Annotated in this window: 59 protein-coding genes and 2 riboswitches (2 of these 61 running past the window's edge); of the genes, 38 read left to right on the forward strand and 21 right to left on the reverse strand. The window is 32.1% G+C overall.

Annotation, left to right across the window (positions count from 1 at the left end):
• The 3 genes from ACVCZW_RS06865 to ACVCZW_RS06875 all read left to right on the forward strand — a co-directional run.
• On the forward strand, positions 1–54 hold the 3' portion of the coding sequence (locus tag ACVCZW_RS06865; protein WP_452232003.1) for a GlmU family protein. Its footprint begins 1,125 nt before the window's first position; only the last 54 of its 1,179 coding nucleotides appear in the window; its start codon lies off the left edge, out of view; its stop codon occupies positions 52–54.
• Positions 55–80: 26 nt separating this feature from the next.
• Positions 81–998 carry a hypothetical protein gene (locus ACVCZW_RS06870; RefSeq protein WP_452232004.1) on the forward strand — a complete coding sequence of 306 codons (918 nt, stop codon included), beginning with the start codon at positions 81–83 and terminating at the stop codon, positions 996–998.
• Positions 999–1,153: 155 nt separating this feature from the next.
• Positions 1,154–1,873, forward strand: a complete 720-nt coding sequence (locus ACVCZW_RS06875) for a lysoplasmalogenase (RefSeq protein WP_452229409.1) — start codon at positions 1,154–1,156, stop codon at positions 1,871–1,873.
• Positions 1,874–1,877: 4 nt separating this feature from the next.
• On the opposite strand, the gene ACVCZW_RS06880 is transcribed toward ACVCZW_RS06875, so the two are convergent.
• Entirely contained in the window at positions 1,878–3,500 is a 1,623-nt protein-coding gene (locus ACVCZW_RS06880) for an ABC transporter substrate-binding protein (RefSeq protein ID WP_452232005.1), read from the reverse strand.
• Positions 3,501–3,544: 44 nt separating this feature from the next.
• On the opposite strand from ACVCZW_RS06880, the gene mtaB reads away from it, so the two are divergent.
• Positions 3,545–4,873: a tRNA (N(6)-L-threonylcarbamoyladenosine(37)-C(2))-methylthiotransferase MtaB gene (gene mtaB / locus ACVCZW_RS06885; protein WP_452229411.1), complete on the forward strand. Its 1,329-nt coding sequence runs from the start codon at positions 3,545–3,547 to the stop codon at positions 4,871–4,873.
• A 57-nt stretch (positions 4,874–4,930) separates the two neighbouring features.
• Here mtaB and ACVCZW_RS06890 read toward each other — a convergent pair whose 3' ends face one another.
• Positions 4,931–5,227 (reverse strand): N-acetyltransferase, encoded by a 297-nt coding sequence (locus ACVCZW_RS06890; protein ID WP_452229412.1) that lies wholly within the window; start codon positions 5,225–5,227, stop codon positions 4,931–4,933.
• 118 nt (positions 5,228–5,345) lie between these two features.
• Between ACVCZW_RS06890 and ACVCZW_RS06895 the strand changes: the two genes are divergently transcribed.
• The 3 genes from ACVCZW_RS06895 to ACVCZW_RS06905 all read left to right on the forward strand — a co-directional run bounded on the left by ACVCZW_RS06895 (position 5,346) and on the right by ACVCZW_RS06905 (position 8,607).
• Positions 5,346–6,008, forward strand: a complete 663-nt coding sequence (locus tag ACVCZW_RS06895) for an alpha/beta hydrolase (RefSeq protein ID WP_452229413.1) — start codon at positions 5,346–5,348, stop codon at positions 6,006–6,008.
• A gap of 57 nt (positions 6,009–6,065) precedes the next feature.
• Entirely contained in the window at positions 6,066–6,995 is a 930-nt protein-coding gene (locus tag ACVCZW_RS06900) for a lytic transglycosylase domain-containing protein (RefSeq protein WP_452229414.1), read from the forward strand.
• Positions 6,996–7,154: 159 nt separating this feature from the next.
• A riboswitch (SAM-I-IV-variant riboswitch) is annotated at positions 7,155–7,250 on the forward strand.
• Positions 7,251–7,296: 46 nt separating this feature from the next.
• Positions 7,297–8,607 carry a Na+/H+ antiporter NhaC family protein gene (locus ACVCZW_RS06905; RefSeq protein WP_452232006.1) on the forward strand — a complete coding sequence of 437 codons (1,311 nt, stop codon included), beginning with the start codon at positions 7,297–7,299 and terminating at the stop codon, positions 8,605–8,607.
• A 3-nt stretch (positions 8,608–8,610) separates the two neighbouring features.
• Here ACVCZW_RS06905 and ACVCZW_RS06910 read toward each other — a convergent pair whose 3' ends face one another.
• Positions 8,611–9,189 (reverse strand): DUF2892 domain-containing protein, encoded by a 579-nt coding sequence (locus ACVCZW_RS06910; protein ID WP_452232007.1) that lies wholly within the window; start codon positions 9,187–9,189, stop codon positions 8,611–8,613.
• Between the two features lie 186 nt (positions 9,190–9,375).
• On the opposite strand from ACVCZW_RS06910, the gene rpmH reads away from it, so the two are divergent.
• Both rpmH and carB read left to right on the forward strand, forming a co-directional pair.
• Positions 9,376–9,537, forward strand: coding sequence for a 50S ribosomal protein L34 (gene rpmH / locus ACVCZW_RS06915; protein WP_034059443.1), 162 nt, complete (start codon positions 9,376–9,378; stop codon positions 9,535–9,537).
• Positions 9,538–9,637: 100 nt separating this feature from the next.
• On the forward strand, positions 9,638–12,490 hold the full coding sequence (carB, locus tag ACVCZW_RS06920; RefSeq protein ID WP_452229417.1) for a carbamoyl-phosphate synthase large subunit: 2,853 nt from the start codon (positions 9,638–9,640) through the stop codon (positions 12,488–12,490).
• An 88-nt stretch (positions 12,491–12,578) separates the two neighbouring features.
• On the opposite strand, the gene ACVCZW_RS06925 is transcribed toward carB, so the two are convergent.
• The 10 genes from ACVCZW_RS06925 to ACVCZW_RS06970 form a co-directional block, all read right to left on the reverse strand.
• A complete protein-coding gene (locus tag ACVCZW_RS06925; RefSeq protein WP_452232008.1) occupies positions 12,579–13,283 on the reverse strand; it encodes a DUF3307 domain-containing protein in 705 nt (234 codons plus the stop codon).
• The gene (locus tag ACVCZW_RS06930; protein WP_452232009.1) at positions 13,280–13,894 is read right to left on the reverse strand and encodes a transcriptional regulator; all 615 of its coding nucleotides are present in this window, start codon (positions 13,892–13,894) and stop codon (positions 13,280–13,282) included. The genes ACVCZW_RS06925 and ACVCZW_RS06930 overlap by 4 nt, the downstream gene beginning before the upstream one ends.
• A gap of 190 nt (positions 13,895–14,084) precedes the next feature.
• Positions 14,085–14,648 (reverse strand): acyl-CoA thioesterase, encoded by a 564-nt coding sequence (locus tag ACVCZW_RS06935; RefSeq protein ID WP_452229420.1) that lies wholly within the window; start codon positions 14,646–14,648, stop codon positions 14,085–14,087.
• 1 nt (position 14,649) lies between these two features.
• The gene (locus tag ACVCZW_RS06940) at positions 14,650–15,015 is read right to left on the reverse strand and encodes a 6-phosphogluconate dehydrogenase (RefSeq protein WP_452232010.1); all 366 of its coding nucleotides are present in this window, start codon (positions 15,013–15,015) and stop codon (positions 14,650–14,652) included.
• A 45-nt stretch (positions 15,016–15,060) separates the two neighbouring features.
• A complete protein-coding gene (locus ACVCZW_RS06945) occupies positions 15,061–15,318 on the reverse strand; it encodes a hypothetical protein (protein WP_452229422.1) in 258 nt (85 codons plus the stop codon).
• Positions 15,311–16,699 (reverse strand): DNA recombination protein RmuC, encoded by a 1,389-nt coding sequence (gene rmuC, locus ACVCZW_RS06950; protein ID WP_452232011.1) that lies wholly within the window; start codon positions 16,697–16,699, stop codon positions 15,311–15,313. The genes ACVCZW_RS06945 and rmuC overlap by 8 nt, the downstream gene beginning before the upstream one ends.
• 80 nt (positions 16,700–16,779) lie before the next feature.
• Positions 16,780–18,507 carry a hypothetical protein gene (locus ACVCZW_RS06955; protein ID WP_452232012.1) on the reverse strand — a complete coding sequence of 576 codons (1,728 nt, stop codon included), beginning with the start codon at positions 18,505–18,507 and terminating at the stop codon, positions 16,780–16,782.
• Between the two features lie 108 nt (positions 18,508–18,615).
• Positions 18,616–19,410: an ABC transporter ATP-binding protein gene (locus ACVCZW_RS06960; RefSeq protein WP_452232013.1), complete on the reverse strand. Its 795-nt coding sequence runs from the start codon at positions 19,408–19,410 to the stop codon at positions 18,616–18,618.
• A gap of 237 nt (positions 19,411–19,647) precedes the next feature.
• Positions 19,648–20,622 carry a FecCD family ABC transporter permease gene (locus ACVCZW_RS06965; protein ID WP_452232014.1) on the reverse strand — a complete coding sequence of 325 codons (975 nt, stop codon included), beginning with the start codon at positions 20,620–20,622 and terminating at the stop codon, positions 19,648–19,650.
• A 55-nt stretch (positions 20,623–20,677) separates the two neighbouring features.
• A complete protein-coding gene (locus ACVCZW_RS06970) occupies positions 20,678–21,835 on the reverse strand; it encodes an ABC transporter substrate-binding protein (RefSeq protein WP_452232085.1) in 1,158 nt (385 codons plus the stop codon).
• A 191-nt stretch (positions 21,836–22,026) separates the two neighbouring features.
• Positions 22,027–22,249: riboswitch (cobalamin riboswitch) on the forward strand.
• A gap of 27 nt (positions 22,250–22,276) precedes the next feature.
• Between ACVCZW_RS06970 and ACVCZW_RS06975 the strand changes: the two genes are divergently transcribed.
• The 3 genes from ACVCZW_RS06975 (at position 22,277) to ACVCZW_RS06985 (ending at position 26,217) form a co-directional block, all read left to right on the forward strand.
• A complete protein-coding gene (locus tag ACVCZW_RS06975; RefSeq protein WP_452232015.1) occupies positions 22,277–24,112 on the forward strand; it encodes a TonB-dependent receptor plug domain-containing protein in 1,836 nt (611 codons plus the stop codon).
• A gap of 3 nt (positions 24,113–24,115) precedes the next feature.
• The gene (locus tag ACVCZW_RS06980; protein WP_452232016.1) at positions 24,116–25,180 is read left to right on the forward strand and encodes a YncE family protein; all 1,065 of its coding nucleotides are present in this window, start codon (positions 24,116–24,118) and stop codon (positions 25,178–25,180) included.
• 71 nt (positions 25,181–25,251) lie between these two features.
• Positions 25,252–26,217, forward strand: a complete 966-nt coding sequence (locus ACVCZW_RS06985) for a T9SS type A sorting domain-containing protein (protein ID WP_452232017.1) — start codon at positions 25,252–25,254, stop codon at positions 26,215–26,217.
• A 56-nt stretch (positions 26,218–26,273) separates the two neighbouring features.
• On the opposite strand, the gene ACVCZW_RS06990 is transcribed toward ACVCZW_RS06985, so the two are convergent.
• Both ACVCZW_RS06990 and ACVCZW_RS06995 read right to left on the reverse strand, forming a co-directional pair.
• A complete protein-coding gene (locus ACVCZW_RS06990; protein WP_452232018.1) occupies positions 26,274–26,969 on the reverse strand; it encodes a Dph6-related ATP pyrophosphatase in 696 nt (231 codons plus the stop codon).
• Complete coding sequence (locus ACVCZW_RS06995) at positions 26,962–28,383, reverse strand: S41 family peptidase (protein WP_452232019.1); 1,422 nt, start codon at positions 28,381–28,383, stop codon at positions 26,962–26,964. The genes ACVCZW_RS06990 and ACVCZW_RS06995 overlap by 8 nt, the downstream gene beginning before the upstream one ends.
• A gap of 159 nt (positions 28,384–28,542) precedes the next feature.
• Here ACVCZW_RS06995 and ACVCZW_RS07000 point away from each other — a divergent pair, with 159 nt between their 5' ends.
• The 4 genes from ACVCZW_RS07000 to ACVCZW_RS07015 all read left to right on the forward strand — a co-directional run bounded on the left by ACVCZW_RS07000 (position 28,543) and on the right by ACVCZW_RS07015 (position 30,804).
• Positions 28,543–29,052: an RNA polymerase sigma factor gene (locus ACVCZW_RS07000; protein ID WP_452229461.1), complete on the forward strand. Its 510-nt coding sequence runs from the start codon at positions 28,543–28,545 to the stop codon at positions 29,050–29,052.
• Positions 29,039–29,476: a hypothetical protein gene (locus ACVCZW_RS07005; protein WP_452232020.1), complete on the forward strand. Its 438-nt coding sequence runs from the start codon at positions 29,039–29,041 to the stop codon at positions 29,474–29,476. Before ACVCZW_RS07000 ends, ACVCZW_RS07005 begins: the two co-directional genes overlap by 14 nt.
• 88 nt (positions 29,477–29,564) lie before the next feature.
• On the forward strand, positions 29,565–30,158 hold the full coding sequence (locus tag ACVCZW_RS07010) for a DUF4252 domain-containing protein (protein WP_452232021.1): 594 nt from the start codon (positions 29,565–29,567) through the stop codon (positions 30,156–30,158).
• 103 nt (positions 30,159–30,261) lie between these two features.
• Positions 30,262–30,804: a DUF4252 domain-containing protein gene (locus tag ACVCZW_RS07015; RefSeq protein ID WP_452229435.1), complete on the forward strand. Its 543-nt coding sequence runs from the start codon at positions 30,262–30,264 to the stop codon at positions 30,802–30,804.
• Positions 30,805–30,883: 79 nt separating this feature from the next.
• On the opposite strand, the gene ACVCZW_RS07020 is transcribed toward ACVCZW_RS07015, so the two are convergent.
• Positions 30,884–31,105, reverse strand: coding sequence for a hypothetical protein (locus ACVCZW_RS07020; RefSeq protein WP_452229436.1), 222 nt, complete (start codon positions 31,103–31,105; stop codon positions 30,884–30,886).
• Between the two features lie 8 nt (positions 31,106–31,113).
• The gene (purB, locus tag ACVCZW_RS07025) at positions 31,114–32,457 is read right to left on the reverse strand and encodes an adenylosuccinate lyase (RefSeq protein ID WP_452232022.1); all 1,344 of its coding nucleotides are present in this window, start codon (positions 32,455–32,457) and stop codon (positions 31,114–31,116) included.
• A 192-nt stretch (positions 32,458–32,649) separates the two neighbouring features.
• Here purB and ACVCZW_RS07030 point away from each other — a divergent pair, with 192 nt between their 5' ends.
• Positions 32,650–32,775: a hypothetical protein gene (locus tag ACVCZW_RS07030; RefSeq protein ID WP_452232023.1), complete on the forward strand. Its 126-nt coding sequence runs from the start codon at positions 32,650–32,652 to the stop codon at positions 32,773–32,775.
• Between the two features lie 489 nt (positions 32,776–33,264).
• Here the strand turns inward: ACVCZW_RS07030 and ACVCZW_RS07035 are convergent, their stop codons facing one another.
• Positions 33,265–33,837: an adenylosuccinate lyase gene (locus ACVCZW_RS07035; protein WP_452232024.1), complete on the reverse strand. Its 573-nt coding sequence runs from the start codon at positions 33,835–33,837 to the stop codon at positions 33,265–33,267.
• Positions 33,838–33,881: 44 nt separating this feature from the next.
• On the opposite strand from ACVCZW_RS07035, the gene ACVCZW_RS07040 reads away from it, so the two are divergent.
• From ACVCZW_RS07040 to ACVCZW_RS07135, 20 genes are all read left to right on the forward strand, one after another.
• Positions 33,882–34,355 (forward strand): heme-binding domain-containing protein, encoded by a 474-nt coding sequence (locus ACVCZW_RS07040; RefSeq protein WP_452232025.1) that lies wholly within the window; start codon positions 33,882–33,884, stop codon positions 34,353–34,355.
• A 51-nt stretch (positions 34,356–34,406) separates the two neighbouring features.
• Entirely contained in the window at positions 34,407–35,645 is a 1,239-nt protein-coding gene (locus tag ACVCZW_RS07045; protein WP_452232026.1) for a glycosyltransferase family 4 protein, read from the forward strand.
• A gap of 11 nt (positions 35,646–35,656) precedes the next feature.
• Positions 35,657–37,108 carry a cardiolipin synthase gene (gene cls, locus ACVCZW_RS07050; RefSeq protein ID WP_452229441.1) on the forward strand — a complete coding sequence of 484 codons (1,452 nt, stop codon included), beginning with the start codon at positions 35,657–35,659 and terminating at the stop codon, positions 37,106–37,108.
• Positions 37,109–37,302: 194 nt separating this feature from the next.
• Positions 37,303–37,752, forward strand: a complete 450-nt coding sequence (locus tag ACVCZW_RS07055; RefSeq protein ID WP_452229442.1) for a hypothetical protein — start codon at positions 37,303–37,305, stop codon at positions 37,750–37,752.
• Positions 37,752–37,952 carry a helix-turn-helix transcriptional regulator gene (locus ACVCZW_RS07060; protein WP_452229443.1) on the forward strand — a complete coding sequence of 67 codons (201 nt, stop codon included), beginning with the start codon at positions 37,752–37,754 and terminating at the stop codon, positions 37,950–37,952. The genes ACVCZW_RS07055 and ACVCZW_RS07060 overlap by 1 nt, the downstream gene beginning before the upstream one ends.
• Positions 37,953–37,999: 47 nt before the next feature.
• Entirely contained in the window at positions 38,000–39,568 is a 1,569-nt protein-coding gene (locus ACVCZW_RS07065) for a serine hydrolase (RefSeq protein ID WP_452232027.1), read from the forward strand.
• A 165-nt stretch (positions 39,569–39,733) separates the two neighbouring features.
• On the forward strand, positions 39,734–40,483 hold the full coding sequence (locus ACVCZW_RS07070) for a hypothetical protein (protein WP_452232028.1): 750 nt from the start codon (positions 39,734–39,736) through the stop codon (positions 40,481–40,483).
• Between the two features lie 72 nt (positions 40,484–40,555).
• The gene (locus tag ACVCZW_RS07075; RefSeq protein ID WP_452232029.1) at positions 40,556–41,602 is read left to right on the forward strand and encodes a sensor histidine kinase; all 1,047 of its coding nucleotides are present in this window, start codon (positions 40,556–40,558) and stop codon (positions 41,600–41,602) included.
• Positions 41,595–42,371 (forward strand): LytR/AlgR family response regulator transcription factor, encoded by a 777-nt coding sequence (locus tag ACVCZW_RS07080; protein WP_452232030.1) that lies wholly within the window; start codon positions 41,595–41,597, stop codon positions 42,369–42,371. Before ACVCZW_RS07075 ends, ACVCZW_RS07080 begins: the two co-directional genes overlap by 8 nt.
• 95 nt (positions 42,372–42,466) lie before the next feature.
• Positions 42,467–43,036: a Crp/Fnr family transcriptional regulator gene (locus ACVCZW_RS07085; RefSeq protein WP_452232031.1), complete on the forward strand. Its 570-nt coding sequence runs from the start codon at positions 42,467–42,469 to the stop codon at positions 43,034–43,036.
• 54 nt (positions 43,037–43,090) lie between these two features.
• Complete coding sequence (locus ACVCZW_RS07090) at positions 43,091–44,107, forward strand: NAD-dependent epimerase/dehydratase family protein (RefSeq protein ID WP_452232032.1); 1,017 nt, start codon at positions 43,091–43,093, stop codon at positions 44,105–44,107.
• Positions 44,108–44,402: 295 nt separating this feature from the next.
• Complete coding sequence (locus tag ACVCZW_RS07095; RefSeq protein ID WP_452232033.1) at positions 44,403–45,515, forward strand: hypothetical protein; 1,113 nt, start codon at positions 44,403–44,405, stop codon at positions 45,513–45,515.
• Positions 45,482–46,501: a hypothetical protein gene (locus ACVCZW_RS07100; RefSeq protein ID WP_452232034.1), complete on the forward strand. Its 1,020-nt coding sequence runs from the start codon at positions 45,482–45,484 to the stop codon at positions 46,499–46,501. Before ACVCZW_RS07095 ends, ACVCZW_RS07100 begins: the two co-directional genes overlap by 34 nt.
• Before the next feature lie 403 nt (positions 46,502–46,904).
• Positions 46,905–47,345, forward strand: a complete 441-nt coding sequence (locus ACVCZW_RS07105; RefSeq protein WP_452232035.1) for a hypothetical protein — start codon at positions 46,905–46,907, stop codon at positions 47,343–47,345.
• Between the two features lie 65 nt (positions 47,346–47,410).
• Complete coding sequence (locus tag ACVCZW_RS07110) at positions 47,411–47,794, forward strand: hypothetical protein (protein WP_452232036.1); 384 nt, start codon at positions 47,411–47,413, stop codon at positions 47,792–47,794.
• A 179-nt stretch (positions 47,795–47,973) separates the two neighbouring features.
• On the forward strand, positions 47,974–49,818 hold the full coding sequence (locus tag ACVCZW_RS07115; RefSeq protein ID WP_452232037.1) for a hypothetical protein: 1,845 nt from the start codon (positions 47,974–47,976) through the stop codon (positions 49,816–49,818).
• Positions 49,819–50,019: 201 nt separating this feature from the next.
• Positions 50,020–51,537, forward strand: coding sequence for a nuclear transport factor 2 family protein (locus ACVCZW_RS07120; protein ID WP_452232038.1), 1,518 nt, complete (start codon positions 50,020–50,022; stop codon positions 51,535–51,537).
• Positions 51,538–51,696: 159 nt separating this feature from the next.
• Positions 51,697–52,392 carry a M949_RS01915 family surface polysaccharide biosynthesis protein gene (locus tag ACVCZW_RS07125; RefSeq protein WP_452232039.1) on the forward strand — a complete coding sequence of 232 codons (696 nt, stop codon included), beginning with the start codon at positions 51,697–51,699 and terminating at the stop codon, positions 52,390–52,392.
• Between the two features lie 244 nt (positions 52,393–52,636).
• Positions 52,637–53,020 carry a VOC family protein gene (locus ACVCZW_RS07130; RefSeq protein WP_452232040.1) on the forward strand — a complete coding sequence of 128 codons (384 nt, stop codon included), beginning with the start codon at positions 52,637–52,639 and terminating at the stop codon, positions 53,018–53,020.
• A 161-nt stretch (positions 53,021–53,181) separates the two neighbouring features.
• Positions 53,182–54,102: a hypothetical protein gene (locus ACVCZW_RS07135; RefSeq protein WP_452232041.1), complete on the forward strand. Its 921-nt coding sequence runs from the start codon at positions 53,182–53,184 to the stop codon at positions 54,100–54,102.
• A gap of 2 nt (positions 54,103–54,104) precedes the next feature.
• Here the strand turns inward: ACVCZW_RS07135 and ACVCZW_RS07140 are convergent, their stop codons facing one another.
• Positions 54,105–54,782, reverse strand: a complete 678-nt coding sequence (locus tag ACVCZW_RS07140; protein ID WP_452232042.1) for an SIR2 family NAD-dependent protein deacylase — start codon at positions 54,780–54,782, stop codon at positions 54,105–54,107.
• 143 nt (positions 54,783–54,925) lie between these two features.
• On the opposite strand from ACVCZW_RS07140, the gene ACVCZW_RS07145 reads away from it, so the two are divergent.
• A complete protein-coding gene (locus ACVCZW_RS07145; protein WP_452229459.1) occupies positions 54,926–55,585 on the forward strand; it encodes a TrmH family RNA methyltransferase in 660 nt (219 codons plus the stop codon).
• Positions 55,586–56,657: 1,072 nt separating this feature from the next.
• Here the strand turns inward: ACVCZW_RS07145 and ACVCZW_RS07150 are convergent.
• On the reverse strand, positions 56,658–57,440 hold the full coding sequence (locus tag ACVCZW_RS07150) for a carboxypeptidase-like regulatory domain-containing protein (protein ID WP_452228417.1): 783 nt from the start codon (positions 57,438–57,440) through the stop codon (positions 56,658–56,660).
• Between the two features lie 87 nt (positions 57,441–57,527).
• A protein-coding gene (locus ACVCZW_RS07155) for a DEAD/DEAH box helicase (RefSeq protein ID WP_452232043.1) crosses the window boundary here: on the reverse strand, positions 57,528–57,671 show its 3' end. The gene runs 1,740 nt beyond the window's last position; only the last 144 of its 1,884 coding nucleotides appear in the window; its start codon lies beyond the right edge, outside the window; it ends in the stop codon at positions 57,528–57,530.

Genomic DNA, 57,671 nt, shown 5'->3' on the forward strand with positions numbered 1-57,671 from the left:
GCAATTTTAGAGCATGTTTTTGAAGACACTAAAAAATGGCGAAGTAGTTATTAAGTTATTTACTATTGTACTAATTATTTATGAGAAATACATTTTGGGTTTGTTTTATAGTGCTTTCATGCATTACTATTAAAGGGGTTGCGCAAAACGGTACAATTAAAATTGTTAATTTAGAAGTTAATGATGAAAACAATCACTTTGGAGTTTCTTATTTAGAAGATAACAAAATTGTTTTTACATCTAATCTATTAAACAAAAGAGGGAAACAAGAATTCCTTAATGATACACCATTAGTAACTTTATATCAAGGTGAAATAGATGGGGAAGGAGAAATTATTAATGTTGTTCCCTTGCCAAGTAAGTTCAATCGTTCTGCTTTTAATATGTCAGCGTCCGCTTTTTATACTACAGATAAAAAATACATTGCGATTACTACCAATGTTTATAATACAACAAGAAACGCTAATTTATCCCAAAAAGCTTCTAAATTACGAATTGAAATAGGTGAATATGTAGAAGGTATTGGGTGGACAAATTTTAAAGTACCATCTTTTTGTAATCCAAGATCTTCTTATGGTCATCCTGCCGTTAGTCCCGATGGTAAGTACATGTATTTTGTGTCTACTATGCGTGGTACTCTTGGTGGTACAGATATTTTTAGAGTTACTATTAATGAAAATAATGTATTTGGAAAACCAGAAAATTTAGGTTCAAAAGTAAACACTAGAAAAAAAGAACTTTTTCCGTTTATAGGAAAAGATAATGCGCTATATTTTTCATCGAATAGACCAGAAGGAAAAGGGAAGATGGATATTTATAAAAGTGAATTTCTTGAAGATGGTACTTTTGGTGAAGCACAGTTATTAGAAGAACCTATAAACTCAAAGTATGATGATTATAGTTTTATGCTTAATGACGACTTAAAATCGGGTTACTTTTCTTCCGCTAGGCCAAAAGGAAAAGGAGGAGATGATTTGTATTATTTCTTCACCAATTAGTGCTTCCAATGCGTTGTTTCTTTTAGTATTTTATATATAATAATTCTAAATTAATTGATTTTTTTTATTTTTAGATAGGTAGTTATTGTTTTTTGGTTTAAGTTGCTGTAAATTAAGTCCCAAAGCTTAAAATAATACTTAGCCATTACATATTTATGTTTATTTTAAAAAATAAATTATACTTTTCCGTTCTATATTTTTCCATTCTTATAATTGATATAATAGTAAAATTAGGACTGGATACCATTCCTTTTCGATTTATTACCAAGCCTTTAATAGTGATTTCTTTAGCTTTGTTTTATTGGATTAATGCTAAAGAAAATTCTAAGAAAAAGTTTGTTTTCATGATTTTAGCCTTATTCTTTTTTCTTTTAGGAGATATCTTTTTAATATTTAAAGACGTTTCTTTTCTTTTTTCTTTAGGAATGTTAGGTTTTATTTTGGGAAAACTGTTTTATACTTTTAGATTTTCTAATCAAAATGATTTTAAATTAGTTAGACTACTTCCAATCGTTGTTTTTTGCTTTGTTTACATATTTGTTGTGTTAAATATTATATATGATAATTTAGGGAAGTATTTTTTTCCTGTCTTAATTTACTTGTTTGTAGCAATGCTTACCTTGCAATTTGCTTATTTAAGAAAATCTGGAGTAGATACTAAAAGTTACTTAACGGTTGGTATTGGAATTTTATTTTCTGTTATGGCAGATTCTATAGCCGTTTTAGCGCAGTTCTATCATAATAACTTTTTTTATGATTATATAACGGTTATCTTATTCTATGGTATTTCCCAATATTTAATCGTAATGGGTATTATTGAAGAAAAAAATAAAACAGAAAATAGCTTTTATGAAGATGTTAGATTAGGAATCTAATGGATTAATTTTTAGATACTTGTTTTAATTCTAATAAATTAATTGGATTTATACCCAAGCCATGTACTTCTTTTCTTGTAAAACGTACCACTTCATCATAAAACATAGCAATTATAGGAGATTCTTGCATTACTAAAGAATCCATTTTAGCATATAGTTTTTCTCTGTGTAAAGTATTTGTTTCCGTAAAAGCTTGTTCATACCAAAGGTCAAATTGCTCGTTTTTAAAATGGGTGTAATTCGGTCCGTTTGGCGCAAAATTCTTGCTGTAATATAACGAAAGGTAATTTTCTGCATCCGGATAATCGGCGACCCAACTCGCTCTAAACATGTCAGTTTTTCCATTCGCCTTTGCTTCTTTTAAGGCAGAAGCAGGAACCACATCTACCTTAATATTTAATCCTGTTTTTTTTAGCTCTCTTTGAATATATTCACAAAAGCTTAAATAATTTCCAGTGGTAGTAAGTGTTATCTCCGGATTTTTGTTTCCGGTTTCCTTTATATATTGTGCAACCAAATTTCTTGCCTTTTCTGGCTGATAATTATAACCAGTATTCGCATTATAACCAGGGAGTCCTTTCGGAATAAAACCACCATTTGCAGGAATACCAATCCCATTTCTTAAATAGGTCATCATTTTCTTTCTGTCAAAACCATAATTTACAGCTTGTCTAAGGATTTTAGATTGTATTTCTATGGCATCACTTTCCATGTAAAAACCAAGATATTCTGTGTTTAAATATGGACCGCGAATCATATGAACATCAGCAGCGTATAACTCACGAAGTGTACCAGTAGCCGTTAAAATTTCATCTTTATACGAAGCGTCTAAGCCAGATACAAAATCTAAATTTCCTTGCGCAAATTGTAAAAATTCACTTTGCTTATCAGGCAAAAAAGTAATAGCAACTGCTTCCAGATAGGGCAAGGTGTATCCTTCAGCATCTTTTTCAAAATAATTGGAATTCTTTCTAAAAACGAGTTTAATATTTTCTTCCCAACGTTTAAAGACAAAAGGACCAGTTCCAATTGGGTTTGCTCTAAAGTCACTACCATAATGAGTAACAATCTCTTTTGGTACTACAGAACAATATTTCATGGTAAGCAATCCTAAAAAAGCAGGAAAAGGTTGTTTTAATTGTATCTGAAAAATCGAATCGTTTATAGCTTTAAAATTTTCGACTTTATTTAAAACCCAACTTCCAGACGAGGCTACTTTTTTATCTTTTAGACGATTTAAGCTGTATTCAAAATCATCAGCTATAACAGTTCTAGTAGAATCTTTTCCAAAAAGAATATGTTTATGAAAATTTACATCCTCGCGAAGTGTAAAAGAGTAGGTAAGGGCATCGGGAGAAATAGACCAACTTTTAGCAATACAAGGTTGCACGTTTAAGTCTTCATCCATTTGTACTAAACCATTAAAAAGTTGATTAATGGCCCAAATATCGGCATTGTCTTTCGCAAAAGCCGGATCTAAAGAACCAATATTTTTATGTTCGTTATATCTAAATACAGAAGATGTATTATTTGTGTTTTCTTGACAAGAGTATAATACAAAAACACCAAAAAATAATGCGTACTTATTCAAAGTAACTTTTATAAAGAGTTTAATCTGTTTTAACATATAGTTTATTAGTTGTAAATTTGCAACTTGGTAAAAATACAAGAATGAACGTTACTAAAAAAGTCGCATTTTATACTTTAGGTTGTAAACTTAATTTTTCGGAAACATCTACTATCGCAAGAAACTTTAACGATGAAGGTTTTGATCGCGTAGATTTTAAGGAAAAGGCGGATATATATGTGATTAATACATGTTCTGTAACAGAAAATGCAGACAAACGATTTAAAACGATCGTGAAACAAGCGCAAAAGAGTAATCCAGATGCCTTTGTTGCGGCAGTAGGTTGTTATGCACAGCTTAAACCACAGGAGTTGGCAGATGTGCATGGTGTCGATTTAGTGCTCGGTGCCACCGAAAAATTTAAAATCACAGATTATATAAATGATCTTTCTAAAAATGATTTTGGAGAAGTGCATTCTTGCGAAATTGAAGAAGCAGACTTTTATGTGGGTAGCTATTCTATTGGCGACAGAACACGTGCTTTTTTAAAAGTACAAGATGGTTGTGATTATAAATGTACTTATTGTACCATTCCTTTAGCACGAGGTATTTCTAGAAGTGATGAACTTTTGAATGTACTTAAAAATGCAAAAGAAATTTCAGAAAAAGGTATTAAAGAAATTGTACTTACCGGCGTTAATATTGGTGATTATGGTAAAGGGGAATTTGGTAATAAAAAGCATGAACACACGTTCTATGAGCTTGTTCAGGCGTTAGACCAAGTAGAAGGTATAGAGCGTTTACGTATTTCTTCTATCGAACCTAATTTACTTAAAAATGAAACCATAGATTTTGTTGCTAAAAGTAGAACTTTTGTTCCTCATTTTCATATTCCTTTGCAAAGCGGAAGCAATGAGATTTTAAAACTAATGCGAAGAAGATACATGAAAGAATTGTATGTAGATCGCGTTAGCAGAATAAAACAAGTGATGCCACATGCGTGTATTGGTGTGGATGTAATTGTTGGTTTTCCTGGTGAAACAGACGACATGTTTTTAGAAAGCTATAACTTTTTAAATGAACTAGATATTTCTTATTTACACGTTTTTACGTATTCGGAAAGAGATAATACCGTTGCAGCTACTATGGAAGATGAAGTACCTAAAAACGTGCGAGCAAAACGTAGTAAAATGTTACGTGGTTTGTCTGTAAAGAAAAGAAGAGCATATTATGAAAGCCAGATTGGTAGTTCTAGAAGGGTTTTATTTGAAAGTGAGAATAAAGAAGGATATATTCATGGTTTTACAGAAAACTATGTAAAAGTGAAAGCACCTTGGAATCCTGAATTAGTAAATACATTACAAGACGTAACACTTACTAAAATTGATGATGACGGAATAGTACGGTTTGATTTTATAAAAGAATTGGTATAAAAAAAACGGAAGCATTTGCTTCCGTTTTTTAATAGTAAACAAGTAATTAGATACTTGTTAAATTCTTAAACCTACAGGTAACATGCTTTTGTATTGCCTATTTTTTCTAATAAACTTGGCTATTTCCGGACTGGTAGGAACAACGCTTAGGTTTCTTTCTTCAATATTTTTTAGAACAAGTACTATAAATTCATTTTGAAAATCTTCAGAAAATAAGTTTTCAGGAATTATAAGTTTGGTTAAAAATATTTTTCTTTCTTGAAGGGAATATTCAATTTTTGCTAATTCATCTTCAATTTTTAATTCATATTGACGTAAGAAGTCATTATCAATTAATTCAGCTGCATCAATCATAATTAATTTGTTTTAATTCAATAGAAAAATAAGGAGTCAAAACTTTTTTGCATAGTTTTGTGCAGTAAATTTACGAAAATTAATCGGTTATTTATAGTTATTAAGAACTTAAAAACTAATGAATCAAGAACTTATACATGTGTATTTAATGCCTGGAATGGCTGCTAATCCTACTATTTTTGAAAATATAAAATTGCCAGAAGACCAGTTTCAAATACATTGGTTAGAATGGGTAATTCCTCATAAAAATGAATCTATAAGTGATTATGCAAAACGTATGACGCTTTTTATTAAAGAGGATAATGTGGTTTTACTAGGTGTTTCTTTTGGAGGTATCTTAGTGCAAGAAATGAGTAAGCATATTAAGCTACGAAAACTTTTTGTTGTATCTTCTGTGAAAACTATGCATGAGTTGCCAAAACGTATGAAACTTGCAAAGCATACCAAAGCTTATAAAATTTTACCAACTAGTTTAGCTGGTAATATAGATGCCATAGCAAAATATACATTTGGTAAAAGTGTGGCGAAAAGAGTAGAGCTTTATAAAAAATATATGTCAGTAACTAGCACTGCCTATTTAGATTGGGCAATTGAGCAAGTAGTATGTTGGCAGCAAGATAAACCAATACCAGGAGTGATTCATATTCATGGGGATAAAGACATGGTTTTTCCATATAAACATATTACAGATTGTATCACTGTTAAAGGAGGAACGCATATCATGATTATTAATAAATATAAGTGGTTTAATGAAAATTTGCCAAAATTGATATTACAGTAATTTCTGGCGTAAATTTTGCTAGATATTATTTAACTTTATAAAAAAAAATCAAGGACTATGAAAAGGATTAAAAATGCACTCGCACTAGTTGGGTTATTTGGGATATGCGGGATGTGTGTTTTTGCATTGCAAGATGCGCCAACGGATGAGAATTTTGAAAAAAAGATAATAAACGATTATAACGTTTACGCGTTACAAGTCCCTAGTTATTTGGATTTTGCAGGAGAGCAAGTCCCATTACATAATCCAGATATTTTAGAACGTATGGATAGAGAATTGTTAGTAAATACATACTGGCAATCTAATGGGTTTTTAATGTTTAAACGTGCACGAAAATACTTTCCTATAATAGAACCTATTCTTGCAAAACATGGTATTCCTGACGATTTTAAATACTTAGCAGTTATTGAGAGCGGACTAACAAATGCAAGATCACATGCTGGAGCAAGTGGGGTTTGGCAAATAATGAAAGGTACCGGAAGAGAATATGGTTTAGAAGTAAATGATAATGTAGATGAACGCTATAATATTGAATTAGCAACAGAGGTTGCTTGTGTGTACTTAAAAAAATCTAAAGAGAAATTAGGCTCTTGGACGCTTGCAGCTGCTGGATATAATGCTGGAATGGCTGGAATGGCACGAAGGTTAAAAGAACAAGATGTCTCTGGTTATTACGATTTACTTTTAGGAGAAGAAACGGGGCGTTATGTATTTAGAATTGTGGCATTAAAAGAAATTTTAAGTCATCCAGATAAATATGGTTTTAATTTTAGAGATAAAGATCTTTATAGTTATATACCTACTTATAAAGTAGAAGTAGATACTGTGGTAACCGATTTTGCAAGTTTTGCTAAAGGATTTGGTATAAACTACAAAATTCTTAAAATACACAATCCGTGGTTGCGTGAACCAAAATTAAATAACGCATCTAGAAAAAAATATTTAATAGATATTCCGCGTGAAGGGTATTATAAAACGAACCCTTAAATAAATAGGTGTTTATAAAAAAAGGAATAGCTTTAAGTGTAAAGCTATTCCTTTTTTTTGTTTAAAAATGAAGCAATCTTTCATTTACTAAATAGTTTGTTAAAATTATCTAATTTAAGGGCGTACCAAGTATTTATTCCTATATATTTGCCGACTTAAATTAATTATCAAGAATCTCGAAAGGAGATAGCAACCTGCAATAACAAGCAAGGTGCTAAAGCGATAAGCCAATATTTTGGAAAAAATGTTAATTCAATTTCTTCTCTATTTGCTTTTTGTCTTCTTAACATTAAAAAGAAAAATGGCAAAACCTAATCACATTACACCAAGTTTTAAAGCACTAATTCCCTTATTTGTATTTGTATTTACTTTTTTAGGCGTTGGTTTATACCAAAACGACTTTTATGCACTTCCAGCTCCTATAGCAGTTATCTTGGGTATTATAGTCGCCTTTTTAATGTTTAAACAATCGGTTAACTCTAAAATTAAAACCCTTTTAAAAGGCTGTGGAGATGATAAAATACTAACCATGTGTTTAATCTATTTATTAGCAGGAGCTTTTGCGGCTATTACTAAAGCTACAGGAAGTGTGGATGCTATTGTAAATCTAGGTTTAGACTTTATAGCTATTGAGTATATTTATTTTGGTGTGTTTATTATTGCAGCTTTTTTATCTGTTTCTACGGGAACCTCAGTAGGTGCGATTGTTACCTTAGCACCAATTGTTATAGGAATTGCAGATCAAGGAGGAACATCGCTAGCAGTACTTTGTGGTGCATTACTAGGTGGTTCTATGTTTGGAGATAATTTGTCGGTAATATCTGATACTACTATTGCAGCAACACAATCTCTGGGTTGTAAAATGAGTGATAAGTTTAAAGAGAATATAAAAATAGCACTTCCAGCAGCTATTATTACTTCTATAATTTTAGTGGTTCAAGGTTTTGATTTGGAAAGTAATATTACGGAAGATGTAATTTACAACTACTCTGTAATAAAAATACTACCTTATATTTTAGTTATTATACTTTCCGTTTTTGGAGTAAATGTTTTTGTAACCCTTCTTTTAGGAATTATTTCTGGAGGTATATTAGGCTTGTTTTATGGAGACTTTACACTGATAGAATCTACCAAAATTGCATATTCTGGGTTTACTAGTATGACCGAAATATTTTTACTTTCTTTATTAACAGGAGGTTTGGCTGCTTTAGTAGAAAAAAATGGAGGAATAGAGTATGTTTTAAATAAAATTAAAACCTTAATTAAAAGTAAAAAATCTGCTCAATTTGGTATTGCAGGCTTAGTAAGTACCATAAATGTTGCTATTGCTAATAATACGGTATCTATTATTATAGCGGGGTCTATTGCTAAAACTATTAATGATGAATATGCTTTAGATAATAAGAAAACAGCTTCTATTCTAGATGTTTTTGCTTGTATTACGCAAGGACTATTGCCTTATGGGGCACAAGTCTTAATGATTTTAAGCTTTTCTCAAAGCAAAATTAGCTATATCGATTTGGTAGAAAATACATGGTACTTACTATTACTATTAGTAAGTACCATTTTATTTATTTTTTTTAGAACGAATAAAAAACAGGTAATTCAATAAGAATTATCTACTTTTTCTTTTTTGCGAACGCATAGAACCACCTTGACCATAATGTTGATTTGGTGCTTGTGCGCGCTTCATATTATCTTTCATCATTTTAATCTGATCTTTTAGCATATCGCGCTTGTCTAATTTTTCAGCTTCCTTTAAAAGAATTTGTGCTTCTTGCTTCCTTCTTTTAGTAAAAGCAATACCAGCTAAATTTAATTTTGCCATCGCTAAATCATGATCCATAGATAAACCAAGAGTAATAGCCTTTTTAAAACGTTTTTCAGCTTCGCCCATATCGGTTTGGCTAACCATAATACCTTTAAGGTAATTAAAATAACCTTCCTGTTTTTTCACTAAAGCAGCCGTCGGATTTTTAATTTTATCTAACCATTTGTTGGCTCCTTCAAAATCTTGCTTACGTAATTTTAAAAAAGCTAATAAAATAATTTCGTTTTTAAAGTATAAGAAAATGAAGATTAACGACAGTAAAATAAACATAATACCATTACCAATATAACCTTCTATAAACTGCCAAACAGCGACTCCTATTATACCTGCGGCAATAATTAACTTGAAATTTTTGTTGTACATTTTTTACTAAAATTTGTGGATTACAAAGAAACTAAATTTTTATGAAAAACACTGCTTTATAAATTTCAAAAAAATATTTATATTTTGGTTTGTTAAATAAAAAAGGCTTTGTATATTTGCGCGCACATTTGAGGAAACTCAACACTGAGAAAATTTATAATTAAGAAGATTTAAAAAAATAAGACAATGCCAAAAAGAACGTTCCAACCATCAAAAAGAAAGAGAAGAAACAAACACGGTTTCAGAGAAAGAATGGCATCTGCTAATGGAAGAAAAGTACTTGCACGTAGAAGAGCTAAAGGAAGAAAGAAATTGTCTGTATCAACGGAAACAAGACATAAAAAATAATGATTAACAATTGTTAATATATAAAAGGCGTTACTTAGGTGTAACGCCTTTTTTTATATCTAATAAATAGTATTTTTGCAACACACTATAATTAAATAAAATGCCAAAAAACACGCAACTAAAATCGATTTTAATTATTGGTTCTGGACCAATTGTTATTGGGCAAGCCTGTGAGTTTGATTATTCAGGAACTCAAGCCTTACGCTCCTTAAGAGAAGATGGTATAGAAACCGTTTTAATTAATTCTAATCCTGCAACTATCATGACAGATCCTTCTATGGCAGATCATGTGTACTTGTTGCCTTTAACCAGTAAGTCTTTAATTCAAATTTTAAAAGAACATCCGCAAATTGATGCTGTTTTGCCAACAATGGGCGGACAGACAGCTTTAAACTTATGTATTGAAGCAGATGAAAAAGGGATTTGGAAAGATTTTGGTGTAGAAATTATTGGTGTAGATATTGACGCTATTAATATTACCGAAGATAGAGAGAAGTTTAGAGAGCTAATGCTTAAAATTGGTATTCCAATGGCGCCTCAGGCTACTGCAACTTCCTATTTAAAAGGAAAAGAAATCGCACAAGAGTTTGGTTTTCCTTTAATTATTAGAGCTTCCTTTACTTTAGGTGGAGCAGGAGCGTCTTTTGTACATAAAGAGGAAGACTTTGATGAGTTATTAACCCGCGGATTAGAAATTTCTCCAATCCATGAGGTAATGATTGATAAAGCATTAATAGGTTGGAAAGAATATGAATTAGAACTTTTAAGAGATGCTAATGATAATGTAGTAATTATCTGTTCTATTGAAAATATGGATCCTATCGGGATTCATACTGGAGATTCTATAACCGTTGCTCCAGCAATGACATTAAGTGATACAACCTATCAAAGAATGCGCGATATGGCAATTCATATGATGCGTAGTATTGGTGATTTTGCTGGTGGTTGTAATGTGCAATTTGCGGTAAGCCCAGATGAAAACGAAGATATAATCGCTATTGAGATTAATCCTCGTGTTTCGCGTTCTTCCGCATTAGCGAGTAAAGCTACAGGATATCCTATTGCAAAAATTGCTGCAAAATTAGCTATTGGCTATCACTTAGATGAATTACAAAACCAAATTACAAAATCTACTTCTGCTTTATTTGAGCCTACTTTAGATTATGTAATTGTGAAAATACCACGTTGGAACTTCGATAAATTTGAGGGTAGCGATAGAACACTCGGACTTCAAATGAAGTCTGTAGGAGAAGTAATGGGAATTGGTCGTTCTTTTCAAGAAGCATTGCATAAAGCAACACAATCTTTAGAGATTAAACGTAATGGTTTAGGTGCAGATGGAAAAGGATATAAAGATTATGATCAAATTGTAAGCAAGCTGAAACATGCAAGCTGGGATCGTGTTTTTGTTATTTATGATGCTATTCAAATGGGAATTCCATTAAGTAGAATTCATGAGATTACTAAAATAGATATGTGGTTCTTAAAGCAATATGAAGAATTATATATGCTTGAAAAAGAAATTTCTACTTTTAAAGTGGAAACCATTCAAAAAGATTTATTGTTAGAAGCTAAACAAAAAGGATATGGTGACAGACAAATTGCACACATGCTTGGTTGTTTAGAAAGTCAGGTTTATAATAAACGGGAAGAATTAGGTGTTAATAGAGTGTATAAATTAGTGGACACTTGTGCTGCAGAGTTTAAAGCAAAGACTCCTTATTATTACTCTACGTTTGAAAATGATGTAGAAACGGCAGACGGAAAACGCTATGCAGATAATGAAAGTGTGGTTTCCGATAAAAAGAAAATTATAGTGCTTGGTTCTGGACCAAATAGAATTGGTCAAGGTATCGAGTTTGATTATTGTTGTGTGCATGGTGTTTTAGCTGCCGCGGAATGTGGTTACGAAACCATCATGATTAACTGTAATCCAGAAACGGTTTCTACCGATTTTGATACTGCAGATAAATTATACTTCGAACCTGTTTTTTGGGAACATATCTATGATATCATCAAACACGAAAAACCGGAAGGTGTAATCGTACAACTTGGTGGACAAACCGCTTTAAAGCTTGCTGAAAAACTAGATAGATATGGAATCAAGATTATTGGTACCACATATCAAGCTTTAGATTTAGCAGAAGACAGAGGATTGTTTTCTAATATGTTGAAAGAAAATAATATTCCATATCCAGAATTTGATATTGCTACAACTGCAGACGAAGCATCGGCAATTGCAGATGTTTTAGACTTTCCAATATTGGTAAGACCTTCTTATGTACTTGGTGGACAAGGAATGAAGATTGTAATAAATAAACAAGAATTAGAAAAACACGTTGTTGATTTATTACGAAGAATGCCAGGAAATCAATTGCTTTTAGATCATTATTTAGATGGTGCAATAGAAGCAGAAGCAGATGCTATTTGTGATGGAGAAAATGTCTACATTATTGGTATTATGGAGCATATTGAACCTTGTGGAATTCACTCTGGAGATAGTAATGCAACATTGCCTCCTTTTAATTTAGGAGAGTTGGTTATGCAACAAATAAAAGACCACACTAAAAAAATTGCATTAGCATTGAATACGGTGGGTTTAATAAATATTCAGTTTGCTATTAAAGATGAAATCGTGTACATTATTGAAGCGAATCCTAGAGCATCACGTACGGTTCCTTTTATTTCTAAAGCATATGGTGAACCTTATGTAAATTATGCAACTAAAGTGATGCTAGGAGAGAAGAAGGTTACCGATTTTGATTTTAAGCCACAATTAAAAGGGTACGCAATTAAACAGCCAGTATTCTCCTTTAATAAGTTTCATAATGTAAATAAACAACTTGGACCAGAAATGAAAAGTACTGGAGAAAGTATACTTTTTATAGATGATTTAAAAGATGATGAGTTTTACAATTTATATTCTCGTAGAAAAATGTATTTGAGTAAATAAAACGGATGCATATAATATGAAAAAGCGAAGTGTTTAACTTAAACACTTCGCTTTTTTCTGTTTTAATCTTATGTTTTGCTTCCTTTTGTTATGAGGCTATTTGAAATAGTATTCCTGTTAATATGGCAATTCCAAAACTAATAAGCGTTCCAATTAATATGTATTCGGTAAGTTTTCGGTGTTTCGATTCTTTTAAATCTCCAAATCTAAAAACAGATTTTGCAGTGATTAAAAAACCAACAGCTTCCCAATGGTCTGTAACTATAAAAATGAAGACTAAAATACGCTCTAAAATTCCGATGTATTTTCCAGCATCTTTAAGGGATTCATTACCTTCTGTAAGTTTAGAAATATCCCATTTAGAAAAAATGGTTTTCATGATTATAGAAACTGGTTGCGTTAAAAAAGCGAAACAGGTTATTAGGAGTAGGTTTTCTTCCGAAAAAATAGCTTTATAATTTAGTGCTGTATTGGTATATACAAAGTAGGTTATTATAATTACAGTAATATGAAGTACTTGATCTATAAAGAATAGGAGACGTTTTGTTTTTTTCTTTTGAATAATAAGCTTAATCGCATCTATAATAAAGTGTGTAATACCAATAATAAGTACGATTGGCCAAAGTGAAAGATCCCAAAGAATTACGAGTAATAATACAATATGAATTAATATATGAAAATATAGTTTCGGGGATTTTAACTTTTTGCGCTCTTTATCTTTAACCCATTTTTGTGGTTGTAAAAAGAAATCGCCTATAAAGTGCGCCAATAAAAGTTTAATAAGTAGTATCATAATAAGCCGCTTATTTTTTTCTTATACATGTTGTTTAAAGCTAAAATTTCATCCAAATTAGCTCGTTTAATACGTTTGCTAATGGCATTTTGATTGGTTCCTATTCGTTTTGCTAAATTTTCTTGCAAGGCTTTAGGGTTTTCTAAAGTTAATTTAACAATTTCTGCTGAATTCACTGTCCAATGATCCATACTAATTAAAGCCAATTTAAAATACAGGTTTAATTCATCATTAAGTATTTGCGATTTGGTTTTTATTTTAAGGTTTTGTTTTTCTTTTTTTAAGGTTTCAAAAGTTTCCCCAGAAAATATAAAAGCTTCGCCATTAGATTCTGTAACATCTTTGCCTTGATATGTTTTTTCGCCAATACCAATAGCCAATCTAACGTCTAATCCTTTTATCATTTTAATAGCTGCTTTTATGTAAATAGCAGCTTCAAAACTTTTGGTGACGTCTTTCATTTCTATTTGAAAACTATCGCCACGATAGATTTCCCAAAGTGTAGTATCTGTTTCTAAATACGATAGCGCAGCTTTTAAATGGCTAATCCAAACCTCCGGATTTGTTTGTCCGCGAGATTTAATGATGTCTCCTGTTAGTATGCTTGTCATTCTATTTTAAGTATAAATCACGTTATTCGGTGATAATTATAATTATCGTAGGATCCCGTGAGAATCAAATATATTCCTTTTTTATGGAATAATCAAATATATTCCCTTTTTGTGGAATAATTTAATTTATTCCTTTTTTAAGGAATAATTAGAGACATGCCGTTTTTACGGAATATGAATAGAAAGAATATTAATTTGAAAAGTTATCCGGTAAATCAATACGAACACGATGGTCTTTTAAATCATTGAAATAATTTTCTAAAGAAAAATCTACATGATTAAATTCTTCTTGTCTAGCTCTATGGTTTTCGTTACGATTTATTGCTTTTAAAAAACGAACTACTTCTTTTTTATCATTTAAGATTAAACCAGGAACAAGTACAGATTTACCAGCATCATCTTTGGCAACCATTGTAAAATACGAAGAGTTACAATGTTTAGTTTCACCGGTTCTAATGTTCTCTGCTTCTACGCGAATACCAACAACCATAGAGGTGCTACCAACATAATTAACAGATGCCTTCATGGTTACCAGGTCACCAATTTCTATCGGACTTAAAAAATCAACGGTATTAACAGATGCAGTAACACAATAGGTTTCCGAATGTTTGGAACCACAAGCAAAAGCAATTTCATCCATCAAACTTAAAATATAACCACCATGAATTTTACCTCCAAAATTTGAGTGGGATGGTTGCATGAGCTGCGATATACTTATACGAGAGGAATCTACTGTCTTAAATCTTAGTTTCATATTAGTATCTATTATTTCGTGAGGTATCTTCCTCTACTTTGGTGATAAAATATTTGGTATCTCCTAACCAAAAGAAGGTTTTATAACGTTCAAAATACGTAAGTTTTACAAATTTACCTTGTAAACGATTTAATTCTTGGATGGCTTGCTCTTCTTTATCTTCTACCGAAAATTCAAAATGTTGTGATTCAGAAACACCTTGGCTAATTTCGCCTTCCCATGTTTTAAATAGAACTCCTTTGCTAGTAAATTTAACCAATTGTCCAGCTCGAACACCTTCGCTATACGTTGCAAAATATATAAAGCAGAAATATCCAGCTACTATAAGTACTATTGTAATTAGTGCTTTTATTAAAAATTTTATCATAATATGTATATGTTAATCGTCAGATGCAACGTGTTATATATTGCTTTAGTCTTCATGTCTTTTTTCTTTAATACCAATTTCCGTTTCCATTCTGTAAAAAAGACCAATAGCAGATAATAGGATTCCTAATAGTAATGTTATAATTATAATAAACATATCAAAATCTGGTTTATTTAGGATACTATAACCCGAAACTAACAAGACAATGCCAAAGCTAACTAAACCAACACCAATAACTAAGACTCTATAATACCGATAACGTAAAAACCATTTATATATAGTATCGATTTTTTTCTTATTCATTATCTTCTTTTGCTCTTTTTATAAATGTTTCAGGCAATGCTTTTTTTGCTTTAGCTCCTAGTTTTTTAATTTTTTCCACACTAGTAATTAGGTTTCCTTTTCCTTCCACCAATTTATTCATAGCCGAAGAGTAGTCTTTTTTAGCATCGTCAATTTTCTTTCCTACTCCTGTTAAATCGGTTACTAAACCATGAAATTTATCGTATAAAGCGCCAGCTTGCCTTGCAATTTCAATAGCATTTTGCTGTTGCTTTTCATTATTCCACATACTATCCACGGTTCTTAAAGTGGCTAATAAAGTAGATGGTGTCACAATAACAATATTTTTTTCAAAGGCTTTGTTATATATCGAGTTATCCGCATTTATAGCTACAGCAAAAGCAGGTTCTATTGGTATAAAAAGTAACACGAAATCCGGACTTTCAATATCGTATAAATCTTCGTATTTCTTTTCAGAAAGCTGATCTACATGTCTTCTTATAGAATTTATATGCGCTTTTAGGAAAACCTCACGTTCATCATCTTCGGCATTTACATAACGTTCATAATCTGTTAAAGACACTTTACTATCAATAATCATCTTTTTATTATCTGGTAAATGTAAAACAATATCCGGAAGCACGCGCGAGCCATCTTCTCTAGTGAAATTTTGTTGTACAAAATACTCTCTATCTTTTTCTAAACCAGATTTTTCAAGAACGCGTTCTAGTACCAATTCACCCCAATTTCCTTGCATTTTACTATCGCCTTTTAAAGCGCGAGTTAGGTTGGTTGCTTCTTTGGTCATCTGTTGGTTTAAATCTTTTAAACCTAATAATTGCTCTTTTAAAGCAGAATGCATGCTGATACTTTCCTTTTGGGTATCGTCTACTTTCTTTTCAAATAGTTGGATTTTTTCTTGTAGCGGATTTAAAATGTTTTTGATGTTTTCTTTATTCTGAAGGGTGAATTTTTCCGATTTGGCATCTAGAATTCTAGTAGCAAGATTTTCAAAATCGGTACGAAGCTGCTTTTGTCGTTCTTCTAATTCTTCATCTTTTTTAAGATTTAGTTTTTGAAGGTTTTCATATTCAGAATTTCTTCGCGCTAATTCGGTATTTAAAAAATCCTTTTCCCGACGAATATCTTCTCGATCTATTTCCATTTTGGAAAGTGTTTCCTTTAGCTGCACTAACTGATTTTCAAAATTCTGATTTTGCTTTAGGTTTTCAGCTTCCGAAAATTGCTTAAAGTCATTAAGCTGTTGTTGTAAGTTATTGTTGCGTTCTTCTAAGGTGCTTTTTTCGCTTTTACTTTTCAGTTTTGTGAATAGCATTCCTAAATAAGCACCAATTGCTGCCGAAATTATAATAGCAAGAAGGAGAAGGAGGTTGTCGTTCATTTAAAATAGAAGTTTATCCAAAGATAAATTTTTCTTAAGAAAGAAAACGAATGTAAGACAAATGATTTAATAGGCGTTATTTATAAAATGGATGTCGTAATTTCAATGTCTGCATCCTTCCAAGCGTAATCAAACTCTTGCTTTATTTTGTTTGCTTCATCTAGTTTTCCTTGTGCTTTTAAGCTTTGATATAAACCCATTAATGACCAACCATTTTGTCTTAAGTCTTTTAAATCTTCTTTAAAAATCAATTCGGCGTCTTTATATTTATTTGCTTTAAGTAAAACCGCTCCTAAATTTTGTCTTGGCGGAATATACCATGCAGATGGTTCATTGTAAATTAAATGATCTTCCATGCTTACCGCACTTTCTAGATGTGTAATAGCAGAAGCATAGTTTCCTTTTAAAGCTTCTAATTCGCCCGCAACTACCTCGAATGCCAATTTAGAAATAGTAGTACCATTATCAAAACCTGTAGCAACTATGGTTTCCATTTCTGGATCCTTAATATAACTAGCAATAGCATCTAGTTCTTCTTGTGCCTCTTTAATATTGTTTTTTCTAATAAAGGCAATACCACGCGCATAATGCCAAATCATCTTTAAATGTTTGAGTTCATCATTTGGTTTCGGAATGGTTAAAATGTCATTCCATTTTCCAAATCGCGTATAGGCTAGGAGCGGCGTTGCTGCAAAATTCTGTAAAAAATGAAGTTCTTTTAATTCGCCAGTGGGAACTTTTTCTGCTGTTTTTTTTGCCGCATCTATTGCAATTTCACTGTTTCCTAAAAGGGTTGCTGCCGACCATAAAAAATGAATGTTATGCGGATAATATCCTAAAGGATACATGCCTTGAGATAGACATTGTGAAATATAATCTTCATCTGCTAAAATGGCCTTTTGGTTAGATTCTACAGCATCTTTGTATCTACCAACTCGTATATAAATATGGGATGGCATATGTACAATATGTCCTGCAGCAGGCATTAATGATGCTAGTTTTTCTGCACTTGAAATGGCTAAATCGGGTTTTGGTAGTTCTACCATATGAATATAATAATGGTGTGCGCCAGGATTATTAGGATCCAAAACCATCGCTTTTTCCAATGCTGCTTTTGCTTTATCAATGTTTGGGGAAGCATTACCATCTTTATCCCAATAATTCCAAGGAACCGTATTCATAACGGAAGCGGCAAATAAGGTGTTGATGTTGGTGTCTTCTGGATATTTTTCCACAACTTTAGTCATAGCATGCATATATTCTAAATTCATGGCAGCTACATCTGCAGTCAAATCATTGGAATAGCGATGCGTTAGTGCTTCAATTAAATCCTGCTCTTTTTTAGTTGCGTTGGTGGCCAATTGTTTCGCTTTTTCTATAGCTTCGTTGTATTTGTTTTTGCGATCGTCGTCTGGATGAGGATCATTAATATTTGGACCAAGAGTATAAGCTTGTCCCCAATATGCCATCGCTAAATTTGGATCTAGTCTGGAAGCTTCCATAAAAGAACGATGTGCTTCTGCATGATTAAAAGCATAAGTAAGTCGTAAACCTTGATTAAAAAATTGTTGCGCTAAGTCATTTTTGGTACTGACTTTATAGGCATGATTTCCAAGATTTTCAAATAGTGGTGAAATTTGTTTTGTGGTATCTACTTCTTCCAATAAAAACGTTGCTGGCGTGCATTTAATTACATTCATGCCATATTTTTTAGAATAGTCGATTTCTTCTTCTTTATTGAAAAGATATAATGATAGTAATGTCACCGTAAGAAGTGAAAATAATAATAGATTTAATTTAGTTTTCATGGTTTCCGTAATTTAGAATGCCATAAAAATAAATACGATAAATTTTAAAAAGTAGATTTAAGTCGCTGAAAGTGAGCGATATAAATATAGTGAATTTATTCGGTAGATTTATTTTTTTACTCGAAAACTCCCCGTATTTGCATCAAAAGCAATTAAATCTTCTGGAAATAAAGTATTAAAAGTTCCTTGTGCAATGAGTGTACAAGGTGTATTGGAGATCACTTCCGTTTTAGTCATGACAATCATAGTATCACACAATTGAATAGCTAAATCTATTTCATGCGAAGAAAACAAAATCGTTTTCCCCGTTTCTTTTACCAATTTTTGAAGCAGTTTTAAAATGTATGCTTTATGATACATATCTAAATGCGTGGTTGGTTCATCTAGAATAATAAGGTCTGTATCTTGAGCTAAAGCACGTGCAATCATTACTTTTTGTAGTTGGCCGTCACTAAGCTCAAAACATTTTTTGTGTTTTAAATCGTCAATATTTGTTTGGCTAATCGCGCTGTTGACTTTGCTAATATCTTTTTCCGATAGATTACCAACCCAATTGGTATATGGCTGTCTTCCTAATGCAACCAGTTCAAAAACAGATAAATTTTTAGACGCAATAGCTTCGGTTAAAACCAAACTCATTGCTTTGGCCAAATCTATATTAGCGTATTCGTCTAGCGGTTTTTCATTTAAATATAATGCGCCAGATAATTTGGGTTGTACCTGTGTTAGTGTTCGTAATAAAGTGGATTTACCAATACCATTTCCGCCAACAAGGCCTATTAATTCTCCTTTTTTTAAAGTAAGATTTATGTTGGATGTAACCGTAGTTTCTTCCTTTTTAGTTTTGTAACCAATAGAAAGATTTTCGGTTTTTAGGATGATATGTGGCACTTCTTTATTCACTAATTCTATTTATTTTTTTTTTATTTCTTTTAAAGCTGCTTCGCGCTTTTTGTCAAGCCTTCCGATTTTTCTTCTAAAAACCACCTTCCTTCAACTGATGGAAGGAGCTGGAATTGAATTTTATAGTTATCTTATAACTTTACCCTAAATGTCACACGGAGCCTAGTCGAAGTGCTTTTGTCTAAACGTATATTTTTTCATTAGGTCTTCGACTGCGCTCAGACTGACAAGTTAACTTCAAAACACCATTTTTCTTTTTCTAACCAATAACCAAATAACAACAGGTGCACCAATTAAAGAGGTAATTGCGTTAATTGGTAAGGTATAATCGCTGGTTGGTAATTGGGCAATACTATCGCAAATAAGCATTACTATGGCACCAAATAAAAATACGGCTGGTAATAATATTTTATGATTTGCCGTGTTAAAAATTTGCCTGGTTAAATGTGGAACAGCCAACCCAATAAAAGCGATTGGTCCAGCAAACGCCGTTATGGTTCCTGCTAATAAACTAGTTGCAAGGATAATGATTATCCGACTTCGTTTGATGTTTAATCCTAAGCTTTTTGCATAATTCTCGCCAAGTAATAAGGTGTTTAATCCTTTAATGGCTAGTATACTAAGTAGTATTCCGAAGCAATAAATGACAAAGAAAATGAAAACTTCATTCCAGGATAAGTTTCCTAAACTTCCAAATCCCCAAAAGATATATTGTTGTAATTGTTCCGCAGAACTAAAATAGGAGAGTACACTTACTACTGCAGAGGTAATGCTTCCAAACATGAGTCCGATAATAAGAATAGCCATCGTATCTTTCACTCTAGAGGAAACGATTAATACCGCCAATAGAACAAGAAAACTTCCTAAACTAGCCGCAATAACGATAGTCCATTTTGAAATTAATAACGATGCAAAAATACCTCCAAAAATACCACCTCCTAAAATCACCAAAGCCACACCTAAACTTGCGCCAGAAGTAATACCAAGAACAAATGGTCCTGCCAATGGGTTTCTAAAAAGCGTTTGCATTAATAATCCGGAAATACCTAATCCAGAACCTACTAAAATTGCTGTGATTGCTTTTGGTAATCTGTAATTTTGAATGATATATTGCCAAGATTCGTTTTCTGCAGAATCTATCAAACTATTAAATATTTCTTTTAATGGAATAGACACAGAACCTAAGCTAATGTTAGTAAAAAAGCATACCATTAATAAAAGTATTAATAGTGTAAAGGAGCCTTTGTATGTATTCGTTTCGGACAAATTATTTTAAAGATTTAAAAAAGTAAGGTGTATAATCTGGTAATAATTCTGGATGACAGATTTTAATAATATCTTTTAAAACGATATCTGGTCTTGCGGTACCAAGTTCGTAATAGATAACTCCTCCAGTTTTTCCTGTGGTATTTACAAAGGAATAAATGGTTTTGTTTTGAAAAGCATCAAATTTCGTGTAATGTGCATTTGCTTTTTCTAGTGCTTCCATACTTGCGTAATACGACGGACTTAACCATAATTCGGCATGTTTTGCTTTTTCAAATACCGTTTCAAAGTTTAATGCTAAACTACCACTTCCTGTCGTTTCACTATATAAATAGTTTACGTTGGCATCTTTTAATATTTGTGCTTCCGGACTTGTGCCATTAGGTAAATACCAAGTGTCTTTATGCATTGCGCCACTTATAACGGTTGGTTGCTTTTCTACTTTTAACGCAAGAGCTTTTGCTTCTTCGTAATTTTTTTCAATAGAATTAAAAATCGTATTTGCAATTTGTTCTTTGTTATAAAGAACGCCGAAGAATTTAATCCATTCTGCTTTTGCTAATGCCGATTTTTCCACCCAATCCCCATTGTAGATTACAGGAATACCTGATTTTTTAATGGTTTCAAAGGTTTTGTTATTTCCATCTATACCATAACCAATGACTACGTTTGGTTGTAGTTCTAATAAAACTTCGGTGTTTATACCTTCGTTTTTTCCTAGTTCTCTAATATTTTTATCCTCAATTCTTGCTCTAGTTTTTAAGGAAGATACATAATCTGTTCCTGGAAAACCAACCAATGTTTCTTCTACTTCTAAAAGCTCTAAAGCAGGAATATGTGTGGTAGAGGTAACCACTATTTTTTCAATAGGAATCGTTATTATACCATCAAATTCGTCTTTGTTTAACGTTATTTTGGACGCTACATCTTTGTGAACTAAAGCATATTTATATTCCTTTTCTGCTTTAGGCCAAGGATTTTTAATCGTTAGTATTTTAAAGTTTTCATTATGTGTAATGGTAAAACCTTCGGCATATTTAAATGCCGTTTTGACAAAATCTTGCTTGTTTTCAGGAATGGATTTTACTTCCTTTTTACAAGCGGTAAAAGATAGTAAAAGACAAAATAGAAGGGAGTTAAATAACTTTTTTTGTAACATTAGTGACATATAAATAGATAGGTTTCTTTTAAATTTATATAAAATTTTAGTCATGAGAGACGGTTCAAATGTAACAATATATATAGTAGGTGGAATAATAATAGCACATTTTTTAATTGGCTTTATTTTTCTTATTTACAAAATGAATAAGAAAAAGTAAGTTTAATTAGTTTGCATTTAAAAAAGAAATTACTTTTGCACAGAATTTTGGTTTGACTTCGCAATAAAGCAAAGTCGATTAAAAGGGAATCTAGTTAAACTCTAGAACTGTTCCCGCAACTGTAATTTTATGCGCAACTAGATTGCGTACCTTTTTAAAGGGTGTTATTAACTTCTAAACCACTGGAAAAATTTTCTGGGAAGGTATAATAGCATTAAAAAAGTCAGGAGACCTGCCAATTTCAACATCCAACGAATCTTCGGGAGAAAGATTTTAAGATTATGAAAAAAAATATTCTATTTTTATTTGGTATTGTTTTTAGTTTAAGCTGTTTCTCGCAAACAAGGCTAGACACTGTGCAACAATTGGATGAAGTTGTTTTGAAGTCGGATACATACCTAAAAACGTTTTCAAATACACAGTCGGTAACGACTTTAAAAGATACTATTCTATCTAGAAGTGCACCTTCATTAACGCAATTGTTAAACTATAATTCTACTATTTATTTTAAAGAGAATGGTTTAGGAATGGTTTCTTCACCTTCCTTTCGTGGTACCACAGCACAGCAAACGGCAGTAGCTTGGAATGGTATTAATATCAATTCACAATTTAACGGTCAAACCGATTTTAACACGATTAATATTCGAAATTTTGATGCAGTAAGTATTCGAAGTGGTGGTGGAAGTGTGCTTTACGGAAGCGGTGCCATTGGCGGATCGATTCATTTAAATAATGATATAAAATTTAATACCGGTTTTGAGAATAGTTTGTATGCCAACTACGGAAGCTATACTACTTTAGATTTAGGCGTGAAGTCCCGATTTTCTTCTGAAAAATTTAGTGCGGATGTAGCAATCAGTAGATCAAGTTCTGACAATGATTATGATTATGTAGATAGTGATAAAACGAATTTAAATGGAGCGTTTTATAATCAGAGTATTTCGGCTAACTTCGGATATAAATTAAATAAGAAGAATATTTTAAAACTGTACAGTTATCTGTATGATGGTGAACGTGAGTTTTCTTTTATATTTCCTTCGGAAACACCTACAAAATATCAAGATTTAAATTCTAGAAATATGCTAGAATGGAATGGTTTATACGGTAAATTTATCTCTACTTTAAAAGTCGCTTACTTAACAGAGAAGTACAAATACTTTGCGAATAGCAATACCGATACCTACTCTTTTGGAGAAGCAAAAACCCTTATTGGTAAATACGATTTAAGTTATAAAATCTTCAAAGACGCCATGCTGCAAGGTGTTATGGATATTACAAATACTACAGGAAAAGGTTCTAGTATTGGGGAAAGTGATAGAACCATTTCTAGTTTCAGTGTATTGTATAAACAAGAGATAAAATCTTTTTTATATGAAGCTGCTTTACGAAAGGAAATTACCAATAATTATGATAGTCCGTTGTTATATAGTCTAGGACTTCAGTATAAATTCGGAGCGCATTATACTGTGAATGTAAACGGTTCTAAGAATTTTAGAATTCCGACGTACAATGATTTGTACTGGGAAGGAAGTGGTAATCAAGATCTAAATCCAGAAACTTCCAATCAAATAGAAATGGGACATGCATTACAATTTAAGCACGTGTCTTTTTCTGCAACCGGTTTTTATAATGATATGGAAGATATGATTCGTTGGCTTCCTACAGGAAGTGTTTGGAAACCTGTAAATACAGATCATGTAGAAACCTATGGTGTAGAATCTAAATTGGATGTAAAATATAATGTAAAAGCACATCAGTTTGCTTTAGGAGGAACGTATGCATATACCGTTTCAAAAAACAAAGAAACAGATTTACAGTTAATTTACGTACCAAAACACAAGGCAACAGCTACTTTTAACTATCAACATAAACGTGCTTCTTTCTATTATCAAACACTCTATGTTGGTGAAGTGCTAACTTTGCAAGATGACGATCCAAAGTACATATTAGATGCTTATTTTGTTTCTAATATCGGACTCTCTTATGCTTTAGGAAAAAAGCAACAATTCACTTTAGGAGGGCAAATAAAAAATCTTTACAACGAAAACTATCAGAGTGTCGCAAGTCGCTACATGCCTGGAATTAACTATAATTTTTACTTAAACTTTAATTTTTAAACTATGAAAAAACAATTTAAATTTTTAGCTTACTCACTATTTTTAAGCCTGTTAATAACATCATGTAGTAGTGATGATGATTCTTCAGGAGGATCTACAAACTTAGGAGAGTATGACAATGGATATTTTGTATTGAATGAAGGAAATGGAAATCCTGCAACAGCATCTATAACTTTTGTTGGTGATGATGGTATTGTTGTAGAAGATGTATTTAGATTAGTTAACCCAAATGCAGGAGAGATAGGTTCTTATTTACAAGATATCTTTTTTGATGATACTAGAGCATTTATTGTTTCTGGATCTGCAAATCAAGTAACTGTTGTTAATCGTTATACCTTTGAATACTTAGCTACAATTAATAATAACTTTTCTGCACCAAGATATGGTACGGTAGAAAATGGAAAAGCGTATGTAACCAATTCTGCAGAATGGAATACAGGTGCAGATGATTTTCTTACTATAATCGATTTAAATGATTACTCTACAACTACAATGGTTGTTGGAGATTATTCAGAAAAAATTACTTCAGACGATGATTATGTGTATATTTCTAATGGATATTATGGAAGCGGAAACGCTGTAACTGTTTTAAATACAAATACACAAGTACTAACTAGTATTGATTTAGGAGCAGGAAACTCTCCAAACTCCATTCTAGAAGAAGATGATGATTTATATGTTTTATCTTATGACTATGGATCTAACGGAAAAGTATTTAAAATAAATACAGTTACTAATGCTATAGAGACTACAGTAGATTTACCAGCAGGATTAGTTGGTGCAAAAAACTTACAAGTAGAAGATGATAAATTTTACTTTACCGTAGATGCTTCTGTTTATTCTTTCGCTATGAATAGCACTGTAGTTTCTGAGACAGCAGTATTAACATACAACTCTACATCTACTTATGGTGTGATGTACGGATTTAATGTAGAAGATGATAAAATATTGATTTCTGATGGAGGTGACTTTAACTCTAACAGTAATGTATACGAATACTCGTTGAATGGTACTTTATTAAATACAATAACAGTAGGAGTAGGACCAAACAGTTTTCATTTTAACTAAGTCTAAGATGTAATTAATAATAAAAAGGTAGCGACTAGTATTAGTTTCTACCTTTTTTTATACCATAAATCATGAATAAAAAACACTTTTTACTACTAGCTCTTTTTATTTATATTGCAGCTAATGCACAAAGTTATGCTCCTCCAGTTGGGCAAGAAGGAACAACAGCAATACATAGAGATTCTAATGTTTTTGTTTCTTGGGCAACGGGCATAACATTAGTACGTGGACCACAAGATATTGCGAACCCATCTAACGGATTAGCATCTGTTGGTACTGCCGAAAATGCTTTACATCAGTCTAACGCACAAATTGTGAGTTTGGGAGATGGTGGTTCTGCTACTTTGTCTTTTGCTAATCCAATAGCAAATAATACAGGGTTTGATTTTGCTATTTTTGAAAACAGTTTTAGTGATACTTTTTTAGAATTGGCTTTTGTTGAAATTAGCTCAGATGGAGTACACTTTTTTAGGTTTCCTTCACATAGTGAAACACAATCCAACACACAAGTTGGTAGCTTTGGAAATATAGATGCAACTTATATCAATAATCTAGCAGGGAAATATAGATCTGCTTATGGTACTCCTTTTAATATCGACGATGTACCTAATGATGCTTTATTAAATAAAGATTTCATAACACACATTAAAATTATAGATGTTATAGGAACTATTGATCCTTTATACGCTACTTATGATAGTTATAATAATATAGTAAACGATCCTTACCCAACGGCTTTTGCATCTTCAGGTTTTGATTTGGATGCTGTTGGAGTGATTCATGAACAATCTTTAAGTACGGAAACATTTAATAGAGAATCCGGATTTAGTTTATACCCTAATCCTGCTACTTCTCAATTTTATATTTCAAAAATTGGTTTTGTTTCGGTGTATTCTACTGAAGGCCGATTGGTGTTAAGCAAAAACATTGAATCTACGGATACTCCTGTGAATATCGAGAATTTAACTCCAGGAATATATCTAGTTAATATTACTTCAGTAACAGGTAGCAGTACACTTAAGATCGTTAAGAAATAAAAAGGAGTTTCACGATTTCAAAAAAAAATAAAAAAGCCTGTGAACACAGGCTTTTTTTATGCAATCAAATCACAAAACCAAAAACCTTTTTTTTCGTTTTCGGTATTAGGAGTATCGTATTCGCGATATATCTTTTCTTCAATAGTAAAGGAGATTGGCGATTTAAATATAGGTCCGTCATAACAAAAAGTATGGAATTCGCCATTTTCTCCACAAGGATCTACATCTTTTGGTAAGTTTTCAATAAGTTCTTTAGTGATGGTTTTTCCAACAAATTCTTCCGAGAAATAGGTTGAACTAGCACAAACAATGATGGCTTTAAAACCTAAGTCTAGGAATTCGTTAATTAATTCTTTCGTATTTCTTTTCCAAAGTGGAAATACAGTAGAAATACCAAGTGCACTTAAATTATCTTCTCGGTACTTTTTTAAATCCTCTAAAAAAATATCTCCAAAAGCACTATGTGTAAAGTGTTCTGTTTTTAATGTATGTAAAGCAGTATGCATGATCGTTTCATAATCTGCCATACTTGGTTGCTCCGGTAATTCAATAATTTGTAACGGAATACCAATAGCTTCCGTTTGTTTTTTTAATAAGGAAACCGGCAAACCATGCATTGTTACTCTTTGATAATGGGAGTTAACCGTTGTAACTAGTTTCTCTATGGAAAAATTTTCGTCTTGAAATAAATGGTATAATGCTAAGGCAGAATCTTTTCCTGTACTCCAATTAAAGTATGTTTTATTAGTCAATGTACATGCCGTTTTCAAAAGGTTGGTAATCTACTTTAGTGTTTAATTTATTAAAGTTATTTATTCTAGGTTGTACAAATCTTCCGTTTTCTAAAATATGTTGTAAAGCTGCTGCAAGTAATGGTTCGTTTTCGTTTCCTAAAATACCATAGTTATTCGGCATTTCCTTTAGTAAAATGTCTGGTATTAATCCTTCATTAGGAACACTAACATCCAACTTGTTTACTGTTTTTGCTACTAATGGCTGCATCGCATACGTATGCAACGGGTTTGCGCCACTTCGTTTAAAATCTGGAGAATCGTAAATAGTTATAGACGCTTGTGATTTCCCTCTAGTTTCCACCCCGATTTGTATAACTTCTATTTGTGCGTATGCTTTTAGGCTATTAATCACCATTTCGCTTGCAGAAGCAGATGCGTAAGTTGTTAGTATGTACACTTTTTGTAGATTTAGACTGTTTATGCTGTTTCCGTCAAAAAAATCTGTAAAAAGATACGCTGTATTATTACTTTGTAAAGCGTTGTTATATATTAGTTTTGCAAAGGTTTCACCGTTAAATTGTCCCGTAATCATACTTCCTAAAAGCGTTGCCGTATTTACTGAACCTCCAGGATTATAGCGTAAATCTAAAACTAAGTTTTGCACATTATTACTTTGTAAAGTAGCAAAGGCATTATTTAACTGTGTATTAAAATCGGCAGTAAAACCATTGTACATTAAATAACCAACGTTTTGATTGTTGACTTCTAGTATCTCGGTTTTATATACCGGATTTTCGGTAAAGGCAACTTTATTTAATGTAGCTGTTTCGGAAGTCGAAATAACAGTATCATCACTGTCATCATCTGGCGTATTATTGTCATTGTAGTTTGCAAGATTTAAGGTGTACGTATCTCCACTTAATAGGGAGTTAATATTGTTTTCGGTTAAAGGAACACCATTAACGGCATTGAATATTTGTCCGCGTTGCAAGTTCTGATTTTCCGCAGGACTATTATTTAAAACCAGTTTTATAATACCAAACACATTAGTAGTACTTCCAGGTTCAAAATAAAAGTCATACTCTAAACCATTACTTTTTCTTACGCCATTAAAACTTTCCTCTAAGGCAATATAATCATTGGTGATCCAGCTAAATCTATCTACATTTTGTCTGTCATAAATTAAATTTTCAAATAAAGATTCCGGAGATTCAAAAGCATTTAAATAATTGGAGTAATCGCTATCTGTTGAAAATCTATCATTTGCTAAATCGGGTTTGTTTTCTTTATATAAATAGGCATAATTCATTCCTTTATAAACAAAGTCTTTAATATCTTTATTGGTAACCGGATTATCATCTAAGTCTTCAAAACAAGCAGTACATAAAGATGCTGCAAAGCATAGAAGTGCAATTCTTTTAATTATATTCATAATGATAAGATTTCTTTTTTTCTTTTAAAAGTACTTATTTTATCCGCAACTAAAAATTAATTGTAACAAAAGAAAGAGTTGTTCGTCTTAATAGAAACGGCCCTTACCAAGCAGTTTTATAACTAGAGCCAATTAATAATTGGAATGAAACCAAAAATAATGACACAAACAGAGTTTTTACATATTGTAATGCCCTTTAAAGATAAGGTGTTTCGTTTAGCAAAACGTTTGTTAGTGTCTAGGGAAGAAGCCGAAGATGCAACACAAGAAGTGCTTTTAAAATTATGGAAGAATAAAACCAAGATTCAAGAGTATAAAAACGTAGAAGCATTTTCTATGACCATGACGAAGAATTTTTGTTTAGATAAATTAAAATCGAAGCAAGCCCAAAATTTAAAGTTGGTACACAGCAATTACCAAGACAATAATACGTCTTTGCAAAAGCAATTAGAATTTAGTGATAGTGTGCGTTGGGTTGCTAAAATAATAGAAGATTTACCAGAGCAACAAAAAATGGTAGTGCAATTAAGAGATATTGAGCAATATGATTTTGACGAAATTGGCAAGATGCTGGATATGAATAATACAGCAGTGCGAGTGGCATTGTCTAGAGCAAGAAAAACAATAAGAGAAAAATTAACAAAAACACATAATTATGGTGTTAAATAATATAGAACAATTACTAGAAAAGTACAACAATGGCGAAACATCGCTAAAAGAAGAGCAGCAGTTAAAAGACTATTTTAAACAAGAGACTGTAGCGCCACATTTAGAAATGTATAAACCAATGTTTGCCTATTTTTCTGTAAGCCAAGAAGAAAAGTTTACTAAAGACGTTCCATTAAAATCTAATAAAAACAATTTGTATGCATGGATTTCTGTCGCAGCAGTAGCAGTTCTTATGTTAGGATTTTATTTTAAATCGCCTCTAACTTCTGCAGAAGATTTAGGTACTTATGATGATCCTGAAATGGCATACTTGGAAGTGAAAAAATCTTTAGAAATGATTTCTACACAGTTTAATAAAGGCGCTTCTAGTATTAATTATCTAGCAGAAGTAGGAAATACAACAAGTTTAGTTTTTAAAAACTAGAAAACATGTACCGAGCCTTTTATCTTTTATTTAAAAAAATAATTGGCGAATACATTGTTACAATTAATAACAAATAAATACTACAAAAATGAAAACACCAATAAATAATAAAATAAACAAAATGAAAAAGAATGTAATTTTAGTCGCAATGGCTTTATTAATGATGCCTTTAACATCTATGGCGCAAGATATATTTACAAAATATAGCGATAATGCAGATGTAACGTATGTAAACATTAAACCAAAAATGTTTCAAATGTTGGCTAAAATGGATATCGATACCGATGATCCGGAAGCAAACGAATATCTAGCAATGGTAAACAGTATTACTAGTTTAAAAACTATTATTACAGAAAAAGGTGGGATTTCTGCAGATTTAACCTCTTGGGTAAACTCTAAAGCAAGTAGCTTAGAAGAGTTAATGGAAGTTAAAGATGATGGAACGGTAATTAAATTCTACATTAAAGAAGGAAAAGACGAAGACCATGTACAAGAGCTTTTGATTTTTGTAAACGGAATAAGCAAACACATGGAAGGATCTGATATTTCTGTAAATGGTGCCCAACGTAAATTTGAAACTGTTATCGTGTCTTTAACAGGAGATATAGATTTAAAACAAGTTTCTAAACTTACCAAGAAAATGAACATTCCTGGAGGAGAACATTTAGACGATAAAAAATAAATAATACATACACATGAACCTTCCATAACGAGCATTCGATACCTATTGGAATGCCTATTAAGGAAGCAACATGTGACCAATAAAAAACAAATAATACATACACATGAAACCATCAATCAAAAAACTATTGGGCGGCTTACTAACAATAACCTTGTTAGTAAGTTGTAGCAATAAAGAATCTTTACAGACGTACTTTGTAGATAATCAAGAAACAGCAAGTTTTACAACAGTAGATATACCTACAAGTATTGTGGACTTTGAAAATGCAGATCTTTCTGAAGAAGAAAAAGAAGCATATAACTCTATCGAAAAACTTAATTTTTTAGGTTTTAAATTAGACTCCAGTAATCAAGAGACTTATCAAGTAGAAATGGCTAAAGTGGCTTCTATTTTAAAAGATGAAAGATATATAGAGCTTGGCGATTTTAATATGTTTGGTTCCAAACTATCTGTAAAATATATAGGCGATGATGATCTGGCAGATGAGTTTATTGTCTTTGGAAGCTCTAAGGAATATGGCTTTGGTGTTTTACGTGTATTAGGAGATAAAATGAGTCCAGCAAAATTAGTAAGACTTGCAGAATCTATGAATAAAGGAAAAGTGGATGATAGCCAGTTAAAAGGACTAATGGAGTTTTTTAAGTAAAAATATTTAGTTCGTTAATTTTCCATAAAAAAGGCTTACCGTTTTGGTAAGCCTTTTTTATGGATAAAACTTTAATTTTTTATATCTCTTCAGAAGCAATTTCTTTAGCCTTTTTAATTTGTTCTAGCTCTTCGGCTTCCGGAATTCTTTTCGTTATAATCACATTAATAATTACGGCAAGAAAGCCTATAATAATTGGTGTAATAATGAAAATGCTATCTAAAACATCTAGCATTCCAAAAAGAACAAAAGACATTATTACAATGCCGCAAAGCGTTAAAGATTGGTTGTCTGTAAGCATAAATAAATTTAAATTCCGGTATAATTACTCGGAGTAATCACTTTTAATTCTTCTTTAATTTCGTTAGATACTTCTAAGGTATCAATAAAATTCGAAATAGATTGTTTGGTAATCTTTTCATTGGTTCTTGTTAAACCTTTTAAAGTTTCATACGGATTAGGATATGCTTCTCTTCTTAAAATAGTTTGAATTGCTTCTGCAACAACTGCCCAATTGTTTTCTAGGTCTTCCGCAAATTTAGACTCATTCAACAATAATTTATTCAACCCTTTTAAAGTACTTTTAAATGCAATCAACGTATGTCCGAAAGGTACTCCAACATTACGTAAAACAGTACTATCGGTTAAATCACGTTGTAGTCTAGATATTGGTAATTTGGCAGAAAGATGTTCAAAAATAGCATTTGCAATACCTAAGTTTCCTTCTGAATTTTCAAAATCTATCGGATTCACTTTGTGTGGCATTGCGCTACTTCCAACTTCACCAGCTTTAATTTTTTGCTTAAAGTATTCCATAGAAACATAGGTCCAAATATCTCTATCTAAATCTATAAGAATCGTATTTATTCTTTTTAAGGCATCAAATAAAGCAGCCATATGATCATAATGCTCAATTTGTGTGGTAGGAAACGAGTGTTGTAAGCCTAATTTTTCTTGTACAAAAGTACTTCCAAAAGCTCTCCAGTCAATATTTGGATACGCCACTTTGTGCGCGTTAAAGTTTCCAGTTGCTCCACCAAATTTAGCAGCGCTTGGTACATCATTCAGTAAATTAAATTGTTCTTCTAAACGGACTACAAATACTTCAATTTCTTTTCCTAATCGGGTAGGAGATGCAGGTTGACCATGTGTTCTTGCTAGCATTGGTATGTGTGCCCAATCTTTTACTAATTCTTTTAATCTATTAAGAACTATAAAATATTCTGGTACATACACGTCATTCATTGCATCTTTAATGCTTAATGGAATTGCCGTGTTGTTAATGTCTTGAGAGGTTAATCCAAAGTGGATAAACTCTTTGTATGCCTGTAAATCAAGTTTGTCGAATTTTTCTTTTATAAAATATTCAACTGCTTTTACGTCGTGATTGGTAATTTTTTCAATGTCTTTAATTGCTAAAGCATCTTCGGTTGAAAAATTGGTATAAATAGCTCTTAAATCTTCAAAAATCGATTTGTCTACAGATTCTAATTGTGGTAACGGAATTTCGCAAAGTGCAATAAAGTATTCAATTTCTACTAAAACACGATATTTAATAAGTGCTTCTTCGCTAAAATATTTACCTAATTCGTCAATCTTATTTCGGTATCGACCATCAATTGGTGAAATGGCAGTTAGTGTATTTAAAGACATAGTTTGTGTTGGTTTTTAAGAAGATGTAAAGATAGGAAATTGATTAACGATTGACGATTTTTAAATTAACGATTTTTGAAGGTTTTACAATAGTGCTACTATTTTAAAGAAATATAGAAGGAACAAAAACAGGAACTGGAATAAAATGGGTTAAAAGCCTTATCTGTGAAAGTTTTTAAATCTAGGCTAAAAATGGAATTGAAAGAAAGAGGAGTTAAAACTTGTGAATTTTTAATTGCATTTGCGGATTTAAAAAGTGCTTCGCCTTTTTCTACAAACCATCCGAGTTTCGCTAAAGCACATCCAACCTTCCTTTAGCTAAAGGAAGGAGCCGGTAATAATTATGATTTTTACTAATTGCGTAATTGTTTATTTAATTAGAGTTTGGAGTAATGGAAATAAAAAAAATCGAGTAGAAAAGAGTTCTTTAATATTTTTACATATAATTATATATTAAGGGTTCGAAGCAACTTGGATTTCCGACGGTGTCGGAATAATCAAAATCAGAAATAATGAGCGTAGGAATGGAGATGCAAAGCGCAGCTTTAAGCACGTAATTCCGATAGCGAATGGTGCTTTGCAATTTCCTATTTTGATACTGATTTTTTGGTTCGTTTTGTATCCAGACAAAATGAACATCATAGGGATTTAAAAAAACAAAAGGAATACTAAAAATAAAGCCGTTTCACGCTTTTTCTACAAACCATCCGATTTTCGCTAAGGCAAAACACACCTTCCTTTAACTAAAGGAAGGAGCCGGTACTAATTATGATTTTTGTAAAATTTGAAAATTTGAAAATTTTAAATTTAGTTTTTATTTTTTTTAATTTTCACTAATATCTGTTTCGCTCGTGCTTTAAATCCAGAACTCTGCATCTGGAAATCACGTTCTAAAATTAAAACCAATTCCGGATGAATCCAATCCTGATCCTTACCCAGCAAATACAAACAATGCATGGAATAGGCTTTTGGCGCAATTTTTTCATCGTTAATCATATAATCGAAACAGACTTCTATTATTTTTTCTCGATGCTTCGGAAGTAATTCTGTTTTAATCCTGTTTTCCGTTTTAGAATAATACGCATTTATTAAATACTCACAGACTTTAGCAACAGGTCTAACTGCAGAATCTTGATGTACTTTCTGCATGTTTTGGGTAAAATAATCAAGATACGGAATCGCTTCTTCCAAATTTTCCTTACACATAAATTCAAAAACCCAAGCAGCACGAGGTGAAATTTTATCATCCACCATAAAAAGTATTTCTAGTAATTTTTCAATTAGATCGGGATTATCAATAACCAGATTTGCATAATGTAAGCGTTTCTCACGGGAGTGGTTTACATAATTTAATTCTTCGTAGAGTTGCGCTGTAGTCAAAAGATTTAGTATTTTTAAAGTCTAAAATTAATAAAAAAAAATAGATGAAAATGATTAAAAAGATACTTTTGGCTTTACTTGTAGTATTTGTGATTGCGCAATTTTTTGGACCGGAAAGAAATGAAGGAGAACTAACATCTATTACGGCTTTTGAAACCGAAACAAATCCGCCAGAAGATGTGAAACTTATTTTACAAACTAGCTGTTATGATTGCCATAGTGATGTAACCAACTATCCTTGGTATAATAAAATAACACCAGTAAATTATTGGTTAGCAGAGCACGTTAAAGACGGAAAAAAACATTTTAATGTATCTGGTTGGGAAGCAAATTCCGTGAAAAAGAAAGATCATAAGTTCGACGAACTTATAGAAATGGTAGAAGAAAAAGAAATGCCTTTAGATTCTTATACCTGGACACATACCGAAGCAAATCTTACCGAAGCACAAAGAGTAGCTGTTATTGATTGGGCAAAAAATGTGCGTTTAAAATATGGTTTAATGCCAAAACCGGAATAGTTCGTGTTTAGTATTACGTCTTCTGTTAACAGTTCGAAAAAATAAATATTCGTGTCAAAAAAAGTACTAATTATAGGATTTGTTTGGCCAGAACCGAAGAGTTCTGCTGCTGGAACTAGAATGATGCAGCTCATTCAAGTCTTTCTAAATCAAAACTACCAAATTACCTTTGCGAGTCCTTGTGCAAAAAGCGATAATGCTTTTGACTTAACAACTATTGGGGTTTCACAAGTTACAATCGAATTAAATAATACGAGTTTTGATACTTTTATTACCGAATTAAATCCAAATATTGTGTTGTTTGACCGTTTTATGATGGAAGAACAATTTGGTTGGCGAGTGGCAGAAAATTGCCCAAATGCATTACGAATTCTAGACACCGAAGATCTTCATTTTTTACGAAAAGGAAGACAGCAAGCTTTTAAGGAAAAACAACCTTTTACCGACCAATATCTGTTTAGCGATATTACAAAACGGGAAATAGCAAGTATCTATAGGTGTGATCTGACTTTGATTATTTCGGAAGCAGAAATAGAAATTTTGAAGGATCGTTTTAAAGTAGATGCAGCACTTTTACATTATTTACCATTTATGCTGGATTCAATTACTTCTGAAACTGTGCATAAACTTACAAAATATGAAGCACGTAATCACTTTATAACCATTGGTAATTTTATACATGAACCAAATTATAATGCTGTTTTATATTTAAAAGAAACAATTTGGCCTTTAATACGTAAGCAAGTGCCAAAAGCTGAAATGCATATTTACGGATCGTATGCTAGTCAGAAAGTAAATCAGTTACACAATAAAAAAGAAGGCTTTTTAATAAAAGGATTTGCCGAAGATGCAAACCAAGTCGTTCAGGATGCAAAAGTATGTTTGGCGGCTATCCGGTTTGGCGCAGGATTAAAAGGAAAGCTTACAGAAGCCATGCAAAACGGAACACCTTGCGTTACCACTAATATTGGAGCAGAAGGTATGTTTGGTGATTTTGAAGCTAACGGATTTATAACAGATAATCCTCAAGAATTTGCAGATAAAGCAGTTTTACTTTATAAAGAGGAATCGCTCTGGAAGGAAAAGCAAAAAAATGGTTTTCAGATAGTTAATAAACGATTTAGTAAAGAGATACATCAAAAAGAATTCATTAAATTCCAAAAGGAAACCGCTAAAGAACTGCATAATAAAAGACAAAATAACTTTATAGGGCAGATGTTAATGCATCATACTCTACAAAGTACCAAGTTTATGAGTAAGTGGATAGAAGCGAAGAATACCGTTAATTAATAACAATAAAAATGAATTGGATCCTTTTAGCACAAATCATTTATTTACTACTAGTTATACTTGTTTGTCTTCGAATTATTTTTGATACTAAAAATACTACTAAAACAATAACGTATGTATTGCTCGCTATATTTTTGCCATTAGTTGGAATGATTATATATTTTTCTTTCGGAGTTAATTATAGAAAACGAAAGATGTATGATAAGAAGCTCATGGATAATGAGCGTTTACAAGGCGATTTAGAAAAAGAACTTATTAAATATTCTAAAGATATTCTGCAAGATGGCGATGCAGCAGTAAAGAGTAATAAGAAATTAATCAATCTAGTTTTAAAAGAAAACTTAAGTCCATTAACGAATAGTAATGATGTAAAACTACTCCTTAATGGCGAAAACAAATTCCCAGAAGTTATAAAAGCAATAGAAAGCGCAACCCATCATATTCATGTAGAATATTATATTTTTCAAGACGACGCTATTGGTAATACGCTTGTGGATTTACTAATTAAAAAAGCCAAAGAGGGAATTAAAGTCCGTTTTATTTATGATGATTATGGCAGTCGTTCTATTCGAGAAAAATGCATTCCAAAGCTAAAAGAAGCAGGAGTAGAAACCTCTCCTTTTTATGAAATAAAATTTTATGCCTTTGCAAGTAGGATCAATTATAGAAACCATAGAAAAATTATTATTGTAGATGGAAAAACTTCCTTTGTAGGTGGAATAAATGTGAGTGATAAATATATTAATGGTAAAAATAATAAATTGTTTTGGCGGGATACACACATAAAGATTGAAGGGCCAGCAACTTGGTATTTACAATTTCTATTTTTATGCGATTGGAATTTTTGTGCCGAAGATACGGTTGCAATAAATAATGAATTGTTTCCAAAATTGGAAACATTTACATCTGCACAAGATAAAATGGTGCAAATAACTGCAAGTGGTCCAGATTCGGATACGCCAACCATTCTTTTTTCCTTATTTCAAGCTATTTGTTTAGCAAAAAATGAAATTCTAATTACAACACCATATTTTATTCCTGGAGATAGTCTTTTAGATGCTTTAGTTATTGCTGCAAAGAGCGGCGTATCTGTAAAGCTTCTGGTTCCTGGTATTTCCGATTCTAAATTGGCTAATTTTGCTTCCAGTTCTTATTATAGTACACTTTTATATGCTGGAGTAGAAATCTATAAATATCAAAAAGGTTTTGTTCATGCCAAAACTTTAGTAGCAGATAATGAAATAGCAATCGTTGGTACGGCAAATATGGATATAAGAAGTTTTGATCTGAATTTTGAAGTGAACGCTATTGTTTATGATGCAGAAATAAACCAGCAGCTTAAAAATGCGTTTTATGAAGATATTGAGAATGCAGATAAAATAGATATTGAAGCCTGGAAAAATAGACCAGCATATATACAATTCTTCGAACAAATGGCACGCCTTTTTTCTCCTTTACTTTAAGTCTTTATTTGAAATTAAAAAGTCTACTATTTTGTATAGCACAAGGCGTAATGCTTGTCATTAAATGTGTTAACTATTAAACCAATACCTTTTAAAAATAATAATAATTTAAAATATTTGCTAAATTCTAAAATGTAAAGTATATTTGTCATTATGGAAAAACAACTTTCCTTAATATAAAATGTATTTGTCCTATGGATTCCAAGAAATTTTTAGATTGTGAACGAAAGCGATTTCATAGCTTTATCGGATTTAGATTACCGCACGCATTTTTCAACATCGGAATTGCTATAGCAACTTTAGCAATTGTATGCATGTGTATTCGTGCTTTTTTAATAGAATCGGATGCCGAATGGCTAAAGATTATAACTAAGCAAGTTTTGTTAATAGGGATGTTAGTTATGTCTATATCTAAAGATAAAGAAGAAGACGAGATGACCATTGCTTTAAGAGCACAATCTTATGCTATTGCTTTTGTGGTTGGTGTATTGTACGCTATAATATTACCTTATGTAGAATTTGGAGTATCGAATATAGTGCATTCTGGAGGAGAGTCTTTTAAAACTTTAGGAGATTTTCAAGTACTAATTTTTATGCTCATGATTCAACTGATGTTTTATCATAATTTAAAACGTTTCAGATAATGGAAAATACAATTAAAGTAGAACGTGCTATTTTGAGTTTAACTCAAGATGATTTGGCTAAAAAAATTGGTGTTTCTAGGCAAACTATAAATTCTATTGAAGCTAATAGATATGTTCCTTCTACCGTTTTAGCTTTAAAATTATCGGAAGTATTTTCAAAACCGGTAAATAGCTTTTTTAAACTTTCAGAAATCGATTAAGTTAAAATTACTACCTTTAAAAAACGTTTAACCAATCCTAAATAATCATGAAATTTACACAAGCAAAACATCTTATTATTTTACTGTTTGTAATACTATTTACAAGTACTGTTTTTTCGCAATTAAATGAAAAGCAAATAGATTCATTAGTAATAGATGCTCTAGAAAAGTTTCATGTAGCAGGAACAGCAGTTGCTATTGTAAAAGATGGAAAAGTTATTCATAATAAAGGGTATGGCGTTACCTCTATAAAGACTAAAAATCCTGTAAATGAACATACACAATTTGGTATCGCATCTAATAGTAAGGCGTTTACAACAACTGCTTTAGCGATTTTGGTAGAAGAAGGAAAGATTAAATGGACAGATAAAGTAAAAGATCATATTCCAGAATTTAAAATGTACAATGCGTATGTAACCGATAATTTTAATATTCAAGATTTATTAACGCATCGTAGTGGATTGGGTTTAGGGATTGGGGATTTAATGATTTTTCCGGATGGTTCTGATTTCACCATGGATGATTTGTTGTCTAGCTTTCAGTACTTCAAACCAGTTTCCGCTTTTAGAACCCAATTTGATTATGATAATTTATTGTATTTAGTGGCAGGAGAACTTATTGCTAGAAAAAGTGGAATGACTTGGGAAGCCTTTATTCAAGAACGCATTTTTAAACCATTAAATATGGATAATTCGTATGCTTCCTTAAAGCAAGTAACAGATAAAAGTAATCTTGCTTCTCCTCATAATACGGTGAACGGAAAATTAAAAGTATTACCAGATTATAAAGAAATGATAAATGGTGCAGCAGGAGGAATTTTAGCTGGCGTTGATGATATTGCGCAATGGATGTTAGTCCATTTAAACAAAGGGAAGTATGGCGAAAATCTAAAAAATAATTTATTTTCTGAAGAAAGTCAACAGGAAATGTGGAAAATTCACACCACAACAAGCGCAAATAGAAATCCGCGTTATAACTCGCATTTTGCTGGTTACGGTTTAGGTTGGGATTTGGTGGACAAAAAAGGAAATATGATGGTGTCGCACACAGGAGGACTGCCAGGAATGTTAAGCAGCACCCTTTTAATTCCAGATTTAAATGTTGGAATAGTTGTACTTACTAATACAGATCCTGGTGGAGCAGGAGCTTTTCTATCTATTACTAAAACTATTGAAGATGGTTATTTAGGATTAGAGGATTATGCTTGGGCAGATAAATTTTATAATTACTTTAAAGAAAAAGAAGAGGAAGGTGATGTGTTTACAGACCAAGTTTGGAAAACCGTTGCTACTAATAAAAGCAAAAAGATAGACGAGACAAATTATATTGGTGTGTACAAAGACAATTGGTTTGGCAAGGTCGAAGTCTTTAAAAAAGAAAATCAATTATGGTTAAAAAGCCATCGTTCTCCAAAATTAAATGGCGCAATGCATTTTTATAATGCGAATACCTTTGCTATAAAATGGGAGTATCAAGATATGAATGCAGATGCTTTCGCCATGTTTTCTTTAGACGAAAACGGAAAAGCACAAGGTATTAAAATGAAAGGTATTTCACCAAATATCGATTTTAGTTTCGATTTTCAGGATCTGGATTTAAAGCGAATAGAAGAATAAAATCCAATAAGAAGTATAAAAAAAGATCGAAATAGATGATTTTGAGAATCACTTAACGCAATTCTTCCTTAGTTAAACAGCTATTTTCCTGCACTCCAGATATACTGCTTGTTATCATTCAAGGATAGTACTACTATTGTCTCCAACAATTAAACTATTCAAAAAATGGAGATCCTAAAAAAAAGTAATCGAGAATTAGTAATCTTAAGAGCATTTACGGTAAGCACAGTAGCTATTATGGCTATATTTCTTTTGTTTTCTTTTAAAACGAATGAAAATAAAAAATTCGGTACTATTGATGTAGAACGCATCAATATTGTGGAAGCCGATGGTACCATAAAAATGATAATTACCAATGTAGAACAATTCCCAAACGGAACAAATACGGTGAATAATAGAGCGGTTACTAAAGATAGAAAAAAGCGTTCCGGAATGTTATATTTTAATGAGGATGGTATTGAATGTGGCGGATTTATTTACGACGGAACAAAAAATGAAAACGGTCATAGCTCCGGACTTTCCTTAACATACGATCAATATGATGGTGATCAAGTAATGCAGCTTTTAACTACAGATGTTGGAAAAGGCGAGGAAAGAAGAGTGAGCAGCGCATTAACTTTTAACGATCGTACTGCAAATGTATCCCAGCAGGAAACCACCAAGATCATGGAAGAAATAAACCGAATTGCGGATCGCAAATTAAGGAAACAAAAATATAAAGAATATGCAGATCAAGGACTTATTGGCGGAACACCAAGAATAATGCTAGGAAAAACAGCAAGTCATAATAATGGATTATTTCTATTTGGTGAAAAAGGAGAGACCAAAGCCATGTTTTATGTCGATAAACATAATAATGTAAAACTAGAAGTATATGACGATCAAGGCAAAGTAACCAACTCTTGGCCAGAATAATTTCATAGTAATTTAAAACTTCCTGAAAGCATAGTAAAACAGTTTGCAGGAAGTTTCTTAATTTGCCTACCAATGAAAAAGCTATTAATTTTTTTGCAAGTGGATAAATATTTTATCCTATTTATTTTTGTAATCAGCTATGTCCTTGTGGTGAATAATAGGATTAGTGCAGGTCAAAAATGGGATGTGGTTTTTTTACCCGACGGACCAATTTTTACATTTTTAAGTGCTTTTATTATATTCGCTTTCATCCAAGTGGTGATAAAGTATATTGGTAACAAAAATGCACAAGATGCAAACTTGATTAAAACCTATTTCAAATATTTTAGCATCACATTCGTCGTATACCTTTTGGTTTCCAATATATTTGGGTTTATAGTAGCAACCATATTTGATACGGTTTCCAGAAATTTTAATACAGAAACCTTAATCGCTGTAAATATGGATCGAATGGTAGAGTTTGTGTTATTCGGAAGTTTATATCTAGCCTATTTATATTCCAAAGAAAATAATTCCTATAGAACCAAGATTAACGCCTATGACAAAGCTTTGGCATCTAGTAAAATACAACAACTAAAGGCACAGTTAAATCCGCATTTTTTATTTAATAATCTGAATACATTAGATGAACTTATAGCGGAAGATAAAGATAAAGCGAGTAATTTTCTACACGATTTTTCTGAGCTATATCGCTATTCTTTAATTTCATCTGAAAAAAAGTTGGTATCGCTACAAGAGGAGATTCAGTTTACAAAAAGTTATTTTAAATTGATGGAAGAAAAGTACTTGGGTTGTTATTCCTTAGAAATTCAGCAAAATAAAAATACATCAAAGATACAAGTGCCTCCTTTTTGCCTGCAAGTATTAGTTGAAAATGCCATAGAGCATAATTTAGGAATGTTAGATAATCGGGTGCATATTGTTATTTCTATAGAAGAGGATATTCAGGTAACGAATACTAAAATCCCAAAACAGCATAAAAAAGTAACTGGTGGTAGAGCACTTATAAATCTAGCTACGCAATTCGCTTTATTAGGAAAAAAAGATATTGTTATTGAAGAAAATGAAACCCATTTTAAAGTAATATTGCCATTTATAAAAAAGCCTACAGATGTATAAAATACTAATCATTGAAGATGAAGCACCAGCAAGAAAAAAGCTGAAAAGATATATGGAGCAAGTCTGTAGTTCGTATGAAATCGTAGCAGAATTAGAAACGGTTGCAGCAGCAAAAACGTTTTTAAAAGCACCGCATGATTTGGACCTTATTTTTTCGGATATAGAATTAAGAGACGGCAATGTTTTTGAAGTATATAAAGAGGTGACTTTAAATTGTCCGATTATTTTTGCCACTGCCTACAATGAATTTTTAATGCATGCATTTGAAACTAATGGCATAGAATATCTTTTAAAACCATATGCATTGGAACGATTTTCAAATGCTTGGGATAAATTCATCCGATTAAAAGGAAGTCCGCAAGCGGATTATAATAAATGGATTGACACTATACATCATTTACTAAAAGGGAATTCGGAAAATAGTGTAGCCTACAAAGACCAATTCGCAATCAAATCGAATAAGGAAATCTACTTTTTAAAAGTGGAAGATATTGTGTGTTTTCAGGCAGATAACGGCATTGTTTTTGCTTTTGATAAAACGAATAAAAGACATATTATGCCACAAACCGTTTTAAAAGAAATAGAACTTTTTTTAGATCCGAAACTGTTTTTTAGAATCAATCGTAGTGAAACGGTGCAACGTAAATTTATTGACAAGCTAGAAAGATATAATAAAAATACGGTATCGGTATTTTTAAATGCGGAAAGCAAAATACTTAAGACCAGCCAAAATAAAACAGGTGATTTCAATGCTTGGCTAGGTATATAATGGGATTCGTTTCTTTTTTTAAAGGAAGACATTCCGTTTATAATTCTTTAGATTAGCCTAATATTTTAAATGAGATGCCATTTTAAAACACAATAATGAAAAGTTTATTGCACTATATTCAATCCCGATTTTCTATCACAGAAGAAGAAATTAGTCTGCTAAAAAAATGTTTTATAACCGAAGCTGTTTCCGCACAAACCAAACTTTTACAGGCAGGACAAGTAGAACGCTATGTGTATTTTTTAAGTAGTGGTATTGTAAAAGGATACCAAAATATAGATGGCAAATTGGTCATTCAGCATTTAGTTTCTCAACAGGATTTTTTCACTTCCTTAGATAGCTTTATGAGTGCCACGCCAACTTTAGATTATTATGAAACAATTACCGATTGTAAACTCGTAAAAATTTCAAAAACAGATTATGATCTTTTAATGGAGAATACTAGCTTTTGGAGTGACTTTATAAAATTAGTTACTAATGAACACTTAAGTTGTAAGTTGGAGCGCGTTAAAGATTTTCAAATCTTATCTGCCAAAGAACGCTATTTAAAATTTTTACAGGAAAAGCCAGAATTGGCCTTACAGGTTTCCGTAGATAATATCGCTTCCTTTTTAGGCATCGAACCGCAATCTTTAAGTCGCATTCGAAAACAAATCACTTTCTAACAAATGTTATTTTTAACGACTGGATAACGATGGATATTTGCTCAAAACAAAATAATGATGAGCAAAGAAATGGCATTAGTAACAGGAGCAAACGGACATTTAGGTAATAACTTGGTACGATTACTACTTTCTAAAAACCAAAAAGTAAGAGCAACCGTAAGAAATAGCAAAAATCTAGAACCTTTTAACGGATTGGATTGTGAAGTGGTACCAGCAGATATCACTGATTGTGATTCCTTGAGAAAAGCATTTAAAGGCATTACCAATATCTATGCGGTAGGCGCTAACTTTAGTATGTGGGCGAAAAATCCGAAAGCCGAAATCTACGATAACAACGTACAAGGAACGCAAAATGTATTCGATATCGCAAAAGAATGTGGAGTTAAAAACATCGTATATGTAAGTTCGGTAGCTGCTTTAGACTTCACCAAATTACCAGCAAATGTAGACAATGGCTATAATAAAGATCGAAGAAACTGGTATTACAATTCTAAGAATGATTCCGATGCACTTGCTATTCGTTTAGGAAAAAAATACGGCATTAGAACCGTTTTAATTTTACCTGCAGCAATGATTGGCAGCGAAGCTTTTACATTAAGCTATACCAACAATTTGGTGCATCAAATTTTAAAAGGTGAAATTCCAATAGATACCAATGTTACTTTAAATTGGATAGACGTAAAAGATGTCGCTTTTGGCGCCTACCAAGCCATGTTGAAAGGCAGAAATGGCGAACGTTACATTTTGGCGAATGAACAGCATACCACTTTACAAGAAAGTGTACAAATAGCTTCGCAGTTATATCCAGAATTACATTTAAAAACACCAAAGAAAGTCCCAAAGTGTTTGTTGTATTCGGTTGCGGGACTCATGGAATTTACCAGTAAAATCACGGGTAAAGAACCTTTATTGCAACGCCATTATATCGATATGTTTTACGGATTAAAACAGGATTACGATATCTCTACATCGCAACAAGAATTAGGGTTTCAACCCAAATCGTCTAAAAAAGCACTGCAAGAGGCTTTATGTTATTTGAAAGAAGATTGGCAAAACCCCAAAACCAAATAAGATTAAAATAGCGATTGGAGTTTGACTTCTTTCGCTATTTTTTATATCTAGGAGGCTTTAAAATTGGGTGTAACTTTAAATAATAATTAGAAGATATGTATTTTTTAGGTTTCCGTTAATACTAGAATAAAAGGAATTTATATATTGTACTCGCTATTAATTAATTGACTCCATATTATCCTTTTGTGCTTTTGGCAATTCCTATTAATAGCTTTTTTAATACAAAACCGCGCTAATTTTTGGTAATAAGATTGTTCGCTGCTGGTTTTGTAATTATTTAAACTATTGGTAATCAATGATGAAAAAAACACTTTTACTCGTATTGGTATTGTCTTTAACTACCAATTTTCTGTTTTCTCAAAAGAAGAATAAGAATGCGACTAGCGTTATTGGAGAGCCTGCAATTTCAGAAGCTACAGCAGAAGAACGTCGTCAATTTCGATTAGAAAGAGAAGAGTTGAGCAATGCATTTTCTCAATTGTATTCCATGATAGACGAAGCAAAGGCAAAAACTCCTGTCTTTTATGAAAATGTCGAAGACATTAAGGTTTTAGAAAATGCAATAGCTGTTTGGGATCGTGTAAAAGTGCAATTAAAGAATTTCACAAGTAAAGCAAAAAGGTTAGAGCAATTAGATGTTTATTTTAATGGCATGCAACCGCAAAGATTAGAAGATCTTAATGGGATGATATCTCGAGCAACGCAAAAGCAAACAGCTGCAGAAAACCAAATATCCAAGTTGAATAATACCAGTGCAAACGAAAAAAAATACGATGCAAGTATAGAAAGCCTCAATGCGCAATTAGAATTGGTTTCTAAAGAAGCATCCGACTTAGAAGACGTAAATACTTCCTATGATGTTTCCTTTAGTGAGATTCTTGCCAAGAGAAATTCTAACAAAAAACCGAGTAACCAATTGGACGATTCTTTTTTAAATACCGATGCAAGCGTAGAATCTAAAGATGAAAATCTAGATTTCTTAACGCAAGAAACTGTCGTTCAAAAAGTGAAAGTAAATTTTAAAATAGATTATAAGAATGGTTTGCAAGGTGTTATCAATCCGGACACAAAAAAAGTGCTCATTCCATATAAGAAATGGCAGATTGAAAAATACCAAGATGGTATTGCAAAAGTATCTATTGCCATAGAATCACAACAGATTTGTAGCTGTAGGTTAGGTAATTATAATGCCAGTGTTAAAGAGGTTGGTTACGTAGATAATCAAGGTAATTATGTAGATGGTTCCCGAAAAGTCATTACAGGTAGTTTTAATTACCAAGCAAAACTAGTAATAGCAAAGCCTGGCTATGATGCCAATAAAGCAAAAATAAGAGACGAAAGCGAAAAACAAGAATGTATAAAACAAGGAAAACAATGGAAAATAGAAGCCAAAAGAAGGTATTTGTAATAATAGCGTTACTTTTTTTTAGTATTACGACTGTAAATGCACAACTAGATACTAGAACTCAAAATCAGATCAAGGCAAAATTTCTTACTGCACAAGAATTATATGATGCAGACGATTATACAGAAAGCTTAGAAAAGATTTATGAAATTGAAGCGCTTACTAACGGACAAGTATTGGCTGCAGCCCAAAATCTAAAGGTGAAATGTCTAATCGATCAAAGAAAGATTACCCAAGCAAAAGATGCACTTTATGTTTTAGAAGGGCTTCAACTTTCTTCCGATATTATTCGTGACGTGGCAACACACAACCAGCAAATAGAAAGGTTTTACGAAAGAGAAAAAGAAAAGGAAGCAGAACGTGCGCAAGAGAAAGAAGAAGAAATTGCCAGAGAAAAAGAAGCAATGCGTGTGGACGAAGAAAATTGGAGAGAGGCACAAGCAAGTCATACTATTTACGCGTATGAAACGTATCTAGAAAATAGTGATAATAAGATTTACAGATCGGAAGCCAAAAAAGTATTAGCAGAAGATGTAAATTTCATTCGTATACGAGAAGCGAAGGCACGTCTAGCGACACCAGAAGGTCTTACCGAATTTTATTTTGAAATAAAAGGATATTATGGTGCATCCGTTTTTGAAATTTCAAAATCACCAGATGTTTTACTGTTAGAGAGAAAGAAAAGAAGCAAAAAAAAATTGTATTATGAAGTACATAAAATTGATTTGCAAACGGTTTCAGAGTTACAAATGTTCTCTTCTCCTGATGGTAAAACCTATTACTTGAAATTTTATAGTGATGTACATCGCTTGTTGTACAACGGAAAACATACAAAAGTTACCTATCAAGAAAATTTAAATGCTTCGTCGGAATATTATCTACCTGTCTTAATTATTGAAGGTAAAGATAATTTGTACTTGTTTTGTGAAGCCTTACAGACCTATTTAAATTCTATAGGATCTTACCCTAAATTTACGCGACGCGAGTAGGTTGTTATAGAAACTAATTTTTTTCATGCAAAGGATTTGCCAATAAGACTAATGGAACATAAATTTTAACTTGAATCAAGAGTATTTATAAATAGCGATTGGAGTTTTACTTCTTTCGCTATTTTTTATATCCAGGAGGCCTTAAAATTGGGGGGAACTTTAAAAATGAATTAGAATAGTTGCATGCTTTACGGTTTCCCGTAATATTTAAATAAAAGTATTTTCTATATTGTACTCGCTATTAATTAATTATCTCCATACTATCCTCTTTTTGATTTTTTGGAATTGCTGATTTTTGGCATTTAATAGGAAACCATGTTTTTGTAGCTAGTAAAGGCTGCTAAAGGTTGGTTTTGTGTTTTTATAAAATAGTTGGCAAACATTTTAGAAAAACCGAAAACATATGGCATTAATGAATTGTAAAGAATGTAATCAAGAAATAAGTGATAAGGCGGAAAAATGTCCACATTGCGGAGTAAAACTAAAGAAAAGCGGAAATGGTTGCTTGATTTTTTTAATAATTGGAATTTTATTAATTATTGCAGTTTATGTTATTGGCTCAAACGGAAATAGCAGTAGTGGTGTAATATCTGACGACAGAACTTACTCTAAATCTTGGAGATCACCTTACGGAACTGAATTAAAAGAAATAGGAAAGATAATTGTTCAAAACGGAATTAGAGTTTGTGGTGAATATGAAGTAAAAGAAATTGAAACGAATGAATATGTTATTGCCTGTACCGCAAATGGAAAAACTTGGGATTATTTTGTTGTATATACAAGCCTTGGCAAAATATACAGAGCGAGTGAAGAAATGGAAACTAAATTGAATCCACCAAGATAGAACTGAAAAAAGAAATCTAGATAAAATTGACAATAATAAATCTTAACAAAAATTAAAAACACCATATGAAATTGAAATCTATTCTTAACAAAATCATTTTAACTTTGACTTTGACTTTCCTAATCTCTTGTGGATTTGACTCTTCAAAGAAAACGACTGAATCTTTTACTTCTTCAAAAGTTAAAGTGGAAAATGTAAAAATCAAAGAAGATAGTAAGTTTGCTTGGGCTGTTGTTGGAATGATAAGAAACGAAAGTTCATCGGATATAAAAGGCTACGTTAAAATTAAATTCTTGAATTCAAGCGGAGATATTGTCTACACAACAAAAGCAAAAGTTAATGATGGAGATTCTTTTGGACCAGGAAGAGCTGCAAGTTTTGACTATTTCACAGAACCTAAAAATTTCGACGGAGTTATTGATTTTGAAGTGGATTTTGTGGAAAAATAAAAAAACGATTTGCCAACACCGTATAAAAATAATTGCGGCTTAGTGCTTAACCAAAGGTCGTTGCGTGTTTGTAACGTCTGATTTTCCTTCGGAAAATCCTCGCTCACAAAAACGCAACTTTGCATACACAAACACGTAGCCACAGGCTAAACAAAAATTAGTACTAAATATTAAACAATATGAAATTAGAGAAAATTTTGGATAAACTTGGTTCGATAGAAAAGAACTCATTTATTAAAATTATTGATAATATAATATCGAAAGACCCAAAAAACGGGAAAGAAATCCACAAGATTTTGAGCTCGTCAGATAAGGGTTTGAAATCCGTTGATAATCAAAATATTTCTAAAATATTCGACTTAACTGCTAGCGAATTTCAAGAATATATCCAATGTGAGTTTCAAGAAATAACATCGCAATTAGACATATTAATTGACATCATAATTCGTGATGGAAACTGTATAATGAAACAAGATTGGTTTTCGAGATTATACGAAACAGAAATCAAAAACTTAAAAAACAGAACTAAAAGTCTTAACGCTGATTTTGAAAATGACAAATCGGAATTAAGTGCAAGTCGAAAAAGAGATTACAAAATCTACAAAGCTTGTTTAAATACAGCTTATCATAATGACGTTGAAAATAATAGAGATGCAAAAATTACTTCTGACGAATTATCAATAATTCTAACACTTTCCAAACAATTAGGACTTACACAAGAAGAAGTCAAACTAATTAACTACTCAATTTTACCAATTAAAAAACTTGATATTCAAGAAGTTATTAAAGGACTTAAAAATATTGGTATCATTTTCTACTCAAACAAAGAAAATACAATTTATGTAGCTGACGAAATGGTTAGAAGGTTACGTAAAGTAAGACAAAAAGAAGTTGCTGAAAAATTCTACCGAAGAACTTTAAAACTTTTACGAGAACCAATCATTAACCAAATTGGTAGAGAACATAATATTGACAGAAAACTTTCTCATTCTCAAAAAATTGAGGAAATAATAAAAGAAGGTATTTCATTTACAAACTTACTTTTAGAAGATATTTACAAGCCGGGAAGTACGTTAACAGAAAAGAAAAAAACCTTAAATGAACTTTGTGAAAAAGGTTTAAACATTTCAAATTTAAAAGGTAGCGTTTTAGAAGACAAGATTAGTAGCCTAGTTGAGCACTTTGAGAATGTCGAGCGTGATGAAAAAGTTGGGATTTCATTGGATGGTTTTGATAAATTACTTGTTGAACTAAATCAAACGCTTCCAAAACTAAACAAAGAGACAAAAACTCAATTTGAGTTACAAGATGAATTTGTTTTAAAAGCTGATTTTCTACTTGATTATAATATAAAACCAAGAGATATTTTGGATTTGATTACAAAGTCAGATTTAACCAAATTCATAAAAGATAATGGAATTAAGCAACGTGGAGACGACATTTTAAACATTTTGGAACATTATAAAGACGTAGAAAATTTATATTTAGAAAACTTTGAAAATGTAGCTTATAGAAACCTAAACTTACTAAAAGAAAATGGAATAACCGTTAAAGAAAGTGAACTTGGGCTTAAATTCGAGGAATTAACTAAAGTTATATTTACAGGTTTAGGCTTTAATGTTGATGATGATTTTAAAAACAAACTGAATACGAAAAAGGATATGATTGATATTCTTTTAAATTTAGATAACAATGAAGTCATAATTGTAGAATGTAAAACAAGTAAAGAAAGAGGTTATAATAAATTCAGTGCAGTTTCAAGACAATTGAAATCTTATCAAAATTTAGCGTTAAAAAATAATTTACGAATTGTTAAAATATTACTTATTGCGCCAGAATTTAGTGACGATTTTGTAACTGATTGTGAAATGGACACAGAAATGAATTTGTCGCTTATATCAGCTTCAACTCTATCGAATATTTCGGAGGCTTTTAAATCATCAAAATACGCCGAATTTCCTCATGTTTTGTTCAGAGATATAGTGATAAATGAGGAGCGAATATTAAAAGCGTTGAGTAAATAAAAGAAAAAACAAGTACTCAACACCTCACATAACATATTACTATTCCTAACCTACTTCCAAAAATTCTCCAATATTCCCCATCCGGTTTTTATTCACTAACTTAGTGGTGTAACTATTCAACTTTCTATATACAAGTGCGTTGGCAGTAATTAACGCAAGGAATTAGATAGTATAGAATATCATAACCAATAGAAATAGCACATGAAAAATTTCATATATCTAAGCTTAATTTCAATTTCTGTAAACCTTTTTGCGCAATCCAATACGGAGGTTTTTTTATTGGATATAACCAGCACTAATGGGATCATGGCATTAGAAAATCTTAAAAATATTTCCAATAATGCCGGTTATGACAACCAGCCTTCTTTTTACGACAATAATACGGTGCTTTTCTCTTCCACAAGAAATAAGCAGACCGATATTAAAAAGTATCATATAAATACCGATACGGTTTCTTGGAAAACAAATACTGCTTATGGAAGTGAGTATTCGCCATTAAAAATGCCAAACAAAGCATCTGTTTCCGCGGTGCGTTTAGATGAAAATGGATTACAACGTTTATATGAATATAACTTGGCAACTGGAAAATCGGAAATAATTCTAAAAGAATTAAAAGTAGGCTATTCCGTTTGGTACAATCAAAACATTTTGGTTACCTGCGTTTTAGTAGGCGATAGTATGGATTTGGTTGTTTCTAATCTAAAGGATAATACCAATCTAACCATGCATAATAATGTTGGGCGCTCTTTGCATAAAATTCCAAATTCCGATTTAATTAGTTTCATAAGTTATGAAAACAATGCATCCACAATAAAATCGCTTAATCCTATAACAGGTGCTATAAAAATTATTAAAACATTACCCATTCCGATTACCGATATGTGCTGGTTTTCAGAAAATATAATCTGGATTCCCGATGGGAAAATAATTGCTCAATTCAATACTTCTAAGGATAGTATGGATATTTTACATCATTTTAAAGAAGATGAAATAAACGGAATTTCAAGAATTTCTGTAAGTCCGGACGGTAAGCATTTGGCTTTGGTTTCCGAGGAATCGCCAGTTATTGTGATTCAAAAACAGGTTCAAGCATTTAACAAAAGGGATTTAGAAAGTGTAATGTCCTTTTATGCCAACAATGTAATTGTTAAAGACTTTCCCAATGATACGCTTTATGCAGGTAGCTCTAAATTAGAGTCCGATTTCAAAACGCTTTTAATGAATGATCGCAAAGCTAGTATTGAAATTTTAAAACGCATCCATAAAGGAAAGGTAGTTATCGATGAAGAACGTATACATATAAACGGAAAAGACCATCATCGTGCGGTACTGTATGAAGTGGATAACGGAAAGATAATTAGTAAGACGTTTATACAACATAAAGAAAAACTTCTAGAAGCAGAAGCTATTGTTGCGCAACAGTTGGAAGCGTTTAATGCAAAGGATATTGATGCTTTTGTGAATACCTTTGATAGCGAAGTAAAAGCCTATGACTTTCCGAATAGACTTTATGTACAAGACCAAAAAGAGTTACATACCACTTTTAGTGATTTTTTTGCGCAAACGCCGGATTTACATTGTGAAATTACAAATCGAATAATTCTTGGAAATGTCGTTATCGACGAAGAATATTTGACGGTTAATGGCGATAATTACAATGCGATTGCTATTTATGAAATAGAAAATGGTAAAATTGTTAGAATGACTACCGTACGATAAAAATTAGTTGGATTACGTGCATAAATAACTACTGCCAACACCGTAAATAACTTCTTCCTAGTTCCAACCAACGCTTACAAATCCGCACAGATTTTCTATTCCATTTGTATTTGCTAACTTTGGTAATAAATAACCAAATACCTTGATAATCCTTCAAAAATGAATAGACGCATCTTCATCAGCATCCTACTTCTTTTTCTCTGCAAAGTAACCTTTGCGCAAAATGCTACTGTAACCAGTAAACAGCTGGATGAAAAGGAAATAAATACCATTTTTACTGCTAGTATTAAAGAGCAATTACAAATAGATTACGCTATTTATAGAATTTATGAGTTTAACGATAAAGCAGGAAAACACTTTATCGTGATGACTAGAAATAAAATTGCCTGTGAAGAGCGAGCAGCATGTTTTGATAGGATTAAAGCCTCTTGTTATACATACAAAGCGGGCGTTTTTAATCTGCAATGGACGGTGAAAGATGCTATTCTACCAAGCAAGGATGAATATTCTATTTCGCATTGGACCAAGTATTTTGAAATAGCCGATTATGACCAAGATGGTAGGGTAGATCCCATACTTATTTATGGCACTTTTGCGCCGAATGATGCCATGGATGGAAGAATAAGAATACGCATGTATTACCAAGGAAAAGAAATAGTAATAAGACATCAGAATGCCATATCCGATTATGATAGAAAAACACAAGTCGATAAAGCATTTTACACATTACCAATAAAAATGCAACAACGTGTAAAGCATATCATGGAGCAGATTACCGAAAATGACCACGGTCTTTTTCCTAGCGGCTGGGAAAAAGCAATGGAGCATAAAAAAACAAAGTTTGATGAAAGCTAAAAATAATGGCTTTCTAATCGTTTAAAACGAATTTGAAATCTTTTATGCAAAAGGGAGTTGCTAACGCCGCTGGTTTTCTGGAAGTATTTTTATTTCGGAAGGATTATGCTTCCGATGGAAACAAGAAGTTAGAAAGCATTCCGGTATAAACCAGATACCCTAAAGAATTCTAAAGTATATGCGATTTTTATGCCTTCCGAAGCATCGAAAAAAAACAACGGACCATTATTTTATACATTAAAACATGTTTACATTTTCATTTAATCACATCGCAATTTCGGTAAAGGATGTCGACAAGTCGATGGCATTTTACCAGAAAGTACTGCAACTAAAAGAGGTGGAGAATACCGCTTCCAATTCTAAAACACGATGGCTAGCTTTAGGAGAAGGCAAACAATTACATATTATTCCTAGACCAAAGGAGGAAGTAAAGACCAATAAGGCGGTTCATTTTGCTTTAGCGATAGCCGATATAGATGCATTTATACAGCACTTAAATACTTTGCGCGTCGATTATAGCGACTGGCTTGGAACCACAAGTAAAGATTATGTTCGAAAAGATGGTGTGCAACAAGTCTACTTTCAAGATCCGGATGGTTATTGGATAGAAATAAATAACGCATTTTAAGATATAGAACAGCTACTATTTTTGAATAATTAAGGCTATTTGACTTTATAAGAAAAAAGAACTAACTTCGTTAACTCTCTTATAATTAATTATATACGTATTAATAGCAATTCGTAAAGTCCTCCTTTTTAGGAAATAATTATTTCAAGAAATCATTAGAAATGAACAAGTTATTAGTAAGTGTCGCGCTATTGTTGGTATTAAGTGTTTCGTTCACTTCATGTCGAGAAACAGCAAAAAATAATGCTCCAAGAGATGTTTTAGAAAATGCTGCTGAAGCAGTTGAAGCCATTAGAGATTCTGTGAAGAAAATCGAAGATCCATGGGAAACCGTTACAGATGCAACCGAAAACCCTATTGGATATCCTGTAGAGTCTGCCACAGAAGAAGTAGTAATAAAGGCGGGAGGAGCAGTGCAAAACCCAGTTAAAAATACCAATAGTACTGTGAAGAGCACAACAGGATCTCCAGTAAAGGATGTTGTAGAAGAAGTTTTTGAAGAGCTGCAGGTTGCGAGTGCGATTAAGCCAGAGGATTATAAAGTGGTGTTATCTGTAGATGGTGCTATAAATAAGAACGAAACAGGAATGATGCAAGTATGGATTGGTGCTTCTAAAATAAAACCATTCTTTTCTGACGGTATGGTGCAAGACGAAACAACAGTTCCTTCTAACATAGGTAGCTATGCTAAAATAACGCCAGTGGCATCCGATTCGGATTTTGAAATAGTATATCTCACCGATGAAAAATGCTATAAAATACACCCAAGTGGATCGGATGTTCGTTTTTTATTAAAACCCAAAAGAGCAGGTACCTATAAAGTAAGTGCTAATGTTGAAATATTTAGGGATAGCAATTGTAGTGGCGAATTTGTTCCTAAAACATCCAAAACGCTATCTGTTATTGTAGCTGTAGACACCAAAAAGGAAATTTCTACACGTATACAAGTACTTTTAGAGATCATTTGGGAGAAATTCCTAACTTTTTGGGGCGCTTTAATCGCTTTCATTTTTGCTGTTTTATTCTTTGTCATCAAACGTAGAATAAAGCGTAAAACAGATTATGAGGAATCGGAAGACTAAAACTAGTCTTGCAACAAGCCAATGACTTCTTTTACACCAATCGTTGCAGGTTTTGCAATCACCGTTAGATGCTTATTATTACCTATAGCCGGTTTCGGATCTATAAAATAGGTTGCTGTATTTTCTGGCACATAATGCATTAAGCTCGCAGCAGGATAGACTTGCATACTGGTGCCTATAATTATTAATATATCTGCTGTTTCGCAAATCGCTACTGCTTTTTCCATCATAGGTACCGCTTCACCAAACCAAACAATATGTGGTCGCATTTGGTGTCCTTTGGCATCCAAATCACCAAGTATTAAATCGGTTTTCCAATCTTGAATATTGGTTTTGTTAAAGATACTTCGCGCTTTTAATAATTCGCCGTGCAAATGAATTACGCTAGTACTTCCAGCACGTTCGTGCAAATCATCGACATTTTGCGTAATGATAGAAACTTGGTAGTTTTTTTCTAAAGTAGCTAGATCCAAATGTGCTTGGTTAGGTTGTACTTCTAAAAGTTGTTTTCTACGTTGGTTGTAAAAATCTAGAACCAATTCCGGATTGTTTAAAAATCCTTGCGGGGATGCCACTTCCATAACGTCGTGACCTTCCCATAAACCATCGGCATCGCGAAAGGTTTTAATACCGCTTTCGGCACTTATGCCAGCGCCTGTTAATACTACAATGTGTTTCATTTTATAAAATTACTAAATTAGTAGCATTGCGAAGTAGATTTCATTTCAAAATTTACGGAGTTTATCTATATGTTTTACAACTTTATTTAAAAAGATTTCCACGTCACTTTGTTCCTCGTAATGACATTTCCTATTTTTGAATTATGACAGACATAAAACTCCTAGAATATCTAGAAACCTATTTAACCGAAAATCGTAGAAACAAGTTTAGTAAGGTGATTAAACAACGTACTAAGCATTTTACGGTTGCTACAGAAGATGTATACCAATTACACAATACCAGTGCGGTAATGCGTAGCTGTGATGTTTTTGGGATACAAGAAGTGAATATTGTAGAAGAGGTGAATAGCAAAACGATAGATCGAGAAATTGCAATGGGAGCACAGAAATGGGTAGATTTAAATCGGTTTCATTCTATTAAAGATTGTATTGCAGCTGTAAAAGAGAACGGCTATCAAATTGTGGCAACTACGCCACATACTAACGATTGTGAATTGCAAGATTTTGATTTTACGAAGAAGTCTTGTTTTTTCTTTGGAAGAGAAACGGAAGGATTAAGCCAGGAAGTTATGGATGCTGCAGATAGCTATTTAAAAATACCAATGGTAGGTTTTACCGAAAGTTTAAATATATCTGTAAGTGCAGCTATTGTTTTACAAGATGTAACTGCTAAATTACGACGAAGTGCTATTGCTTGGCAACTTACCGAAGAAGAACAAAATGAAAAACGATTGGATTGGGTGAAGAAAACCATTAAAAGCTATGATCAGATTGTAGGGCGTTATTATGAAGAGAATCAATAGTGTCATTGCGAGGCACGAAGCAATCTGTTTGTGGAATTATTTAGTATTATAAAATAGCTTCGCATTTTAGGTCAAACGCTCCTAATTTATTCTAATTATACTAACTAAGCAGCTCTCCTCTTATTTTAAGAGGAGAATGAATTTAAATGCTTTTCGCATTTGAAGAAAGAGGAGTTAATAAAATAGTGTTGTGGATATCAAAATAGCTTCGCCTTTTAGGTCAAACTCTCCAAATTTATTTGCAATAAATCCACCTCTCTTTAGCTAAAGAGAGGAGCAGGTTTTGTATTGTGATTATACTAACAAAGTAGCTCTCCTCTTATTTTAAGGGGAGAAATAAATTTAAATGCTTTTCGCATTTGAAGAAAGAGGAGTTAAAAGAGTAGTGTTTTGGATATAAAAATAGCTTTGCATTTTAGGTCAAACTCTCCGAATTTATTTTCAATAAATCCACCTCTCTTTAGCTAAAGAGAGGAGCAGGGTCTTTAGTATAATTATACTAATGAAACAGCTCTCCTCTTATTTTAAGAGGAGAATGAATTTAAATGCTTTTCGCATTTGAAGAAAGAGGAGTTAATAAAATAGTGTTGTGGATATCAAAATAGCTTCGCATTTTAGGTCAAACTCTCCAAATTTATTTGCAATAAATCCACCTCTCTTTAGCTAAAGAGAGGAGCAGGTTCTTTAGTATAATTATACTAATGAAGCAGTTTTCCTCTAATTTTAAGAGGAGAATGAATTTAAATGCTTTTTTGCATTTGAAGAAAGAGGAGTTAATAAAATAGTGTTGTGGATATCAAAATAGCTTTGCATTTTAGGTCAAACTCTCCAAATTTATTTTCAATAAATCCACCTCTCTTTAGCTAAAGAGAGGAGCAGGTTCTTTAGTATAATTATACTAATGAAGCAGCTCTCCTCTAATTTTAAGAGGAGAATGAATTTAAATGCTTTTTTGCATTTGAAGAAAGAGGAGTTAATAAAATGGGGTTTAGGATATTTATCAGCACATTTAGAACACAAAAAAAGCGTAACCAAATAAATGATTACGCTTTATATATATAATTAAATCGTTCTAAAACTTTCCAGATCTACTTCTGCTTAAAACTTTATATTCTTCATAACATTCGCTAATAGCATCTAGTACTTGAAGATCGTTAGCAGAGTTAATAAATTCCTTAGAATAATTACACTGACTTACAATTTCATCTAAATCTACTTTGTTTACTTGCAGTAAAGCCATCAGCATTTCTCTGTCAAAACGCGTAGCAAGTAAACTTCGTATTTCGTCATCTTGCTTCATCTTTTTCAACTTACGCATCTCGTTAGGTTGTCTACCAAACATGCGGAATAAAAAGTCTGCAGGATTAAAAATAGCACCTAATACTTTGGTTACAGCACTTGGTGAGCTGTTTCCTGCTTCGTAACCTGTGCTAGGTAAACCAGAAATAGCGTATCTGTAATTGTTGTTTTTCGGGATGTTTTTAATATCTACTTCCAAGAAACCAGTAAGCTTAAATTGATTTACTACTACTTCTTCTAAAGCTAAAGCAAGTTCTGTTAAAGCAATATTAGAGCTTCCGTATTTTAACCAGTCATTGGTAACTTTTACTTTTATAGATTTAAAACCTAAATACGAAAAGTGTAACGTGTCACTTACTTTAGCGGTAAGTTCAAATTCTCCTTTTTCGTTTGTTGTAGTACCAATTACCTGAGTAAGATTTACAATATTTACGCTTTCTAGAGTGTTATCATCGGCAGCATTAATTACTACACCTATTACTTTAGTTGGCGTTTCTTGTGCCTGACTAAATGTTATGGTGAATAATAAAATAAATAAGGTAAACCAATTCTTCATAATGGTGTTTGTCGTTTTATAAAGGTACAAACATATTTATAAATATGGCAGTACCTTTACATTTTGACTTAAAATTAACAAAAAGGTTTAACGTCTAGAGCGTTTTGGTCTAGCATGTGTTGTCTTAAATTCTGATTTATCTCTACTAGATTCTGATCCTCTTGAAGAAGAAGAACCTTCCGAACTACGTCTATCTCCTCGATTAGAATCACTTCTTCTAGAATCGCTTCC

It is taken from the genome of Lacinutrix sp. MEBiC02595 (assembly GCF_053601555.1).

What these genes read in the sequence shown, in the direction of transcription:
- mtaB (WP_452229411.1), top strand. Translation starts at nt 3,545, where the DNA reads ATGAACGTTACTAAAAAAGTCGCATTTTATACTTTAGGTTGTAAACTT.
- ACVCZW_RS07120 (WP_452232038.1), top strand. Translation starts at nt 50,020, where the DNA reads ATGAAAAATTTCATATATCTAAGCTTAATTTCAATTTCTGTAAACCTT.
- ACVCZW_RS06895 (WP_452229413.1), top strand. Translation starts at nt 5,346, where the DNA reads ATGAATCAAGAACTTATACATGTGTATTTAATGCCTGGAATGGCTGCT.
- ACVCZW_RS06935 (WP_452229420.1), bottom strand. Translation starts at nt 14,648, where the DNA reads ATGAAACTAAGATTTAAGACAGTAGATTCCTCTCGTATAAGTATATCG.
- ACVCZW_RS07080 (WP_452232030.1), top strand. Translation starts at nt 41,595, where the DNA reads ATGTATAAAATACTAATCATTGAAGATGAAGCACCAGCAAGAAAAAAG.
- ACVCZW_RS06930 (WP_452232009.1), bottom strand. Translation starts at nt 13,894, where the DNA reads ATGACAAGCATACTAACAGGAGACATCATTAAATCTCGCGGACAAACA.
- ACVCZW_RS07000 (WP_452229461.1), top strand. Translation starts at nt 28,543, where the DNA reads ATGACACAAACAGAGTTTTTACATATTGTAATGCCCTTTAAAGATAAG.
- ACVCZW_RS07055 (WP_452229442.1), top strand. Translation starts at nt 37,303, where the DNA reads ATGGATTCCAAGAAATTTTTAGATTGTGAACGAAAGCGATTTCATAGC.
- ACVCZW_RS06970 (WP_452232085.1), bottom strand. Translation starts at nt 21,835, where the DNA reads ATGTTACAAAAAAAGTTATTTAACTCCCTTCTATTTTGTCTTTTACTA.
- ACVCZW_RS06875 (WP_452229409.1), top strand. Translation starts at nt 1,154, where the DNA reads ATGTTTATTTTAAAAAATAAATTATACTTTTCCGTTCTATATTTTTCC.
- ACVCZW_RS07130 (WP_452232040.1), top strand. Translation starts at nt 52,637, where the DNA reads ATGTTTACATTTTCATTTAATCACATCGCAATTTCGGTAAAGGATGTC.
- ACVCZW_RS06995 (WP_452232019.1), bottom strand. Translation starts at nt 28,383, where the DNA reads ATGAATATAATTAAAAGAATTGCACTTCTATGCTTTGCAGCATCTTTA.
- ACVCZW_RS07105 (WP_452232035.1), top strand. Translation starts at nt 46,905, where the DNA reads ATGGCATTAATGAATTGTAAAGAATGTAATCAAGAAATAAGTGATAAG.
- ACVCZW_RS07135 (WP_452232041.1), top strand. Translation starts at nt 53,182, where the DNA reads ATGAACAAGTTATTAGTAAGTGTCGCGCTATTGTTGGTATTAAGTGTT.
- ACVCZW_RS06900 (WP_452229414.1), top strand. Translation starts at nt 6,066, where the DNA reads ATGAAAAGGATTAAAAATGCACTCGCACTAGTTGGGTTATTTGGGATA.
- ACVCZW_RS06910 (WP_452232007.1), bottom strand. Translation starts at nt 9,189, where the DNA reads ATGTACAACAAAAATTTCAAGTTAATTATTGCCGCAGGTATAATAGGA.
- ACVCZW_RS07085 (WP_452232031.1), top strand. Translation starts at nt 42,467, where the DNA reads ATGAAAAGTTTATTGCACTATATTCAATCCCGATTTTCTATCACAGAA.
- ACVCZW_RS07110 (WP_452232036.1), top strand. Translation starts at nt 47,411, where the DNA reads ATGAAATTGAAATCTATTCTTAACAAAATCATTTTAACTTTGACTTTG.
- ACVCZW_RS06870 (WP_452232004.1), top strand. Translation starts at nt 81, where the DNA reads ATGAGAAATACATTTTGGGTTTGTTTTATAGTGCTTTCATGCATTACT.
- ACVCZW_RS07070 (WP_452232028.1), top strand. Translation starts at nt 39,734, where the DNA reads ATGGAGATCCTAAAAAAAAGTAATCGAGAATTAGTAATCTTAAGAGCA.
- ACVCZW_RS06980 (WP_452232016.1), top strand. Translation starts at nt 24,116, where the DNA reads ATGAAAAAACAATTTAAATTTTTAGCTTACTCACTATTTTTAAGCCTG.
- ACVCZW_RS07030 (WP_452232023.1), top strand. Translation starts at nt 32,650, where the DNA reads ATGGAATTGAAAGAAAGAGGAGTTAAAACTTGTGAATTTTTAATTGCA.
- ACVCZW_RS07140 (WP_452232042.1), bottom strand. Translation starts at nt 54,782, where the DNA reads ATGAAACACATTGTAGTATTAACAGGCGCTGGCATAAGTGCCGAAAGC.
- ACVCZW_RS07100 (WP_452232034.1), top strand. Translation starts at nt 45,482, where the DNA reads ATGGAAAATAGAAGCCAAAAGAAGGTATTTGTAATAATAGCGTTACTT.
- ACVCZW_RS06975 (WP_452232015.1), top strand. Translation starts at nt 22,277, where the DNA reads ATGAAAAAAAATATTCTATTTTTATTTGGTATTGTTTTTAGTTTAAGC.
- ACVCZW_RS06940 (WP_452232010.1), bottom strand. Translation starts at nt 15,015, where the DNA reads ATGATAAAATTTTTAATAAAAGCACTAATTACAATAGTACTTATAGTA.
- carB (WP_452229417.1), top strand. Translation starts at nt 9,638, where the DNA reads ATGCCAAAAAACACGCAACTAAAATCGATTTTAATTATTGGTTCTGGA.
- ACVCZW_RS07005 (WP_452232020.1), top strand. Translation starts at nt 29,039, where the DNA reads ATGGTGTTAAATAATATAGAACAATTACTAGAAAAGTACAACAATGGC.
- ACVCZW_RS07040 (WP_452232025.1), top strand. Translation starts at nt 33,882, where the DNA reads ATGAAAATGATTAAAAAGATACTTTTGGCTTTACTTGTAGTATTTGTG.
- ACVCZW_RS07090 (WP_452232032.1), top strand. Translation starts at nt 43,091, where the DNA reads ATGATGAGCAAAGAAATGGCATTAGTAACAGGAGCAAACGGACATTTA.
- ACVCZW_RS07095 (WP_452232033.1), top strand. Translation starts at nt 44,403, where the DNA reads ATGATGAAAAAAACACTTTTACTCGTATTGGTATTGTCTTTAACTACC.
- ACVCZW_RS06985 (WP_452232017.1), top strand. Translation starts at nt 25,252, where the DNA reads ATGAATAAAAAACACTTTTTACTACTAGCTCTTTTTATTTATATTGCA.
- ACVCZW_RS07145 (WP_452229459.1), top strand. Translation starts at nt 54,926, where the DNA reads ATGACAGACATAAAACTCCTAGAATATCTAGAAACCTATTTAACCGAA.
- ACVCZW_RS07150 (WP_452228417.1), bottom strand. Translation starts at nt 57,440, where the DNA reads ATGAAGAATTGGTTTACCTTATTTATTTTATTATTCACCATAACATTT.
- purB (WP_452232022.1), bottom strand. Translation starts at nt 32,457, where the DNA reads ATGTCTTTAAATACACTAACTGCCATTTCACCAATTGATGGTCGATAC.
- ACVCZW_RS07010 (WP_452232021.1), top strand. Translation starts at nt 29,565, where the DNA reads ATGAAAACACCAATAAATAATAAAATAAACAAAATGAAAAAGAATGTA.
- rmuC (WP_452232011.1), bottom strand. Translation starts at nt 16,699, where the DNA reads ATGAACGACAACCTCCTTCTCCTTCTTGCTATTATAATTTCGGCAGCA.
- ACVCZW_RS07075 (WP_452232029.1), top strand. Translation starts at nt 40,556, where the DNA reads ATGAAAAAGCTATTAATTTTTTTGCAAGTGGATAAATATTTTATCCTA.
- ACVCZW_RS07015 (WP_452229435.1), top strand. Translation starts at nt 30,262, where the DNA reads ATGAAACCATCAATCAAAAAACTATTGGGCGGCTTACTAACAATAACC.
- ACVCZW_RS06945 (WP_452229422.1), bottom strand. Translation starts at nt 15,318, where the DNA reads ATGAATAAGAAAAAAATCGATACTATATATAAATGGTTTTTACGTTAT.
- ACVCZW_RS06955 (WP_452232012.1), bottom strand. Translation starts at nt 18,507, where the DNA reads ATGAAAACTAAATTAAATCTATTATTATTTTCACTTCTTACGGTGACA.
- ACVCZW_RS06890 (WP_452229412.1), bottom strand. Translation starts at nt 5,227, where the DNA reads ATGATTGATGCAGCTGAATTAATTGATAATGACTTCTTACGTCAATAT.
- ACVCZW_RS07115 (WP_452232037.1), top strand. Translation starts at nt 47,974, where the DNA reads ATGAAATTAGAGAAAATTTTGGATAAACTTGGTTCGATAGAAAAGAAC.
- ACVCZW_RS07125 (WP_452232039.1), top strand. Translation starts at nt 51,697, where the DNA reads ATGAATAGACGCATCTTCATCAGCATCCTACTTCTTTTTCTCTGCAAA.
- ACVCZW_RS06965 (WP_452232014.1), bottom strand. Translation starts at nt 20,622, where the DNA reads ATGGTATGCTTTTTTACTAACATTAGCTTAGGTTCTGTGTCTATTCCA.
- ACVCZW_RS06880 (WP_452232005.1), bottom strand. Translation starts at nt 3,500, where the DNA reads ATGTTAAAACAGATTAAACTCTTTATAAAAGTTACTTTGAATAAGTAC.
- rpmH (WP_034059443.1), top strand. Translation starts at nt 9,376, where the DNA reads ATGCCAAAAAGAACGTTCCAACCATCAAAAAGAAAGAGAAGAAACAAA.
- ACVCZW_RS06925 (WP_452232008.1), bottom strand. Translation starts at nt 13,283, where the DNA reads ATGATACTACTTATTAAACTTTTATTGGCGCACTTTATAGGCGATTTC.
- ACVCZW_RS07065 (WP_452232027.1), top strand. Translation starts at nt 38,000, where the DNA reads ATGAAATTTACACAAGCAAAACATCTTATTATTTTACTGTTTGTAATA.
- ACVCZW_RS06905 (WP_452232006.1), top strand. Translation starts at nt 7,297, where the DNA reads ATGGCAAAACCTAATCACATTACACCAAGTTTTAAAGCACTAATTCCC.
- ACVCZW_RS07060 (WP_452229443.1), top strand. Translation starts at nt 37,752, where the DNA reads ATGGAAAATACAATTAAAGTAGAACGTGCTATTTTGAGTTTAACTCAA.
- cls (WP_452229441.1), top strand. Translation starts at nt 35,657, where the DNA reads ATGAATTGGATCCTTTTAGCACAAATCATTTATTTACTACTAGTTATA.
- ACVCZW_RS07020 (WP_452229436.1), bottom strand. Translation starts at nt 31,105, where the DNA reads ATGCTTACAGACAACCAATCTTTAACGCTTTGCGGCATTGTAATAATG.